General features: G+C 45.4%; 49 protein-coding genes and 1 riboswitch (2 of these 50 cut by a window edge). Of the genes, 24 read left to right on the top strand and 25 right to left on the bottom strand.

What is annotated here, in order from left to right:
• Nucleotides 1-385: the 3' portion of an ABC transporter permease gene (locus VCHENC03_RS06880; RefSeq protein ID WP_009707113.1), read on the top strand. Its footprint begins 293 nt before the window's first position; the window shows 385 of its 678 coding nt (coding positions 294-678); its start codon lies off the left edge, out of view; the stop codon is at nt 383-385.
• Nucleotides 386-455: 70 nt separating this feature from the next.
• Here VCHENC03_RS06880 and xthA read toward each other — a convergent pair whose 3' ends face one another.
• Nucleotides 456-1262 (bottom strand): exodeoxyribonuclease III, encoded by an 807-nt coding sequence (gene xthA, locus VCHENC03_RS06885; RefSeq protein ID WP_009707112.1) that lies wholly within the window; start codon nt 1260-1262, stop codon nt 456-458.
• A 177-nt stretch (nt 1263-1439) separates the two neighbouring features.
• Here xthA and VCHENC03_RS06890 point away from each other — a divergent pair, with 177 nt between their 5' ends.
• The gene (locus VCHENC03_RS06890; RefSeq protein WP_009707111.1) at nt 1440-3557 is read left to right on the top strand and encodes a methyl-accepting chemotaxis protein; all 2118 of its coding nucleotides are present in this window, start codon (nt 1440-1442) and stop codon (nt 3555-3557) included.
• Nucleotides 3558-3648: 91 nt separating this feature from the next.
• Here VCHENC03_RS06890 and rsmS read toward each other — a convergent pair whose 3' ends face one another.
• From rsmS to dinG, 4 genes are read right to left on the bottom strand one after another with little or no spacing between them, the layout of a single operon-like run.
• Nucleotides 3649-3813, bottom strand: a complete 165-nt coding sequence (rsmS, locus tag VCHENC03_RS06895) for a pleiotropic regulatory protein RsmS (RefSeq protein WP_009707110.1) — start codon at nt 3811-3813, stop codon at nt 3649-3651.
• Nucleotides 3813-4358, bottom strand: a complete 546-nt coding sequence (locus VCHENC03_RS06900) for a primosomal replication protein (protein WP_009707109.1) — start codon at nt 4356-4358, stop codon at nt 3813-3815. The genes rsmS and VCHENC03_RS06900 overlap by 1 nt, the downstream gene beginning before the upstream one ends.
• Nucleotides 4355-5140 carry a sulfite exporter TauE/SafE family protein gene (locus VCHENC03_RS06905; protein WP_005437454.1) on the bottom strand — a complete coding sequence of 262 codons (786 nt, stop codon included), beginning with the start codon at nt 5138-5140 and terminating at the stop codon, nt 4355-4357. Before VCHENC03_RS06905 ends, VCHENC03_RS06900 begins: the two co-directional genes overlap by 4 nt.
• Before the next feature lie 14 nt (nt 5141-5154).
• Entirely contained in the window at nt 5155-7230 is a 2076-nt protein-coding gene (dinG, locus tag VCHENC03_RS06910) for an ATP-dependent DNA helicase DinG (RefSeq protein WP_009707108.1), read from the bottom strand.
• A gap of 516 nt (nt 7231-7746) precedes the next feature.
• Between dinG and VCHENC03_RS06915 the strand changes: the two genes are divergently transcribed.
• Nucleotides 7747-8787, top strand: coding sequence for a porin (locus VCHENC03_RS06915; protein WP_009707107.1), 1041 nt, complete (start codon nt 7747-7749; stop codon nt 8785-8787).
• A 76-nt stretch (nt 8788-8863) separates the two neighbouring features.
• A complete protein-coding gene (locus tag VCHENC03_RS06920; protein ID WP_009707106.1) occupies nt 8864-9541 on the top strand; it encodes a DUF2057 family protein in 678 nt (225 codons plus the stop codon).
• Between the two features lie 81 nt (nt 9542-9622).
• On the opposite strand, the gene VCHENC03_RS06925 is transcribed toward VCHENC03_RS06920, so the two are convergent.
• Complete coding sequence (locus VCHENC03_RS06925; RefSeq protein ID WP_009707105.1) at nt 9623-10333, bottom strand: pseudouridine synthase; 711 nt, start codon at nt 10331-10333, stop codon at nt 9623-9625.
• A gap of 371 nt (nt 10334-10704) precedes the next feature.
• On the opposite strand from VCHENC03_RS06925, the gene VCHENC03_RS06930 reads away from it, so the two are divergent.
• Nucleotides 10705-12930 (top strand): NADP-dependent isocitrate dehydrogenase, encoded by a 2226-nt coding sequence (locus VCHENC03_RS06930; RefSeq protein WP_009707104.1) that lies wholly within the window; start codon nt 10705-10707, stop codon nt 12928-12930.
• Nucleotides 12931-13087: 157 nt separating this feature from the next.
• On the opposite strand, the gene cspD is transcribed toward VCHENC03_RS06930, so the two are convergent.
• Nucleotides 13088-13306 carry a cold shock domain-containing protein CspD gene (cspD, locus tag VCHENC03_RS06935; RefSeq protein WP_005437446.1) on the bottom strand — a complete coding sequence of 73 codons (219 nt, stop codon included), beginning with the start codon at nt 13304-13306 and terminating at the stop codon, nt 13088-13090.
• A gap of 713 nt (nt 13307-14019) precedes the next feature.
• Here cspD and clpS point away from each other — a divergent pair.
• Together clpS and clpA are read left to right on the top strand one after the other, a co-directional pair.
• A complete protein-coding gene (gene clpS, locus VCHENC03_RS06940) occupies nt 14020-14340 on the top strand; it encodes an ATP-dependent Clp protease adapter ClpS (RefSeq protein WP_005427554.1) in 321 nt (106 codons plus the stop codon).
• A 48-nt stretch (nt 14341-14388) separates the two neighbouring features.
• The gene (clpA, locus tag VCHENC03_RS06945) at nt 14389-16659 is read left to right on the top strand and encodes an ATP-dependent Clp protease ATP-binding subunit ClpA (RefSeq protein ID WP_005437445.1); all 2271 of its coding nucleotides are present in this window, start codon (nt 14389-14391) and stop codon (nt 16657-16659) included.
• Between the two features lie 185 nt (nt 16660-16844).
• On the opposite strand, the gene infA is transcribed toward clpA, so the two are convergent.
• The 3 genes from infA to aat form a co-directional block, all read right to left on the bottom strand.
• Nucleotides 16845-17063 carry a translation initiation factor IF-1 gene (gene infA / locus VCHENC03_RS06950; protein ID WP_001040192.1) on the bottom strand — a complete coding sequence of 73 codons (219 nt, stop codon included), beginning with the start codon at nt 17061-17063 and terminating at the stop codon, nt 16845-16847.
• Nucleotides 17064-17143: 80 nt separating this feature from the next.
• Nucleotides 17144-17845: an arginyltransferase gene (locus VCHENC03_RS06955; protein WP_009707103.1), complete on the bottom strand. Its 702-nt coding sequence runs from the start codon at nt 17843-17845 to the stop codon at nt 17144-17146.
• Entirely contained in the window at nt 17842-18552 is a 711-nt protein-coding gene (gene aat / locus VCHENC03_RS06960; RefSeq protein WP_009707102.1) for a leucyl/phenylalanyl-tRNA--protein transferase, read from the bottom strand. Before aat ends, VCHENC03_RS06955 begins: the two co-directional genes overlap by 4 nt.
• 41 nt (nt 18553-18593) lie before the next feature.
• On the opposite strand from aat, the gene VCHENC03_RS06965 reads away from it, so the two are divergent.
• Complete coding sequence (locus VCHENC03_RS06965; protein WP_020195009.1) at nt 18594-19070, top strand: glycine zipper 2TM domain-containing protein; 477 nt, start codon at nt 18594-18596, stop codon at nt 19068-19070.
• 160 nt (nt 19071-19230) lie between these two features.
• Nucleotides 19231-20511: a 3-phosphoshikimate 1-carboxyvinyltransferase gene (aroA, locus tag VCHENC03_RS06970; protein WP_009707100.1), complete on the top strand. Its 1281-nt coding sequence runs from the start codon at nt 19231-19233 to the stop codon at nt 20509-20511.
• A 65-nt stretch (nt 20512-20576) separates the two neighbouring features.
• Here aroA and VCHENC03_RS06975 read toward each other — a convergent pair whose 3' ends face one another.
• Nucleotides 20577-20825, bottom strand: coding sequence for a YciN family protein (locus VCHENC03_RS06975; protein ID WP_005441647.1), 249 nt, complete (start codon nt 20823-20825; stop codon nt 20577-20579).
• A gap of 505 nt (nt 20826-21330) precedes the next feature.
• Here VCHENC03_RS06975 and topA point away from each other — a divergent pair.
• The 4 genes from topA to VCHENC03_RS06995 all read left to right on the top strand — a co-directional run bounded on the left by topA (nt 21331) and on the right by VCHENC03_RS06995 (nt 28091).
• The gene (gene topA, locus VCHENC03_RS06980) at nt 21331-23967 is read left to right on the top strand and encodes a type I DNA topoisomerase (protein WP_009707099.1); all 2637 of its coding nucleotides are present in this window, start codon (nt 21331-21333) and stop codon (nt 23965-23967) included.
• 533 nt (nt 23968-24500) lie between these two features.
• Nucleotides 24501-25718 (top strand): glucose-1-phosphate adenylyltransferase, encoded by a 1218-nt coding sequence (gene glgC / locus VCHENC03_RS06985; RefSeq protein ID WP_005441655.1) that lies wholly within the window; start codon nt 24501-24503, stop codon nt 25716-25718.
• Nucleotides 25708-27165: a glycogen synthase GlgA gene (glgA, locus tag VCHENC03_RS06990; RefSeq protein WP_032802939.1), complete on the top strand. Its 1458-nt coding sequence runs from the start codon at nt 25708-25710 to the stop codon at nt 27163-27165. Before glgC ends, glgA begins: the two co-directional genes overlap by 11 nt.
• Nucleotides 27166-27287: 122 nt before the next feature.
• Nucleotides 27288-28091, top strand: coding sequence for an alpha/beta fold hydrolase (locus VCHENC03_RS06995; RefSeq protein ID WP_005441659.1), 804 nt, complete (start codon nt 27288-27290; stop codon nt 28089-28091).
• Between the two features lie 37 nt (nt 28092-28128).
• On the opposite strand, the gene VCHENC03_RS0126130 is transcribed toward VCHENC03_RS06995, so the two are convergent.
• The 5 genes from VCHENC03_RS0126130 to torD all read right to left on the bottom strand — a co-directional run bounded on the left by VCHENC03_RS0126130 (nt 28129) and on the right by torD (nt 32434).
• Complete coding sequence (locus tag VCHENC03_RS0126130) at nt 28129-28446, bottom strand: putative signal transducing protein (RefSeq protein ID WP_020195004.1); 318 nt, start codon at nt 28444-28446, stop codon at nt 28129-28131.
• Nucleotides 28446-29135: a TVP38/TMEM64 family protein gene (locus VCHENC03_RS07000; RefSeq protein ID WP_005441662.1), complete on the bottom strand. Its 690-nt coding sequence runs from the start codon at nt 29133-29135 to the stop codon at nt 28446-28448. The genes VCHENC03_RS0126130 and VCHENC03_RS07000 overlap by 1 nt, the downstream gene beginning before the upstream one ends.
• 120 nt (nt 29136-29255) lie before the next feature.
• Nucleotides 29256-29846, bottom strand: a complete 591-nt coding sequence (locus VCHENC03_RS07005; protein ID WP_005441664.1) for a TfoX/Sxy family DNA transformation protein — start codon at nt 29844-29846, stop codon at nt 29256-29258.
• Nucleotides 29847-29962: 116 nt separating this feature from the next.
• Nucleotides 29963-30052: riboswitch (cyclic di-GMP riboswitch) on the bottom strand.
• 285 nt (nt 30053-30337) lie between these two features.
• A complete protein-coding gene (gene purR / locus VCHENC03_RS07010) occupies nt 30338-31342 on the bottom strand; it encodes an HTH-type transcriptional repressor PurR (RefSeq protein ID WP_005441667.1) in 1005 nt (334 codons plus the stop codon).
• A 444-nt stretch (nt 31343-31786) separates the two neighbouring features.
• Nucleotides 31787-32434, bottom strand: coding sequence for a molecular chaperone TorD (gene torD / locus VCHENC03_RS07015; RefSeq protein ID WP_009707097.1), 648 nt, complete (start codon nt 32432-32434; stop codon nt 31787-31789).
• A 233-nt stretch (nt 32435-32667) separates the two neighbouring features.
• Between torD and torR the strand changes: the two genes are divergently transcribed.
• Nucleotides 32668-33381, top strand: a complete 714-nt coding sequence (torR, locus tag VCHENC03_RS07020) for a two-component system response regulator TorR (protein ID WP_009707096.1) — start codon at nt 32668-32670, stop codon at nt 33379-33381.
• 115 nt (nt 33382-33496) lie between these two features.
• Here the strand turns inward: torR and elyC are convergent, their stop codons facing one another.
• Entirely contained in the window at nt 33497-34303 is an 807-nt protein-coding gene (gene elyC / locus VCHENC03_RS07025) for an envelope biogenesis factor ElyC (RefSeq protein WP_005441670.1), read from the bottom strand.
• A 114-nt stretch (nt 34304-34417) separates the two neighbouring features.
• Here elyC and cmoM point away from each other — a divergent pair, with 114 nt between their 5' ends.
• The 4 genes from cmoM to mukB are packed head-to-tail and all read left to right on the top strand — an operon-like array spanning nt 34418 to nt 41721.
• The gene (cmoM, locus tag VCHENC03_RS07030) at nt 34418-35209 is read left to right on the top strand and encodes a tRNA uridine 5-oxyacetic acid(34) methyltransferase CmoM (RefSeq protein WP_005441671.1); all 792 of its coding nucleotides are present in this window, start codon (nt 34418-34420) and stop codon (nt 35207-35209) included.
• Between the two features lie 2 nt (nt 35210-35211).
• Nucleotides 35212-36549, top strand: a complete 1338-nt coding sequence (mukF, locus tag VCHENC03_RS07035) for a chromosome partition protein MukF (protein WP_009707095.1) — start codon at nt 35212-35214, stop codon at nt 36547-36549.
• Nucleotides 36530-37255 carry a chromosome partition protein MukE gene (mukE, locus tag VCHENC03_RS07040; RefSeq protein ID WP_005378379.1) on the top strand — a complete coding sequence of 242 codons (726 nt, stop codon included), beginning with the start codon at nt 36530-36532 and terminating at the stop codon, nt 37253-37255. The genes mukF and mukE overlap by 20 nt, the downstream gene beginning before the upstream one ends.
• Nucleotides 37256-37257: 2 nt before the next feature.
• The gene (mukB, locus tag VCHENC03_RS07045; protein ID WP_009707094.1) at nt 37258-41721 is read left to right on the top strand and encodes a chromosome partition protein MukB; all 4464 of its coding nucleotides are present in this window, start codon (nt 37258-37260) and stop codon (nt 41719-41721) included.
• 81 nt (nt 41722-41802) lie between these two features.
• Here the strand turns inward: mukB and VCHENC03_RS07050 are convergent, their stop codons facing one another.
• Nucleotides 41803-42837, bottom strand: coding sequence for an AraC family transcriptional regulator (locus VCHENC03_RS07050; RefSeq protein ID WP_009707093.1), 1035 nt, complete (start codon nt 42835-42837; stop codon nt 41803-41805).
• A 165-nt stretch (nt 42838-43002) separates the two neighbouring features.
• Here VCHENC03_RS07050 and VCHENC03_RS07055 point away from each other — a divergent pair, with 165 nt between their 5' ends.
• The 3 genes from VCHENC03_RS07055 to VCHENC03_RS07065 all read left to right on the top strand — a co-directional run bounded on the left by VCHENC03_RS07055 (nt 43003) and on the right by VCHENC03_RS07065 (nt 47768).
• Entirely contained in the window at nt 43003-44493 is a 1491-nt protein-coding gene (locus tag VCHENC03_RS07055) for a coniferyl aldehyde dehydrogenase (RefSeq protein WP_009707092.1), read from the top strand.
• Nucleotides 44494-44575: 82 nt separating this feature from the next.
• Nucleotides 44576-46141: a long-chain-fatty-acid--CoA ligase gene (locus tag VCHENC03_RS07060; RefSeq protein WP_009707091.1), complete on the top strand. Its 1566-nt coding sequence runs from the start codon at nt 44576-44578 to the stop codon at nt 46139-46141.
• Complete coding sequence (locus VCHENC03_RS07065; protein WP_009707090.1) at nt 46128-47768, top strand: GMC family oxidoreductase; 1641 nt, start codon at nt 46128-46130, stop codon at nt 47766-47768. Before VCHENC03_RS07060 ends, VCHENC03_RS07065 begins: the two co-directional genes overlap by 14 nt.
• An 88-nt stretch (nt 47769-47856) precedes the next feature.
• Here the strand turns inward: VCHENC03_RS07065 and VCHENC03_RS27480 are convergent, their stop codons facing one another.
• The 7 genes from VCHENC03_RS27480 to VCHENC03_RS07095 all read right to left on the bottom strand — a co-directional run bounded on the left by VCHENC03_RS27480 (nt 47857) and on the right by VCHENC03_RS07095 (nt 54530).
• Complete coding sequence (locus tag VCHENC03_RS27480) at nt 47857-48009, bottom strand: hypothetical protein (protein ID WP_009707089.1); 153 nt, start codon at nt 48007-48009, stop codon at nt 47857-47859.
• A gap of 199 nt (nt 48010-48208) precedes the next feature.
• Entirely contained in the window at nt 48209-49177 is a 969-nt protein-coding gene (locus tag VCHENC03_RS07070; protein WP_009707087.1) for an alpha-L-glutamate ligase-like protein, read from the bottom strand.
• Between the two features lie 3 nt (nt 49178-49180).
• Nucleotides 49181-50686 carry an inactive transglutaminase family protein gene (locus VCHENC03_RS07075; protein ID WP_005441683.1) on the bottom strand — a complete coding sequence of 502 codons (1506 nt, stop codon included), beginning with the start codon at nt 50684-50686 and terminating at the stop codon, nt 49181-49183.
• A gap of 11 nt (nt 50687-50697) precedes the next feature.
• Entirely contained in the window at nt 50698-51444 is a 747-nt protein-coding gene (locus VCHENC03_RS07080) for an ATP-dependent zinc protease family protein (RefSeq protein ID WP_005441684.1), read from the bottom strand.
• Nucleotides 51445-51665: 221 nt separating this feature from the next.
• Nucleotides 51666-52637: a tRNA 5-methoxyuridine(34)/uridine 5-oxyacetic acid(34) synthase CmoB gene (gene cmoB, locus VCHENC03_RS07085; RefSeq protein WP_009707086.1), complete on the bottom strand. Its 972-nt coding sequence runs from the start codon at nt 52635-52637 to the stop codon at nt 51666-51668.
• 184 nt (nt 52638-52821) lie between these two features.
• Nucleotides 52822-53559, bottom strand: a complete 738-nt coding sequence (gene cmoA, locus VCHENC03_RS07090) for a carboxy-S-adenosyl-L-methionine synthase CmoA (protein WP_009707085.1) — start codon at nt 53557-53559, stop codon at nt 52822-52824.
• Nucleotides 53560-53663: 104 nt separating this feature from the next.
• On the bottom strand, nt 53664-54530 hold the full coding sequence (locus tag VCHENC03_RS07095) for a DUF72 domain-containing protein (protein ID WP_032802937.1): 867 nt from the start codon (nt 54528-54530) through the stop codon (nt 53664-53666).
• A gap of 272 nt (nt 54531-54802) precedes the next feature.
• Between VCHENC03_RS07095 and aspS the strand changes: the two genes are divergently transcribed.
• The 3 genes from aspS to VCHENC03_RS07110 form a co-directional block, all read left to right on the top strand.
• Nucleotides 54803-56581, top strand: a complete 1779-nt coding sequence (gene aspS / locus VCHENC03_RS07100; protein WP_009707083.1) for an aspartate--tRNA ligase — start codon at nt 54803-54805, stop codon at nt 56579-56581.
• Between the two features lie 100 nt (nt 56582-56681).
• Nucleotides 56682-57203: a crossover junction endodeoxyribonuclease RuvC gene (gene ruvC / locus VCHENC03_RS07105; protein WP_005426231.1), complete on the top strand. Its 522-nt coding sequence runs from the start codon at nt 56682-56684 to the stop codon at nt 57201-57203.
• A 122-nt stretch (nt 57204-57325) separates the two neighbouring features.
• A protein-coding gene (locus tag VCHENC03_RS07110; protein WP_009707082.1) for a methyl-accepting chemotaxis protein crosses the window boundary here: on the top strand, nt 57326-57671 show its 5' end (the start). Its footprint extends 1106 nt past the window's final position; 346 of the gene's 1452 nt are visible here — the first part of the coding sequence; its start codon is at nt 57326-57328; the stop codon falls past the right edge of the window.

Below are 57671 nucleotides of genomic sequence, written 5' to 3'. Positions count from 1 at the left end.
CGTTCTTAATACTTCGGCTTACACGGCGGAAATCATTCGTGGTGCGATCAATGGTTTGCCAAAGGGCGAAGTAGAAGCAGCAAAAGCATACGGCATGAGCAAGTTTATGACTTACCGTCGTATCATCTTGCCAAGTGCGCTTCGCAGAGCGTTACCTGCTTATTCGAACGAAGTCATCTTTATGCTTCACGGCAGTGCGGTTGCAGGTATCATCACCATCATGGACCTAACTGGTGCCGCGCGATTGGTGAACTCAAGATACTACGCTCCGTTTGAGTCCTTCTTGACGGCAGGCCTGTTCTATATGGCGTTGACATTTATTATTCTTTGGTGCTTTAAAATTGCCGAGAAACGTTTCTTGGCGTATCTAAGACCATTGAGCTAGTACATGCCTATTGTTCTGATACGTAAAAGAAAGAGCGCCAATTGGCGCTCTTTTTGGGAAAGAGATTCGACTATTTGAAAGTAGACCAAATAGGGGCGTGATCTGACGGTTTTTCGATCCCACGTAGTTCGTAATCAATGTCGGATTCGATACATTTCTTTGCTAACGATGGCGTTGCTAAAATCACATCAATACGAAGGCCACGGTTGTCATCGAAGCCGCGAGAGCGGTAATCAAACCACGAGAAACGATCGTCGACTTCTGGGTGCAAGTTACGGAAAGTATCTTCGAAGCCCCAATCTAGAAGGGTGTGCAACCATTCGCGCTCTTCTGGTTGGAATGAACATTTGCCTGTTTTCAACCAGCGTTTACGGTTTGGTTCGCCAATGCCGATATCTGCGTCAATTGGACTGATGTTAATGTCGCCCATGACAATCAATTGTTCATCGTTAGAGTGGTGATCGTTCAGATAAGTCATCAAATCTTTGTAGAACTGACGTTTGTATGGATACTTGGTTTCGTGAGCAATGTTGTCACCTTGAGGGAAGTAACCATTTAGAACCGTTACCTTCTCTCCGTTCTCATCTTCAAACGTCGCCATAATCATGCGCTTTTGATGTTCTTCATTGTCGGTTGGGAAACCTTTTTGAACGCTGATTGGCTCTTGTTTACATAGCATAGCCACGCCGTAGTGCGCTTTCTGGCCGTGAAAGTAAACTTTGTAACCCATCGCTTCGACATCTTCGATTGGAAAAGCTTCGTCGTGTACTTTGATTTCTTGAAGGCCAATAACGTCTGGCTGGTGCTTGTCGATAAGCGCTTGTAGTTGATGCAGACGCGCACGAAGTCCATTGATGTTAAAGCTAATTACTTTCATTTTTTATCCTTCTGAGAGGGCGTGTTTGAGCATGATGTTACCATCGCAAAGGCGAGCTGAAAACGGTTCTCATGTGATCAAATTAAGTTTAAAGAATTGTTAAATATGTAATTGCTATTGCGCCTGCGTATGGTTTAATGAGTCTCAAAAATGAGTTTGCTTGAATAAGGATGTTGTATGCGAACCCTATCTGTGCAGTGGAAAATCACGTTACTTTCCGGGCTTTGCCTGCTTGTTACTTCTTTATCTTTAATTGGCTTTTCAGTTTACAACGCGCTCAGCAACCAAAAATTGTTGCAACAAGAGAGCAGTGCGTCTGTTGTTGAAAAGTCGGAACAACTTTTACAAACCCGTGCGCTATTAAATGCGACGGAAGTGTCTGAGTACCTCAACGAAGCGACGTATAGAGCCGAAATGTTGGCTGCGAACGCGTTATTCTTCAAATCTAACTCAGAGGAGAATTTTGGTGCGAGTGAAGATCTTCGGTCTGCTTTGAATGAAATGATTCGACAGGCAGTTTTGCGTTTTGATGCGATACAAGCTGCGTACTTGGTGTTTAATCCGGACATGCTAGACAGTGAAGACTCTAACTACAAAAGTGCCGACTATGTGGGTTCTAATGAAGCGGGACGATTTGCAACTTATTGGTCAAAGGCAAACAACGGCGAAAATGTATTCGCCAAGACACTCAGTGAGAAAGCGCTGAATCAGAATGAGAACGCTGAACATTTTTATTGTCCTATTTCTTCTGGCCAAACGTGTATTGCTTCACCTCGATTGAACAGCAATGACACTGGCAATTTCCTCACGACTTCCATTTCTATTCCTTTAATTGTGGAAGGCGTTCCTATCGGCTTCTTAGGGATCGAACTTCGTTTGGATCAGTTGGCGAAGATTGCGACCAATTCTGACCAAAGTTTGTTTGCAGGAGCCGGAAACGTATCAATGATCAGCCTTGATGGCACGTTACTCGCGTCGGATGATTCAGCGAATACCATTGGTCAACCTTTTGTCAGTTCAAACCTGTCCAACGATAAGCTAACCGATTTCTTATTTGGGGGAGAAGCGGCAGTGGAATGGAACGCTTCAGGTGAGTGGATGACGGTTTTCTCTCCTATTCAAGTTGCCAACCAGACTTGGGGGGTGATCTTTGAAATGCCGCGTTCCGCCGTATTGGCTGATGCAGACATGCTAGATACCTTGATCACGACGAACATGGAAGAGGGCATCATCATCGAGGTTAGTGTCGGTGTTGTTCTAGTGCTAATTGGGTTAGCCACGACAGCGTTATTGGCAAAAACCATTGTAAGGCCAATTCGAGAGGTCGTACTTCGCTTGGAAGACATTGCAACGGGAGAAGGGGATCTAACCCAACGTTTGGATGTGAAATCACAGGATGAAATTGGCCAGTTATCAAACGCATTTAACCAATTTTTAGCGCGATTACAGAGCACGATAAAAGAAGTGGTGGACACGTCACGGCAAATGGCGGACAAAACCGAACATGCGAAGCTGGTGGTTGCGGCGACAAGAAGCAGCAGTGATGCACAATTCAAAGAAGTTGATCTCGTTGCCACTGCCGCTGAAGAGATGACGCAAACCGCGGCGCTGGTGGTGCAAAATGCGGAGGTTGCGGTGCATGCAGCTTCAGCAGCGAGCAAGTCAGCCGAGAAAGGGCAGCAAGTGATTCAAGCGTCTGAGCAACAAATGCAAGCGCTTCTTTCTACTATGATGAAAGCCGTTCCTGTGGTTGAAGAGTTGGCAAATAACAATGCAAGCATTACAGAAATTCTGACAGTCATTGAGGGCATCTCTGAGCAAACTAATTTATTAGCGCTTAATGCTGCTATCGAAGCCGCACGAGCAGGTGAACAAGGTCGTGGTTTTGCTGTAGTTGCGGATGAGGTTCGAAATTTAGCAAGTCGTACTCAAAGCTCTGTAGGGGAAATACGGGATGTGATCGCTAGTGTCCAAACGGGCACACAGGCGGTAGTGGGAGCTATTACAGAGGGTAACCAAAAAGCACAATCTTCAGCTGAACAAGTCAATATGGCCGTAGAAGAATTGCAAAGTATTTTTGAGTCTATCGCTGCTATCAATGACATGAACAGTCAGATCGTCAGAGCGGCCGAAGAGCAGCAATCGGTATCAAATGAAGTGAATCAAAGTGTGGCGAATATCCGCGATCTTAGCAGCGAGATCCTCAATCAGGCTCATACATCAGAGAGTGCTGGTTTAGAGATGGAATCGTTATCTGACCAACAACAGGCGTTGATGGCGCAGTTCAAAGTCTAATGGATTTTGAGCCACTCTTGTCCGCGCAATACAAAGGGGAGCATTGATGCTCCCCTTTATTGTGTTTAAGTGTTTGTTTCCCGATAGCGCTTTATTCAGCTTTGAGCTTATTTTCCAGATCGCTTTGCACAATCTTAATCGCTTTCAACGCGGTTTCTGGATCGATCTCATTGGTTTCTAGTAAGTAAATCAAATCCACAGCAAGTTTGATCTCTGCTGGTGCGTCATCTAAAGGAGAGTTTTGCTGTTCTGACATTACTGGTTCTTTTCCCTATGAGTGATTTGGTTTTCTAACTTCAGCAAAGCGGCTTCACAACGTTCTAGTCGTTGTTCTGTTGCCAACAGTACTTTTTGCGCTTCTGCGCGCGCAAAGCTCGGAGCCGTTTCGACCGCTCTTTGCTTCTCTAACACCATTTCTCGTAGGCGGCGCGCCCATTCTTGGTGCTGCGCCAACTCCTGATACATTACGTTGATCGGCTTTCTAAAGTGGCTGCTGTGTTTGATTTCACCCTTGCGGATCTTTGTAGTGGATATCTCACGTTGAATTGCTGTGATTTGTGCCACTAGCCTTTCAGTTAAATACTCTGCACGTAAAGCGGTAAGTTTGCCTTCGTTTTGCTCACGTATGATTGCATCAAGTGTGGCTTTGGCTTCTTTTACACATGGCGTCAGTAAACGTGAGCGACAGTGAAATAAGCGTTCATCAAACAGGTGGACATGGTGTTCACCACGTTGACGATCAAGCATCGCGGCTTGTTTCGACATCTGCTCTAAGTTTTCAGAAAGTTGCTTAATGTTCATGTTAATCCCACAAACCACGCATCATAAGCAAGCTTAATTGCTAGCACGCTCACGACCGTTACAAACACAGGGCGAATAAATTTAGAGCCAAATCGAATCGCAGAATGGGCTCCGACAAAGGCTCCTGCCATTAAACAAACCCCCATGGTTAAGCCTAGCACCCAGTTGATATGACCTAAAACAGCAAAAGTGATAAGAGAAGTGAAGTTGCTGGTGAAGTTCATGGCTTTGGCTAAGCCCGACGCCAATAAGATGTTGAGTCGATACAGAGCCATCGAGCTTACTGTCCAAAACGCCCCTGTCCCGGGGCCTGCCAGTCCATCATAGAAGCCGATGGTAAAACCTTGCATGTATTGCTTTTTGTTTAGCATTGGGCAGGGTTCAGGGGTAGGGCTCTGATGTGTTGACTGAGGCGTTTTGTGGAACACTGTGTACATTGCAGCAGCAAGAATAATCAGAGGTAACACTTTTTCTAACCACTGTGTACTGATGGCATCGACAAACAATGTTCCTAGTGTTGCGCCAATGAGGGTTGCAACAAATGCTCTCCCCCAACATTGAGGTTTAAATAGGCGCTTTTTGTAGTAGGTAAATGCCGCAGTAGAAGACGCAAAAGAGGCGGCAAGTTTGTTTGTGCCCAATGCAATATGAGGTGGAAGCCCTAACGACAACAGTGCAGGCACGGTTAACATACCGCCGCCGCCGGCTACGGCATCAATGAATCCAGCAACAAAAGCGACTAGCGCCAACACCAACAGCATGGTTGGCTCAATCATTTCCATAAATAGTTATTCTTCTAATATTCGATCTTGCGTTTAAACGGAGGAAGCGAATCAATTAATGATTGCCCGTAGCGTTTTGTTACCAAACGTCTATCAAGGATGGTCACTCTACCAGAATCTCGCTCTTTGCGCAGTAAACGACCGACACTTTGGATGAGCTTTTTACTCGCATCTGGCACGGTAATCTGCATAAACGGATTGCCACCTTTTTTCTCAATGTATTCTGAATGCGCTTGCTCTACTGGAGAGGTTGGCACACCAAATGGAATCTTGGTGATGACAAGGTTTTCTAGCAGTTCTCCTGGCAAATCAAGACCTTCAGAGAAACTTCCTGTACCAAAAAGAACGCTGGTTTTTTGTTGATCTACGAGCTTTTTATGTTTTTTTAGAATTTCTGCGCGTGAACTTTCGCCTTGTACCTGCAGTACCCAGCCTCGTTTGATGAAATCTGAGCTTAATGCATCCGCCACTTGGTTCATTTGCCAATAAGAGGAGAATAATACCAAGTTCGCTTTGTTGTCTTCTAAATACTTAGGCAAAATTTCAATAAGATATTCGGTAAACTGCGGCGCTTGGGGTTCGTACTTCATCGCAGGGATTAAAAGCTCTGCTTGATTCTGATAGTCAAATGGAGAAGCCAAAGCCAAAAATTGAGTGCCAGACTCCGGTTTTGCATCGACCCCAACTTGGTGGCAGAAGTAGGTAAACGAGTTTAGCGCGCGCATCGTCGCAGAAACTAACACCGCTCCAATGCATCGGCTCCAGATCTGTTGGTCGAGTTGCCACCCAATTTCTAGCGGTGAAACACTGACAATGTAATCGCCTTCTCGATCTGGGTGTTTCTCTAACCATCGAGCTAAAGGTGCACCTTTGTCACGAGTAGGCTCTGCCATTAGGTTCCATACTTGCGCTAGGTTTTCCAAGCGCTGAATGTAAAAGCCTAATTCAGCTAAAGCAGGCTCCGCTAATCTTGACGATAGTTCACCATCTTTAACGCGTTCAGCAATCAAATCGGCGATCTTAGCCACGCTTTGATTCGCTTTCTTACTCAGTTGTTTTAGATCTTTAGACTGGTTTTCTAACCAAGTTGGTAGCTCGCCATGTTCAAAACGATAAACGTTCTCTTCAAACTGCGCAGGGTCAAACTGCTTGGTTAATTGGTTTAACGCAGGGATCAGTTCCTGTACCGACTCTTGTAGATCATTACGGAATCGGCCAACACGTTTTTCATCAGTTAATGAAGAAAACTTAGTGATGGATTGGTTGAGCTTTTCTAGCCATGCCGCAGCCCCTTTCAAGCTTGCTGAAGCAGAAGCATGGTCTCGCGCAACATGAGGCAGGTGATGAGCTTCATCAAATACGTAAATCGTGTTTTCTGGTTCTGGGAGAATGACTCCGCCACCTAAATCGGCATCTGCCATAACCAATGAGTGATTCGCAATAATGACATCATTTTTATCTAGCTCTGCACGGGCCTTTTGGAAAGGGCAGTTACGGTGTGCAGGTAAGCTATTGTTACAGCTGTGCTTATCGCTGACTATCAATTGCCAAATGTGGTCATCGATCGGTTTTGGCCATGAATCTCTGTCTCCATCCCATTTACCTTGAGCAAGAGAGCGGTACATGGTTTCCAGAAGCTCGATGTCTTTCTTCTTTGGTTTAGTCTCGAACATGGCAAGTTGGCCACCATCAACGCCGCTCGCTGTTGCAAGTTTCTCTGCGCAGCAGTAGCGCTGACGACCTTTCGCCAGAATAAAAGAGAACTCTCGATCCGTAATTCGGCGGAAGAGAGGGAGGTCTTTATTCACTAACTGTTCTTGCAATGCCACGGTGGCTGTTGAAATCACCACTTTGCGATTGTTGTAAACCGCCACAGGAATCGCGGCCATCAGATAAGAAAGTGATTTACCGATGCCAGTACCTGCTTCGGCAACCAGCATACGATTTGATTTGTGGTATTGCCCGCATAGCGTTTTAGCGATCTCGGCGACGAGGTAGTTTTGTGCTCGTCTCGGAACAAAGTTATCCAGTTGAGCTTGCAAGTTTTGATAACTGGTTCGAATCGATTTTTGGATGTTACTGGTTAGCATACGGGCCTCAAATGCGTTGGTGGCGCATAGTAGCACACATCACTGGTTCTACAGTAGTTCACAAAACGGAATGCTTTTGTGCGGAATGTAGATCTTGTTCACAAAAAAATATTGAACCTAAACTAAATGAAAATAATTTCATTAGGTGAAAAATATAAAACTTCAAAAATACCACCTGAGTGGTTTTTTGTTCTAATTAACTTCTATTTTAATTAATTGAATGGTGTTTTCTATTTGTTATTAATGAATCACTAAATTACGAAAAATCAAGTTGCTAGTTTAGAACTTCATCGAATAATTTAAATATAAAATCTCAAGTGTATGTATTTTAAGGTTATTTTTATTTTTTGATGTTGCGGTTTAGAAAATTTGACAGGCAGAATAATCTTTTGCACTCTAGTGCCCAGATTTTGCAGACCAATCATTGTTACGTTTCGATAACAAGCGGTTTCAAAAATATAAAAAAAGGGAATCGGACAAGGATATCCCGAACTAAGAAAAGGCAGTGGATTAATTATGAAAAAGACTCTATTAGCACTAGCAGTTGCTGCAACAGCAACTACTGTGAATGCAGCTGAAGTATTCAAATCTGACGAAGGTTCTGTAGATTTCTACGGTCAGCTACGTCCAACTCTTCTACTTACTGAAGGTAACGACCATGAGCCAGAGCTAAACACTAGCTCTTCTCGTATGGGTGTTAACGGTGTTTACATCGTAAACGACAGCCTAAAAGTTCTAGGTGAAGTTGAAGTTGGTGTTGCTCTAGGTGACAACTACAACGCTGGTAACGACTCAAGCGAGCGTACTGACGATACAGTATTCGTACGTCGTCACATCTTCGGTTTTGACATGGGCGATGCTGGTACTGTACGTATCGGTAAAGAAGGCACATGGGCTGATGACGTTTACTTTGCTGACTACTCATACTTCTTCGGCGGCAACGCTGCAGAAACTGCATACGGCCACGCTTGGAATAACGATTCTCAAATCAAATACGCATTCGAAAACGATGCTTTCTGGCTAAAAGCTGGTTACGCGTTTGGTGAAAACGACACAAACGAAGAGATCGCAGAACTGTTTGTAGGTAAGTCTTTTGGTGATCTTTCAATGCACGCTGGTGTTTCTTCAACAAACCACGTAATCAAGATCGCAGACGTTGACCCAATTAACAGTGACCGTCTGTCTTTCGAAGTAACTGGTGAGTACGCACTAGGCGAGCACACTCTAGGTGCAACTTACTACTACAACGAAGAAGAAAACAGCCTAGGTGCAAAATCTGTAACTGTTGATTCTCACTACATCACTCTTGCAGGTATGTTCTCAGTTGCTCCTAAGACAACTCTTTACACTGGTTACGAATACCTAGGTCAGTCTTCTGATGAAGCTGGTAAAGTAGACGCTGATTCTTCATGGTTCTACGCTGGTGTTGAGTACAAGTTCTCTAAATGGGCACGTGTATTTGCAGAAGCTGGTTACACATTTGAAGGTACTGACTTCGATAACGAGACTACTGAAGATGCTACTAACTTCGGTCTAGGTGCTCGTTTCTACTGGTAATCAAAACCCAGTTTGATATTGTAAGACCCAGCTTTATGCTGGGTCTTTTACTATTGGAGATAAGGATTTAATTTCTATGCAGTTATCATTAAAAGTGGCGATGGCACTTTCTGTTTTTGCCAGTACAAACCTATATGCTGCAACAACCTTGGTTGTTCCTGAAGATGTGAAGTTATTGGCTGTTAATATGGAGAAGCCAAAGTTGGAGGGTGGTCTTTTCTCAGATGAGAAGACGATTGAAATCCCAGATGGAACCAACCAGATTGTCTTCAAATACCAACCAGAGTTTGAGATTAATGATAATATCAAAAATGTCTACGGTGACGTGATTATCGCTAAGTTCGATGTGAAAAATGAAGAACTAAAATTCGAACTACCTGAATTCAAAACTTACCGTCAAGCGGAAACAAACATTTCTCCTCTAGAGTGGCAATTGCTTGATTCTAAAGGTCAGCCTATCGATCTTGTTGAAGACGTTCTTGAATCCGATGGCGTTCAAATTGGTCGTAACTACGCTCAGGAAGCTCGCAACTATAATATTGCTGGTGGGGTAGCTGGAGTTGCTGTGACAGTTGTGACAGTAAACCAACACAGCCAAGCGGTTACTGGCGTCGAGCCTAAAGTAGTTGCTACAACTGACGCACAGCCATCAACAGCACAAGACAGCCAAATGGTTGATCTACTTAAGACGATGTACCAAAAAGCAACACCACAAGAAAAAGAAACCTTTAAGAAGTGGGTTGCTCAACAATAATCGTTATTAGTGACGACAAAAACTAAAAAAGCAGGCATAGACCTGCTTTTTATATTTTTTGAGGTGAGCATCTTTTGATGTTTAAAACGGAAGTTTGATTTCTCGCCACTCTCCCGGCTTTAAATCGTCAAGCACAATACCGCCCATCGAGTAGCGAACCAAACGCAGTGTTGGGAAGCCGATGTGTGCGGTCATGCGTCTTACCTGACGGTTTCTTCCCTCTGTAATAGTGATTGCCAACCAAGTTGTTGGAATGTTAGCTCGAAAGCGAACTGGTGGGGTTCTATCCCAGATCTCTGGCTCTGGCATTACTTCGACTTTTGCAGGTAATGTCATGCCATCTTTCAACTCAACGCCTTTACGTAGCTTCTCTAAGTCTTCTTCAGTCGGAGCTCCGTCAACCTGTACCCAGTAAGTCTTCGGTGACTTTGATTGGGGCTGCGTTAACTTTGCCTGCAAGATGCCATCATTTGTTAGCACCATTAGACCTTCGCTGTCTCTATCTAATCGACCTGCTGCGTATACGTCTTTTACTGGGATGTAGTCAGCAAGTGTTTTACGGCCATCGCCATCGGTAAATTGGCTTAACGTGTCATAAGGCTTATTAAAAATGATCACTTTACGATCTTCTGGTGCAATGCGAGGTTTAGTTGGCTTTGAAGATCGAGTAGGGCGACTAGGTCGATTTTTCGCCTGGCCATTTGAATGGTTTGGCTTACCGGAGTGTTTAAAATGGCTTGGTTTTGATTGGCTACTACGGCGACCTTTTTCATGACCCGTGCGAGATGACATGTTAACTACCTTGCAAAAATGTAAATGAACTGTGTTTGAAAGTTTTATGTTTTCTTCTAATCGGCTATCATTTGCGCGCCTAAGACTAACAAAAGCGCACAGAATAATAGACTATTTCGTGTTATTTGTTTAATGATATAGCCAAGTTGCTTTTAGTGCGGTGTTTTTGCAAAAGAACCACATGAAAGCAAACTTGGCACAAAGTGCACTCATGGATAGAGAGCCTAAGAGCTCCAAACTATAAAAAAGAGTGCAAACCGCATGTCGCGTTGGTGGGGAGGAATGCACTACTAACGTTAAGCAATGCGTAAATTCAACGAACTCAGTTGCTGAGTTGTTCAGCTTAGTTGAGTAAAAAATAGGGAAATTTCATGCCTACAGAAAAACCTACAATTATCTACACCATCACTGATGAAGCCCCGGCGTTAGCAACCTATTCATTACTACCAATCATTCAATCGTTTACTGCATCGTCTGGCATTAATGTAGATACACGTGATATTTCGTTAGCGGGTCGAATCATCGCTAACTTCCCAGAGCATTTAAAAGAAGAGCAGCGTATCGGTGACGCGCTAACAGAGTTAGGTGAATTGGCTAAGACGCCTGAAGCGAACATCATCAAGCTTCCTAATATTTCAGCGTCAATCCCGCAGCTAAAAGCAGCAATCAAAGAGCTTCAAGCAAAAGGTTACGAACTACCAAACTACCCTGAAGAGCCAAGCACTTATGAAGAAGAAGCGATCAAAGCGACTTACGACAAAATCAAAGGTAGTGCGGTTAACCCAGTTCTGCGTGAGGGTAACTCAGACCGTCGTGCACCACTTTCAGTGAAGAACTACGCGAAGAAAAACCCACACTCAATGGGCGCGTGGTCGGCAGATTCTCAATCTCATGTTTCAAGCATGGCCGACAATGATTTCTTCGGTAGTGAAAAATCGACAACCTTATCTGGTGCAACCGACGTTAAAATCGAATTTGCTGCTGCAGATGGTTCAGTGAAAGAGCTTAAAGCGGCATTCCCTCTACAAGACAAAGAAGTGATCGATTGTTCAGTAATGAACAAGAAGGCGCTAGTTGAGTTCTTCGAGCAAGAAATTGCAGAAGCAAAACAACAAGACGTACTGCTTTCTCTACATATGAAAGCGACTATGATGAAGGTATCGGACCCAGTTATCTTCGGTCACGCCGTTAAGGTTTACTACAAAGACGTATTTGCGAAATACGGTAAGCTGTTTGAAGAGCTAGGCGTTGACGTAAACAACGGTATCGGTGATGTATATGCGAAGATCGAAGCGCTACCTGCAGAACAAAAAGCAGAAATCGAAGCAGCTATTCTCGCGGTATACGAAACACAGCCAGCACTAGCGATGGTTGATTCAGATCGCGGTATTACTAACCTACATGTACCAAGTGACATCATCGTTGATGCTTCGATGCCAGCAATGCTACGTGCTTCTGGCCAAATGTGGGGACCTGACGGCAAGCAGAAAGATACTAAAGCAATGATCCCAGATCGCAGCTATGCAGGTATTTACCAAGCGGTTATCGACTTCTGTAAAGAACATGGTGCATTTGATCCAACAACAATGGGTAGTGTGCCGAACGTGGGTTTAATGGCTCAAAAAGCGGAAGAGTATGGTTCACACGACAAGACGTTCATTCTAGATAAAGCTGGTACTGTACGTGTTGTAGATGCTTCTGGTGCGGTGCTTCTAGAGCAAGCAGTAGAAGAAGGCGACATCTTCCGTATGTGTCAGGTGAAAGACGCGCCAATCCAAGATTGGGTGAAACTTGCTGTTACTCGTGCTCGTGCGACAGGCGCTCCGGCGGTATTCTGGCTAGACGAAGCGCGTGCTCATGACGCAGAACTGATCAAGAAAGTTAACGCATACTTACCAGAGCATGATACTTCAGGCTTAGAGATTAAGATTCTTGCACCAATCGATGCATGTAAGTTCTCTCTAGAGCGTATTAAAGAAGGTCTAGATACCATTTCAGTAACTGGTAACGTACTTCGTGACTACCTAACTGACCTGTTCCCAATCCTAGAACTTGGTACTTCTGCGAAGATGCTATCTATTGTTCCACTAATGAACGGTGGTGGTCTATTTGAGACAGGTGCAGGTGGTTCAGCACCTAAACACGTTCAACAGGTAGAAAAAGAAAACCACCTGCGTTGGGATTCTTTGGGTGAGTTCCTTGCACTAGCGGCATCGCTTGAGCACCTAAGCACCGTTGCTGGCAATGCAAAAGCACAGGTGCTTGCTGATGCACTTGATAAAGCAACGGGTGAGTTCTTAGACAACAACAAGTCGCCATCACGTAAAGTTGGTGAATTGGATAACCGCGGCAGTCACTACTACCTCGCATCTTACTGGGCAAAAGCGCTAGCAGAGCAAACGGTAGATGCTGACCTAGCGGCTGAGTTTGCACCAGTGGCAAAAGCATTGGCAGAGCAAGAAGAGGCGATCGTTTCTGAACTGAACGCTGCGCAAGGTGTGAAAGGCGAGCTAGGTGGTTACTACTCACTGGATGATGCGCTCGCGTCTACATTGATGCGCCCAAGTGCGACGTTGAACACCATTATTAACAAGTAATATATAGATGGTTCTCGCGCTACTTCAGTGGCGCGAATCTAAAACTGATAAAAACAATAAACCCGCTCTTTGGCGGGTTTATTTTTCTCTTTATAAAAGCAGAACTGTGTAGTGCTTCTACAAGAGCAAATGTTTTATCTTTTCGACAGCGCTCTAGTTATTTGGCTTGGCCTTCTACTGGCACGACGCTACTTGCGTGTGAACCTTTTGGACCTTTTTCAACCTCGTATGAGACTTGTTGGCCTGCTTTCAGTGTACGATAACCGTCCATTTGGATAGTTGAGTAGTGGGCGAAAATATCTCCTTCTTCTTCATCTGAACAGATAAACCCAAATCCTTTGGCATTGTTAAACCACTTTACTGTACCTGTAGCCATGCTTTTACATCCCTCATGCATTTTTTACTGATGTTGTTACTTCACCCAAGCTATACCTTTAACTTGGTCTCATTGTTAGCCGTTACTATTTTCGCGATTGCTAACACACGTCGAGTGAGCATATCCATATTCACCAGAATGTTAGAAAACCAACAAACCCAGAATGAGGATTTATGCATCAACACTTTCCACTGTAGTCAATGAATCTCGACAGTCAATAGTGAAAGTCAACAATCAGAAACATATTTGAAAACAAATCACTTTTGAGATTAACATTTTTGCAAACTGTTTCTGGCACATGCGATGGCTTTTAGTCAAAAGGACTGCAAGGGTTTGATATCAAGGGAAGGGATACTAACCAAATTGCCTACATTAGAAGATTCTACTAAATGAATAAAAAGTGATGTTTTCGTGATATTTAGCTCTTTTTCCTCTGTAAGTGTGATCTTGGTGGGTTCGATGATTGTAATAACAAGGGGGAAACAGAGCGCATTTAAATTGATAGTTCTAACAGCAAAAATCGGTTCTAAGTGATAAAAATCTTTTATTTGCGCGCCTGACAGAGGTGCATTAGTCTCTATGTAAGGAAGCAAAATTTATCTATCAAATTCGAATTAGGTGCCACATCTCACTACACCGCATGGCATGCTTATGGTAGATTGTTTTTATAGGTCGAAAACATCAACCCTTTGATACGATATCTTTGAATTGCCATGAGTAAAAATTTTGAATGGGTGACTCCAGACTCTGATCTTCTGGAGCGCGAAAGTACAAAAGTTCAGCCACCAAAGCTATACAACGTTGTACTCAATAATGATGACTATACACCTATGGATTTCGTCATAGAGGTGCTTGAGCGATTTTTTTCACATGATATTGATAAAGCAACGCAAATCATGCTCAAGATCCACTATGAAGGAAAGGCAATTTGTGGCACTTACAGTGCAGAAATTGCTGAAACAAAAGTAGCGCAAGTGACGATGTACTCAAGGGAAAATGAGCATCCGCTACTATGTACTATGGAGCAAGCGTAATAAGAAGACTTGCTCGAGCAACCAAAGTTGTTCTTTCGGGAGGTACTTATGCTAAATAAAGAACTAGAGTCAAGCCTTAACGGTGCATTCGCTCGTGCACGTGACAAACGCCACGAGTTCATGACTGTCGAACACCTCCTACTTGCATTGTTGGAAAATGATGCAGCTAAGGAAGCCCTTCTAGCCTGCAAAGCGGACCTTGATGCTTTGCGTAACGAGCTCGATATTTTTATCGACCAAACAACGCCGCTCATTCCTGAAAGCGATGAGACGCGCGAAACCCAGCCGACATTGAGTTTCCAGCGTGTATTACAACGCGCCGTCTTCCATGTTCAGTCGTCTGGTCGCAGTGAAGTGACTGGGGCAAATGTCCTTGTTGCGATTTTCAGCGAACAAGAATCTCACGCTGCTTACCTACTCAAAAAGAACGATATCTCTCGTTTGGACATCGTTAACTTTATCTCTCACGGCATTACTAAAGCCTCTGGCTCAAATGAAGACTCTTCTTCATCAGACTCTTTCGGCTCAGAAGCGCCAGAAGAAACCAATCCAGAAGAACGTTTGGAAAGCTTTGCAACCAATCTAAACCAAGTGGCGAAAGCAGGTAACATCGACCCACTTATTGGCCGAGACAAAGAACTAGAGCGTACAATCCAAGTACTTTGCCGTCGCCGTAAAAACAACCCATTGCTTGTGGGTGAAGCGGGCGTTGGTAAAACCGCAATCGCAGAGGGTCTAGCGTGGAGAATCGTTGAAGGTCAAGTACCAGAAGTGATTCAAAACAGTGTGATTTACTCACTGGATATTGGCTCTCTACTCGCAGGTACTAAATACCGTGGTGATTTCGAGAAGCGTTTCAAATCGGTTCTGAAGCAGCTTGAGAAAGAAGAAGACGCAATCCTATTTATCGATGAGATTCACACCATCATCGGTGCGGGTGCGGCTTCTGGTGGTCAAGTCGATGCGGCAAACCTGATCAAGCCTCTACTGAGCAGCGGTAAGTTACGCTGTATTGGTTCGACAACGTACCAAGAGTACAGCAACATCTTTGAGAAAGAGCGTGCACTATCTCGCCGTTTCCAAAAGATCGATGTAGTAGAGCCGTCTCTCGACGATACGACTAAGATTTTGATTGGTCTGAAACCTAAGTACGAAGCTCATCACGAAGTGCGTTACACCAATAAAGCGTTGCGTGCGGCAGTAGAGCTATCGGCGAAATACATCAATGAGCGTCACTTGCCAGATAAAGCAATCGACGTTATTGATGAAGCGGGTGCGCGTAGCCGCTTAGCACCAGCAAGTCGCCGTAAGAAAACCGTCGGTGTTGCAGACATCGAAGCGATGGTCGCTAAGATGGCACGTATTCCAGAGAAATCAGTGTCGTCTTCAGACAAAGACATTCTGAAGAACCTTGATGACAAGATGAAGATGCTGGTCTTCGGTCAAGACAATGCGATTGACGCGCTGTCAGAGGCAATCAAACTGTCTCGTGCTGGTCTAGGTGTAGATAACAAGCCTGTTGGTTCATTCTTGTTTGCTGGCCCTACAGGGGTAGGTAAAACAGAGGTGACTGTTCAGCTTTCGAAGCTACTTGGCATTGAGCTTCTTCGTTTCGATATGTCTGAGTACGGTGAGCGTCATTCGGTAAGCCGTTTGATTGGTGCGCCTCCAGGTTATGTTGGTTACGATCAAGGTGGCTTACTAACCGATGCCGTGCTGAAACACCCGCACTCAGTGGTTCTGCTTGATGAAATCGAGAAAGCACACCCAGATATCTTTAACTTGCTACTACAGGTAATGGATAACGGTACGCTGACGGACAACAATGGACGCAAAGCCGATTTCCGTAACGTGATCCTTGTGATGACAACCAACGCAGGTGTTGCTGAGACTGAGAAGAAATCGATCGGTCTTATCCAACAAGATAATAGTCATGATGCGATGGCGGAAATCAAGAAAGTGTTTACACCAGAGTTCCGTAACCGTCTAGACAATATCATTTGGTTCAACAGCCTAGATGAAGCGGTGATCCACCAAGTGGTTGATAAGTTCATCGTGGAACTACAAGTTCAACTGGACGCTCGTGGCGTATCAATGGAAGTATCACAAGATGCGCGTCATTGGTTAGCTCACAAAGGCTACGACAAAGCGATGGGTGCACGTCCTATGGGACGAGTGATTCAAGAGCAGCTTAAGAAACCTTTGGCGAATGAACTTCTATTCGGCTCTTTGGTAGATGGTGGTACTGTGAAAGTGACGCTAGTGAAAGACGAACTTAAGTTCGAATACCTAAGCGAGAAAGAAGCAGCACTTCACTAATTCTTTGTTGAAATCTACTTTAAAAGCGTGCGCCTAGGCGTGCGCTTTTTTGTGTCTGCAAGAATGGGACAAGTCTGTTGATTGTATTGAAACGCCCAAAAGCAAGCTTGGCATTGAGAGCAAAAGACAGGCAATAAAAAACGAAGCCATAAGCTTCGTTTTTTATTGTATTCGAAAATCAGAGATTAACGAGCACGGAAGACGATGCGGCCTTTAGATAGGTCGTATGGAGTCATCTCTACAGTTACTTTATCACCAGTAAGAATACGGATGTAGTTCTTACGCATCTTGCCAGAGATGTGTGCAGTCACAACGTGACCGTTTTCAAGTTCAACGCGGAACATAGTGTTTGGTAGAGTGTCAAGCACAGTGCCTTGCATCTCAATTACGTCTTCTTTAGCCATTTAATCCTCTTTAGAAATTAGGCGGTATTAGCGCGCTTATTTTGCCGCTAAACAGTAATTATGTAAAGTTGGGGCGTATTCTACCCTTGCCAACGCTGATTTACTAGCCTTTGGTGTCGTTGAAAGCGAGTTTTGTAGTTCATCGCTGGACATTCATCGATCTGATAGCCCAAATATAGCCAATGTTTGCTGTTCTGTTGACAATATTCAAGTTGGAAAAGAACCCCTAAGGTCCCAAGAGATAAAGGGTAATCGGGATCAAAGAAGGTATAAAAAGCACTCGCGCTGTTATCCATGATATCCGTAACCGCAACTGCGAGAAGTCGATCATTTTCATCATAGACATGCAGAAATCCGGTTGTTAACCATGTTGTTTGAGCAAATCGAGCGAACTCATCTTCACGAGGAGGATACATGGTGCCATTTTTGTGCCGCTCAGTTATGTATCTGCTGTAAAGCTGGAACCAATCTTGGTCTAGCTCAGGTTTGAGCGTCCAACGTAGGGAACTGGCTTTATTCAACAGGCGCTTTTGGCTCTTAGAAGGACGAAAGTCTGGCACCGCAATGCGGATTGGCTGACAAGCATTGCACTGTTCACAGTGGGGTTTATAGATGGTGTCGCCACTGCGACGGAAACCATTCGCCATCAATACTTGATAGTTTTGTTCTGTGTGCAAGTTGGCATCGAGTGCCACAGCCACGCGTTCTTCGCGCTCCGGCAAGTAACTGCATGGATGGTTATTGGTCAAGCCGATACGGATGTGTTGGAGATCTGTGCTCATGATACCGCGTCCTGCAAAATCTGTGGTTCAAACGTGCCCAAATCGGTGTTCTTACCTCTTAAAGATAGTAGTTTTTGTACGAAGTCGTCACGTTCAAGTTCAAATGCACCAAGTGAAGCTAAGTGTGGGTTCATTACCTGACAATCGATTAATTGACCGTGGTTTGACGCCAAATGGTCGCAGAGATACCACAATGCAATCTTAGATGCGTTGTCTTTAAGGCTAAACATCGACTCACCACAAAAAAGTTGGCCAACACTGATTCCGTATAAACCGCCAACGAGTTGATCCTCGTGCCATACTTCTACTGAGTGGCAATGACCGTGTTTGGCGAGTTCAATATAGGATGTTTGCATATCCTCATTGAGCCAAGTTTCTTCTGCAGGACGAGTCGAAGAACATAATTGAATTACGCGTTCGGTTGCATTGTTTAGCGTTACTTTATACTGTTGTTTACGCTGAAACTTTTTTAGGCTTTTTGAAGGCTTAAATGATAAAGGATCAAAAACGGCTCTTGGAGAAGGACTCCACCAAAGAATGGGCTCACCAGGGCCATACCATGGAAAAATACCTTGGTGATAGCCGTTAAGAATGCGTTCAGGGTTGAGATCCCCGCCAAAGGCTAGCAAACCGTTTGGGTCGCTCAGTGCTTCGTACGGCGATGGAAACGAATGCGAGTCATCAAGTTCAGTTAAATAGATTGTCATAAAGAAAACTTTACCAACATCAGAGCCTATAGGAGCTTATTATGAGCGGAGTAAGACTTAATATAAAACGATGGGCATGGATCATACTGTTTTTGCCATTTTTCGCCAATGCAGCCTATGAAAGAAATGTAGCAAAACCTGTAAATCAAGTGGTGTATGGCAAAGTCGATTCTGTGCGATACATTACGCAACAAGAGGTGAAACAGTCACAAAGTAATGGCTGGGAAACGCTCCTAGGGGCGACCATCGGAGGTTTAGTGGGTAACCAATTTGGTGGTGGTACAGGTAAAGAAGTTGCGACCGCAGTTGGGGCGCTAGCTGGTGCAGCAGTTGTGAGAAACCGTAGCAACTACGAATACACGGTGGAATACAAGCTTGTCGAACTCTTGGTCAAAGTCGATGGCAACAAACTTATTAACGTAATTCAAGACGTTGACAATAGCATGCTGTTTAAGCGTGGAGACGATGTTCGCATTCTCTATTTTGATGACGGCGTTCGAGTGGATATCGCTTACTAAGCCAACGTTTGCACAGTAAAATCCAAGCTGACTAATTATTCAAAAATTAGCATGGATTTACTCTGGTTTTGTGATGGTTTTTTCGTTAGTCTGAATCCACGAAGAATTGTTTAGCTCTCAAAAAACGTGAAGTGAGAGCACAAAGGATTATCAACTTTTAATGGAAAGCCTAACGTTACAACCCATCAATAAAATTCACGGGGAAGTGAACCTTCCTGGATCAAAAAGCGTTTCCAACCGAGCTCTATTGCTTGCTGCTTTAGCAAAAGGCACTACTCGTTTGACAAACCTTCTCGACAGCGATGACATTCGTCATATGTTGAATGCACTGACAACGCTTGGCGTTCAATATCAATTGTCGGAAGATAAAACCGAGTGTGTCGTTGAAGGTCTCGGTCGTCCATTTTCTGTCTCTGAGCCTGTAGAACTATTTTTAGGTAATGCCGGCACCGCAATGCGTCCACTCGCAGCTGCACTTTGCTTAGGTGAAGGTGAATACGTGTTGACTGGCGAACCTCGTATGAAAGAGCGTCCGATCGGTCACCTAGTGACAGCCCTTCAAGCGGCTGGTGCAGACGTTACTTACCTAGAAAACGAAAACTACCCACCACTGAAAATCGTCGGTACTGGTCTTAAATCTGGTTCTGTATCGATTGATGGCTCGATTTCTAGCCAATTCTTAACGGCATTTTTAATGTCAGCGCCTTTGGCTGAGGGCGAAATTCGCATCAATATTGAAGGCGAGCTGGTTTCAAAGCCTTACATCGATATCACTTTGCATATCATGAAGCAGTTTGGTGTAGAAGTGGTCAATAACGACTACCAAGAGTTTGTTATCCCTGCAGGCCAGCATTACATCGCTCCGGGTGATTTTTTGGTCGAAGGTGATGCGTCTTCAGCTTCTTACTTCTTGGCGGCGGCGGCCATCAAAGGTGGTGAAGTGAAAGTCACAGGCATTGGTAAAAATAGTATTCAGGGTGATATCCAATTCGCTGATGCACTTGAGAAAATGGGTGCAGAAATCGAATGGGGCGACGATTACGTGATTTCACGTGTTGGTCAGCTGAAAGGTATCGACATGGATTACAACCATATTCCAGATGCGGCAATGACCATCGCAACGACAGCCCTATTTGCAGAAGGCACAACAGCGATTCGTAATGTGTACAACTGGCGCGTAAAAGAAACTGACCGTCTGTCTGCAATGGCAACTGAGCTTCGTAAAGTCGGCGCAGAAGTGGAAGAGGGTGAGGATTACATCATCGTTAAGCCTGTACCACAGCTTACACACGCTGCGATTGATACTTATGATGATCACCGTATGGCGATGTGTTTCTCTCTGGTGGCGCTAAGCGATACACCTGTGACGATTAACGATCCTAAGTGTACATCAAAGACATTCCCAGACTACTTCGATAAACTGAAAGCATTGAGCTGCTAATTCAGTTTATTGAAGCGAAAAAGCCAGAGTTGAGACTCTGGCTTTTTTATTGAATTTTGAAGCGCTTATTTGTTCAGCGTGAACTCTTTTGACAGGTGATGCGCAAGGTACTTAAACATATTGAATACGGCTGTAGTATTGGTGGTCGGCAGACCTTTTTCATCTAAGAAGTACTCGCCTTTAAATACCAATACATCGTCTTTTTCTACTACGCTCGTTGCACGCATACCTTCAATGTAGTCATCGTGTTCTTGGATGATTTGGTTAGCGATCAAAAGAAGGTCGAACTCTTCAATGTGTTTTCTATCAGACATAACGTTCTCGTCATTCAATAAATCTTAAGTGGCAGCAGTATACCCACAAACATCATGGGTTTGCATACCTAAATCTCTGATTACGTGTTTTACCAGCATTGTTCCAAGAGGTTTTACTTCTTTATATAGATTTATATAGAAGCAACAAGGTAAGTGATTCTTATATGCAAATCGTCGCTATTTCAGCGTCGTAATCTAAGGTTAGGCTCTGATCGTGAAAGAAAAAATATTTTGTGATGAGAGACAAAATTTATTGAATTCGACTAGCGGGAGGAATCTTTGCCTGCTTAGTATATGCCGCTCAAGACCTTTTGCAGAACCCTGCCTCGTCAAATTAGAAAGGCGATGAATTGTCAACCAATCGGATCTGAATTTCAAAAAAGCAGTTGATCTTCTTTTCATCTCGCACAATAGTAAAAAAAGAAGCAATGAAATAGAACATTATGCGGGTAGCTTCCTTAGGGGGCAGTTACCCGCATTATTATGAAGGACGTTAGAGTCAGTTATGGGTAAATCGCTCGTTATAGTGGAGTCACCAGCCAAGGCTAAGACGATAAATAAATACCTTGGTAAAGACTTTATTGTTAAGTCTAGTGTTGGTCACGTGCGTGATCTGCCTACGGCCGGTCAAAGCACTGGTGAGAAAAAAGCCGCTGCCATTTCTACTAAAGGAATGAGCCCGGAAGAGAAAGCGCGTGTCAAAAAAGAAAAAGACCGTAAAGCTCTAATCAAAAAAATGGGGATTAACCCATATCATGACTGGGATGCGAATTACCAAATCCTTCCAGGCAAAGAAAAAGTTGTTAGTGAACTGCAAAAATTAGCCAAAGACGCTGATTTCGTTTATCTCGCAACCGATTTGGACCGCGAGGGAGAAGCTATCGCATGGCACCTTCGTGAGATCATCGGTGGCGATGAAGAGCGATACAAACGTGTAGTTTTTAACGAGATTACTAAGAATGCAATCCAACAAGCTTTCCAGACGCCTGGTGAGCTGAATATGGATGGTGTTAACGCACAGCAAGCACGTCGATTCATGGACCGCGTCGTAGGTTTCATGGTTTCTCCATTGCTATGGAAGAAAGTTGCACGTGGCTTGTCTGCGGGTCGTGTACAGTCAGTAGCGGTAAAACTATTGGTTGAGCGTGAGCGTGAAATCAACGCTTTCATTCCAGAAGAATTCTGGGACATCAACGCAAATACACATACCAAAGATAAGACAGCATTCAAACTGCTTGTTGCGCAAAAAGATGGCGTTGCGTTTAAGCCTGTCAACGAGACAGAGACCAAAGCAGCGCTTTCGGTACTGGAAAAAGCAAGCTACGAAGTTTGTAAGCGCGAAGACCGCCCAACGAAGAGTAAGCCGTCTGCTCCATACATTACCTCAACACTTCAGCAAGCGGCGAGTACTCGTCTAGGCTACGGTGTTAAGAAGACCATGATGCTGGCTCAGCGTCTGTATGAAGCGGGTTACATCACGTATATGCGTACTGACTCAACCAATTTGAGTGCAGAAGCGGTAGATGCAGTTCGTGGCTTCATCGGTTCAGAGTATGGCGATAAATACCTTCCTGCTAACCCGTTGAGATACGGTAGCAAAGAAGGTGCACAAGAAGCGCACGAAGCGATTCGTCCTTCCGATGTAGCAGTGAAAGCAGAAGACCTACAAGGTGTTGATGCTGACGCTCACAAGCTCTACTCATTGATTTGGAATCAATTCGTTGCGTGTCAAATGACACCAGCAGAATACGATTCAACCACTATCAGCGTTAAAGCTGCGGAATACACGCTGAAAGCGAAAGGCCGTATCCTTAAGTTTGATGGTTGGACTCGCGTGCAACGCCCAATGGGTAAAAACGAAGACACGATTCTTCCAGCAGTTCAGTTGGGCGATAAGCTAGACCTAGAATCGCTTGAGCCTAAGCAGCACTTTACTAAGCCACCTGCGCGCTTTACAGAGGCAGCATTGGTTAAAGAACTTGAGAAGCGTGGCATTGGTCGTCCTTCTACATACGCATCGATCATCTCTACGATCCAAGATCGTGGCTACGTGAAAGTAGACCAGCGTCGTTTCTACGCAGAGAAGATGGGTGAGATTGTTACTGACCGTCTAGATGACAGCTTTAACGATCTGATGAACTACGACTTCACGGCTCGTATGGAGCAGAAGCTTGACCAAATCGCCGAAGGTGACGTGATGTGGAAAGATGTCCTAGACAACTTCTTCACAGACTTTACGGGTGATCTTGAGAAAGCGGAACAAGACGAAAACGAAGGCGGCATGAAACTGAATCACATTGTGATGACAGATATCGAGTGTCCAACTTGTGGTCGCCCAATGGGTATTCGTACCGCGTCTACCGGTGTGTTCCTTGGCTGTTCTGGTTACGCATTGCCACCTAAAGAGCGTTGTAAGACGACCATCAACCTAGGTGACGAAGAAGGCATCATCAACGTTCTAGAAGAAGACGTGGAAACCGCGGCACTGCGTGCTAAGAAGCGTTGTCCTATCTGTGAAACAGCGATGGATGCGTACCTGATTGACGATAAACGCAAGATGCACGTTTGTGGTAACAACCCGAACTGTGAAGGCTACATCGTTGAGTATGGCGAGTTCAAAGTGAAAGGCTACGATGGCCCAGTTGTTGAGTGTGACAAGTGTGGCTCTGACATGGTTCTTAAGAACGGTCGCTTCGGTAAATACATGGATTGTACGAGTGAAACGTGTAAGAACACTCGTAAGATTCTGAAGAATGGCGAAGTTGCGCCACCGAAGGAAGACCCAGTTCACTTCCCTGAACTACCATGCGAAAACTCAGACGCTTACTTTGTTCTTCGTGATGGTGCTTCTGGCCTATTCATGGCGGCAAGCAACTTCCCTAAATCACGTGAGACGCGTGCGCCGTTGGTTTCTGAACTGGCTCGATTTGAAGAGCGTCTTCCAGAGAAGTTCAAATACCTAACGACAGCACCAGCGGCGGATCCAGATGGTCGCCCAGCAGTGGTTCGTTTTAGCCGTAAGAGCAAAGAGAACTACGTGCGTACTGAAGATGATGGTAAACCAAGTGGTTGGACTGCGCTATTCATTGACGGTAAGTGGGAAATCACAGACAAGCGCAAGAAACCGAAAGCGAAAGCTTAAGTGATAAATTAGAACGAATAAGGCAGCGAATACGCTGCCTTGTTTTTTGCTTGTTATTCTATAAAACATTCACATCGCCAATTGTTTCCATTCAAATTTTCTCCTTTCTGTTTTCATAGAACGGTCATAGTTTCATCGTATCCTGTCGCAAAACTGCGCTTGTGTAGTTAATCGGTTTGTAAATTGTTTTCACAATGTAATCGTTTGCGTCTCATAGTGTGACCAAGATACCGTATTGAGTAAGCAACATCTGTATACAACACGGAATGGCATATTTTAAATTGTAATTTAGTTCCAGTTCGATAACTTATTACACAAATAATGCAACTGTATGCGGTTATTTAGCACCAAAAATAAAAAACAACGAAGGTGCGTGCGTACGAGGATGTGCAATAGCTTTTTTAGTTCGCGCTGTGAGGGTTCAAAGAAACTTATCAGTGCGGATGCAATAATGTATTCGCTTGACTCCCCGAGTTCTGCTCATTTCAAGTGAATACCAGTTCCAAGCTATAACTATATATGGAGAACAACGAATGGCTGGTGTTTTGGGAATGATTCTTGCTGGCGGTGAAGGCTCTCGCTTGAGACCTTTAACGGAATCCCGCAGTAAACCTTCGGTCCCTTTCGGCGGAAGTTACCGACTTATTGATTTCGCTCTGAATAACTTTGTAAATGCGGATTTAATGCGTATTTACGTCCTTACTCAATTCAAATCTCAATCTCTATTCCATCACTTGAAAAAGGGTTGGAACATCAATGGCATTACAGACCGTTTTATCGACCCAATTCCTGCGCAAATGCGTACGGGTAAGCGTTGGTATGAAGGTACAGCCGATGCTATCTACCAAAATTTACGTTTTATGGAATTGGCGGAGCCGGATCAAGTATGTATCTTTGGTTCAGACCATATCTACAAAATGGACATTAAACAGATGCTTGCTTTCCACCAAGAAAAAGAAGCATCTTTGACTGTTTCGGCACTGCGCATGCCGCTATCGGAAGCCTCTCAATTTGGTGTTATCGAAGTAGACAGTGAAGGTCGAATGATTGGCTTTGAAGAAAAGCCTGCAAACCCAAAATCAATTCCTGGTGACCCAGAGCATGCGCTTGTCTCTATGGGCAACTACATCTTTGAAGCTCAAACGCTATTTTCAGAATTGATTGAAGACGCTGACAATGAAGCCTCTACTCACGACTTTGGTAAAGACATCATTCCTAAGATGTTCCCTCGTGGTGATGTGTTTGTCTATGACTTCAGCATGAACCGCATTACAGGTGAGAAAGAAGAAGTTTACTGGCGCGATGTAGGTACAATCGATGCGTACTGGCAAGCACATATGGATCTGCTTGAGAAAGATGCACCATTCTCTCTCTACAACCGCAAATGGCCACTGCATACTTACTACCCACCATTGCCACCTGCAACTTTCACTGACTCTGTAAATGGTCGAGTTCAGATCATCGACAGTCTAGTATGTAACGGCAGCTACGTGCGCGGTTCTCGCATTGAAAAATCAGTACTTGGTTTCCGCAGTAATATTGCTTCAGCGTGTGACATCAGCCAGTGTATTTTGCTCGGTGATGTGAAGGTTGGGGAAGGTTGTGTGCTTCGTCGCGTGATTGTAGATAAAGACGCAGATATTGCGCCGGGTACGCAAATTGGTGTAAATCTACAAGAAGATAAAAAACACTATCATGTGTCAGATGATGGCATTGTCGTAATTCCAAAAGGAGCACGTGTTGGCTACTAACAATTTGTCTGTTCTGTTTGTAGCGTCTGAAGTCGAAGGACTGATTAAAAGTGGTGGCTTGGCTGATGTAGCCAAGGCACTGCCGGAGGCCCTTCAAAATCTTCAGCAAGATGTACGAATTTCTATACCTGCCTACACCGCTATTGAACAGTTGTCAGAAGCGGAAACGGTTCTGGAAACAGAGCTAACAAGTTGGCCTCATACTGCTTACCGTGTCCTTAAGTTAACGCTTGGGGATAATCCGGTTTATTTGATTGATTGTCCTCCTTATTTCAATCGTCCGTCTATGTACGCGGAAAACAACCAAGCCTACACGGATAACGGCGAGCGTTTCGCGTTTTTCAGTGCGGCTTGCTTAGACATGCTGCCAAAGCTTGGCTTCCAGCCCGATATTGTTCATGCCAATGACTGGCACACAGGCTTAGTTCCCTTCCTGCTAAAACATCGTTACGGCCACGACGCTTTCTTTGCTAATACTCGCAGTGTTATTTCAATTCATAATGCGGTGTTCAAAGGCGTGTTTAGCTATTCCGATGTTCAATGTCTGCCAGAATTCCATAGCCGAAATGTGCCAGATGCTGCAGTAAGTGCAACGCACATTATTATGCTGAAAGCAGGGGTAATGAACGCAGATAAAATCAATGCTGTTAGCCCGACTTATGCCGAAGAGCTGAAAACTGAGCTTGGAAGCCACGGTATGGCGTGGGAGTTTCAGCAACGTGCTAATGATTTGGTAGGCATCCTTAATGGATGTGATTACAGTGCGTGGAATCCAGAAACCGATTCAAACTTGCCGCTTAACTATAAAGCCAATCGTCAAAGTATGGTTCGTGGTAAGAACGCATGTAAAAAAGCAATGCAAGAAAAGCTGGGACTTGAAGCATCAGATTGCGCCATGTTTGGTATGGTGTGCCGCCTAACACAGCAAAAAGGTGTGCACTATCTATTGCCTGCGTTGGCAGACTTTCTAAAACACGATGTTCAGCTAGTTGTGGTTGGCACGGGCGATCCTATTCTCGCGGCGCAGTTACGAGATGTAGCGGCGCAATTTGCGGATAAGTTTGTCTTCGTTGAAGCGTACGATAACGAATTAGCACACTTGGTTGAGGCAGGATCGGATTTCTTCCTAATGCCTTCTGAATTCGAACCTTGTGGTTTGAACCAAATCTACAGCATGGCTTATGGTACTTTGCCAATCGTTCGTGGAGTAGGTGGCTTGAAAGACAGCGTGAATGACTACGATGTGGATCCAGCCGATGCAACGGGGTTCGTTTTCTATGAACCAACGCCGCAAGGTCTATTACTGACAATGTTGAGAGCGCTTCTGCTTTACGCACAAAATGTGACAGAAGTGAGACGTGTACAACTTCATGCTATGCAAAAAGACTTTTGTTGGCGAAAAGCGGCAGAAGAGTATTTGCAACTGTATAGAGCTGCGTTAAATTGACGCAAAATCTTTAAAAAGTGTAACGAAAGGCACCGAATGAGGTGCCTTTATTATCTTACCCTTATGGAGTGTGGTAGCATTTATCCATTCCCTTTCACAAAAAGTGTTTTTCGTACTGATACATGACTCAGCCACTTCTTTTCCACAAAACCTATTTGCACCCTACCAGTAATGAGTGGGTTGTTTTCGTACATGGTGCTGGTGGCAGTTCTTCGATCTGGTTTAAGCAAATCAAGGCGTATAAGCAGCATTTCAATTTGTTGCTCATCGATCTTCGAGGTCACGGAAAGTCCAATCAACTGTTGAAAGAACTGATTACTAGTCGCTATACCTTTACCGCTGTTACTCAGGATATTTTAAAAGTGTTGGATCACCTTAAGATCCAATCAGCACACTTTGTCGGTATGTCCTTGGGTACTATTATTGTGCGTAACTTGGCTGAACTGGCTTCAGACCGTGTTCGCTCAATGGTGCTGGGTGGCGCAGTTACTCGTTTAAATACTCGCTCACAGATACTCGTGAAATTGGGGAACCTTGGTAAACACATCCTTCCTTACATGTGGCTGTACAAGTTGTTTGCTTATATCGTTATGCCGCAGAAGAACCAGCGTGAATCAAGACACTTGTTTATTCGCGAAGCCAAGAAGCTATGCCAGAAAGAATTTAAGCGTTGGTTTACTTTGGCGGCAGATGTGAACCCATTGATGAGATATTTCAAAGATCGTGAATTACCTATTCCGACGCTGTATTTGATGGGGGACCGAGACTACATGTTCATCAAGCCAGTGAAAGAAATGGTCGCGGTGCATAAGTTGAGCGTTCTGAGAGAAATACCAGATTGTGGACATGTGTGTAATGTAGAAAGACCCGATGACTTTAACCAACATTCCATCGAGTTCATTAAACAGCAGAGTCTAGCGGCTTAACGCATTTATCGAAGATATAAAAAGAGTAGGGGAGCCGTTATGGCTCCCCTATTTGATATCCACATTGCCAACACGCACCAAACTGACCTTCGTTTTGTTCTGAACACTGCGGGCACTGCCAGTCTTGATAAGTCAATTCCGCTTGTTGACGATAATCTTCAACAATGGCAGATGCTTTTAGTTTCTGTTCCGGATGTAAAAGCCAAACATACGGGTCTGTATCATCGCTAAACGGCAACTCACCCTTTAAGCCGAACATTCCCTCACCTCTTACTTCACAAGCTATCTGTTCGGTTTTGAGAAGCTCACAGACGATATGAGCTTCTGCAGGATTTTTAGCGATGTATATCTTCATTAAGCATTTCCGTTTTGAACTTGGGCTGGGCGAACTTTATTCATAACCCATTTTGCGATGATTGGGAACAAACCGAGCAAAGCAAACGACGCTAATACGGTTGGCGACACAATTCCCGAAAGACTGTCGATAGTGGCGAGCTGTGTACCTGCATTTAGGTAGACGGCAGTGCCTGGCAACATACCGATTTGGCTAGTTAGGTAGAATCGTGCGACTGACATTGGTGTCAGACCCATCAACAAGTTGATCAAGAAAAACGGAAATACCGGAATTAAACGTAGAGAGAAGAGGTAAAAAGCACCGTCTTTTTCTACACCTTGGTTAATGGCATTTAACTTATTACCAAACTTGCTTTGCACCCATTCACGTAATAGGTAACGGCTGCTTAAAAACGCAATGGTTGCACCGATTGTGCTGGCAAAAGACACCAACAATAAACTCGTCCAAAAACCAAACAAGGCTGCACCTAAAAGCGTTACAACCGCAGCACCAGGAATAGAAAAAGCGGTGATAGCAATGTAAGCGAAGAAATAGGTTGCGGCGGCAAACACGAAGTTTTGGTCAATGAAACTGTTTAACGCTTGTTGCTGTGCTTTTGCGTTTTCTAGCGTTAAATATTGACCGAAGTTGACACCTAAAAAGATGATGGTCGCGAGTAGGATCAGTCCTAAAATCAGTTTCTTATTCATATCAATGGCTCCGTTTGGCTTCTTAAATAATAAGACAGAATGGAGTAAGAAAAAATTTCAAAAAAAAACCGCAGTGTGAAAACTGCGGTTTTTACTCAATGTCATGCTGAAATGATTGCTCTACGAGAGAGCACTCATCAACTCTTCCCGGCGAGACTGAGGTACGACGCTCCAATGTGTACCGTTGATAGCGCCTTCAAGCGCCCACAACAATTCAAGGCTTACCGTAGAGGCATGCGTATCTTGGATTGCTTTATAAGCGTTTAGGGCACCTTCTTCTTCTAGTTGCTCGACAGAGTCAATGCCTGCTTTCTTCAACATACGTTCAGTTGCAAGGCGTAGATTAGGAAGGTCTTTCAATCGGTTAGGTTTGGTGCTCGCTTGTTGTTTTTTCTCTTGCTTAGCTGTCTCTAGAGATTGCTTTGCAACTTCAATCAAGCGATCGGTCGAATCCCATAGATCATCAGAAATAGCATAGTATTTCGTAACAACTGGGAAACCACGTTTCTTGTAGACGTACGGTTTTAGTCCTTGAGTCTCGAAGTCAGATGAAGTTTGTTGGTCAGCTCGTATATGAAGTTGATTGTTCACAACTAGTGCAAACATCGTTTCATCGGCGAAGAGCCCAAAGCCGCCAAACATTGAGCGCGACTTGATATTACCAAGTGCCTCAAACAGCTTCATTGAGTCTTTGAGTATCGGTTTATCCATGATGTGTTATCTCGGTGTAATTAATATTACGCCACCAAAAATCAGGTCCGAGAGATTAGCAAATGCATGAAGACACAATGTCATTAAAGGGTAAACTCACTTAATGCATATTTGCCATCGGTAACCCCGCTACCTTCCATCTAATAAGATGGTTCAGGCCGGAGGCTTTGCGTCCCACCCTTTCGAATGGTTTGCCCTGTGCGTGACTCTTTGAGAATACTTCGTATATTGAATTAACATCACGTTTCAAATATAAAAGTGTGATCTTGGTTCAGTTAATAGCGTTAATTTGATGTGTTTTGTTTCATATTGCTGAGCATCTACTTGTCATACAAAAGCTTGATGTAGGAAATGGACTACACCTTAATTAAAACAGCAACTTATCGAAGTTTAAGGTTGTATTCTTGAGGTGAAACATTAGGGGAAAGTTATTTTTAGATATTAAAAAAGCGCCCATAAGAGCGCTTTATAAAATGAGTTCGCAGATGAGGTTAGTTTAGTTTCTTAACCGTGTTGCGAACAACGATCTCTGGTTGCATCTCGAACACTCGTTTCTCGTGTTCTTTGTCTTTGATGCGCTCCAAAAGGATCTCAAATGCGTTTTTACCCACACGACGTTTTGGTTGGTGGATAGTCGTTAGCGGTGGAGAAAAGTATTCTGCAAGCTCAATGTTGTCGTAACCGATCACGGATACATCATCCGGTACTTTGATACCGTTTTGCTGCAAGCGACTCATTAAGCCTAGCGCCATTGTGTCGTTAAAACAGAAGACAGCCGTTGGGCGCTTTTCCATTGCAGTGATGTTATCTGCCGCCAGTACAGCAGTATCACATTCGAAGTTGCCTTCAAGAACCCAATCTTCATTAACCGTTAGGTTTGCTTCCGCCATTGCTCGGCGGTAACCAGCGATACGCTCTTGGCACGCTGCTTTTTCAAAATGACCGCTCAAACACGCGATGTCAGTGTGACCGTTATCGATCAGGTATTTCGTCGCGATGTAGCCGCCTTCTTCCGAGTTATCGATGATCTTATCTGCCTGTGAGCTCTCAGGACCCCAGTCCATGACTACTTTTGGAATGTCAGAATGGCGGTCCAGCATCTCTTTTAGCTCTTCCGTCAAGTCAGAACACATTACTAGGATGCCATCTACGCGTTTCTCAGCTAGCATGCGGATGTAGTCACGTTGCTTCTCGTAGATACCGCCCGTGTTACAAAGAATTAGAGTGTAACCTTGACGGTAACAGTAACTCTCAACACCATCGATGACTTCAGAGAAGAATAGGTTGGTTGATTGAGTAACTAACATACCGATAGTACGAGTAGAGTTGCACTTCAAGCTACGAGCAACGGCGCTTGGCGCGTAATTTAGTTCATCAACCGCTTTCATTACTTTTTCTTGGGTTGCTTCTGCAACAAAGCGAGTTTTGTTAATTACGTGCGAAACCGTTGTGGTAGAAACGCCGGCTAAGCGAGCAACGTCTTTAATAGTGGCCATAAATGATGTCCTGTATCGAGCTACTGAATACCGTGAGTGAAGACAACCATACGCTTAGGGTCTTGCACAAACCGAGCAACTGCAAGAAAGGGCATTGCTGAGATATTTGGCAGTGGTTGTTCCGAATCGGTATAAAAAGATTTGTAGCAACATTTGTTGCTGAGACTCATATTCCCTTCTTTTATAAGTGAGGAATTAGTCAGCAATCATGTTAAGAAAACACAAAAACCGCTATATTTCAGCGGTTTACATATAAATCATATTTAATCGTTTGCGCTCACATTTTAGACTGATGTGGGCAGGCTGGCAATATTTTCAGCGGTTGTTTTGTGCCCTTGAGGTCACATTTTCACGGCTAAATTGGTTGGGTTTCTTTAAGCCAGATTAAAACTAAACGAATAAAATAGGGAGCCTAAATAGCAGGCTCCCTAAAATAGGCGGCAATTATTCACCAAGAAGGTAGGTGCTGTCCAGTTTACAAAATGCAATTAATAGTTGCGCAACGCTAACATAGAAGCCAAATTCGTCGAACTGCTTACATTTAGCGGCAAACTGAGGTAGCCAAGTCAAAAGATGCTGTTGGATGAAATCGTTCTGCTTTTCGAACGCTTCTTCCATATGCTTTTCTTGCTCTAGTTCGTTAGAGCGAATAATCATATTACCCAAGAAATCCAACTCTACCGCTAGGTGGTCAGCTGGCTCTTTCAGGTTTTCATCAACTTGCACGCCAAACTCTGCCATCAGTTTTTCCATCTCTTCTGCTGGCTTGTCGTTTAGCAGACCAGATTGACCAATGTACATAGAGGCATAAGGCAGCGCACCGTGCTTTTCTGTCTTAAGGAAAAGCTCACAAAAGTCTGCAGCCAACTCAAGTTGCGCGTCTTCACGATCTTGTAGGCGGTTAAGTGCATCAACAAGGGTATCCACAGCTGGTTTTAATGACTCATTTTCACCAAGGCCAGCCAAAAAGCTTCGAATTTCAACACTGTGGTAGCTTTCTAGTTCTTTCTCTGTCAGTTCTTTTGCGAACAGGCTAGAAAACCACCAATAGATTTCTGCGCGTTTCTCGTTAAAAGCTTTCACTTCTTGCATTTTTTTGCTCCTAAATGGTTATCCCCTAAGTGTAAACAATTAAGATGAATAGCAGTAACTATAATTGTTATCCATTATGGGAAAATATGCGCGTTTATGAATGGCTGTAAATAAGCTTGCTTTGAATCAATAAAAACGCAAAATCTTGCTTTTTAATGTATCTATGACTAGAAATGTTACTAGTTATGAATAGAATACGTCTTGGAAAATAAAAAAGACAGAAAGTGGTGTAAATGAGCTATCACGTATTAGTCGTAGAAGATGATGTAGTAACTCGTAGTAAGCTTGCGGGCTATTTCCAAAATGAAGGCTACAAAGTTAGTGAAGCAGAGAGCGGGGCAGAAATGCGCGAAGTGCTTCAAAGTGGCGATGTAGACCTGATCATGTTGGATATTAATTTGCCTGGCGAAGATGGCCTTATGCTTACGCGTGAATTACGCAGCCAATCAGATATCGGCATCATATTAGTGACAGGACGCACGGATAGCATTGACAAAATCGTTGGCCTAGAAATGGGCGCAGACGATTATGTGACAAAGCCTTTTGAACTAAGGGAATTATTGGTTCGCGTTAAGAACTTGCTGTGGCGCATTTCGGCGGCACGTAGCGGTTCGCAAAAGACAGCGAACGACACTAATGAAGAACACATTGTGCGCTTCGGTGAGTGGACGTTTGACATTCAACGTCGTGCTCTGAGCCGTAACGGTGAGCCAGTGAAACTAACCAAAGCGGAATATGAGCTATTGGTGGCACTGTCTTCGTACCCGAATCAGGTACTAAGCCGCGAGCGTATTTTGAATATGATCAGCCACCGAGTGGATGCGCCAAACGATCGTACTATCGACGTACTGATTCGACGCATGCGCGCTAAGATGGAGTTTGATCCAAAGAACCCACAAATCTTTGTGACCGTTCACGGTGAAGGCTACATGTTTGCAGGCGACTAAATCATCGCAATAAAGAAAAAGGAGAGCATCGGCTCTCCTTTTTTGTGTCTGTGATTTCAGTTACTGCAATCTAACGATAAGCTTTATCAGCGACAACATTCTTGCTAGGCAGCAATTAAGGTTGTGCGACTTCAGGCTCTTCTATTTCAACCATTGGCGTTTGTCCTACGTTGTCACGCAGTTTCTGCCATAACCCACCAAGATACTCATGCCAGTACAGTTCGGTTTGCTCTAAGTAACGAGCTTTCGGAGCGTACTTTTGCCATGGCTGCTCGATGTCATCAATCGCCATAAAGTTCGTTGGTGCAGGGATAGGTTTAATACCCGCTGCGTTGAACTCATACAAAGCACGTTTCATGTGGCTTGCCGAAGTCACGAGCACGATGTCTTTTTGCTTAACAAACGCCGCTGCTTGGCGAGCTTCTTCCCATGTATCTTTAGCGTCTTCCAATAAAATAATATCGGATTTAGCAACGCCAAGAGAAAGCGCGACGTTTGCCATCATACGAGCATGGCTAATTTCAGAACCACCTGCATAACCAGACAGGATTAACTTCGCACCTGGGTACATGCGCAGAATACGAATGCCTTCGGTGAGTCGCATCAATGCTGTGCGACTTAATTGAGAGGTCGGCGGGATCTCATCGTCCACCACGTGACCAGCACCAAGAACCATGACATAGTCAACGGTACCAGAAACGGGTAAAAACGCTTTGTACTCGCGCTCTAGCGGCATCAGTAGCTTAGTTGAAACAGGTTGGAAGGCAACGAGAAAAATGCCGACAAAAGAGAATAGAACAACAAAGCAGCCAGTTTTACGTTTGGTGGTAAAACTAATGAGAGCAAGACCTAACAAGCCTATGATTAGCAATGCCGGAAGAGGCATCAACAAGGCTGACATAACTTTTTTCAGCTCAAACATACATAAATAGTCCGAAAAAACATCAATTGATAATAAAAATGAGGATAACCCTCTTTATTCCTGCTTTCCTTGTGACAGAATAGCGGCACAATCCGTTATGATAACTCAGCAGAAGTGACAGAAGACCGCAATTTCGACGATATCGCCCACAAATTTGCAAAAAATATTTACGGCTCCGATAAAGGGGAGATCCGCCAAATCATTGTGTGGGAAGATTTTCTACAGATTCTAAGTGAATTAGACGCCGACCATCAAGCCCTGCAAGTCCTTGATGCGGGTGGTGGGTTAGCACAATTGTCGCAAAAGCTTGCTAAGCTCGGACATCATGTCGCTTTATGTGATCTATCTTCGGAAATGCTGCAACTAGCAAAGCAGGATATTGAAAAAAACGGTTTGCTTGAGCAGTATCGCCTGATTCATTCACCTGTCCAATCCATTGGTGACCATATGGAAACGCAGGTGGACCTTGTCATGTTTCATGCCGTCATGGAGTGGTTGGTAGACCCGAAAACCGCACTCGAGACCGTTTTGGAACAGGTCAAGCCGGGGGGCATTGCTTCGGTTATGTTCTATAACCACCACGGCTTAGTCTATAAAAATGTGGTTTGTGGCAACATTCCTCATATTTTAGACGGCATGCCTCACCGGAAAAGATTTAAACTACAGCCACAGAAAGGCCTAAAACCCGAAGAGGTCTATCAATGGATAGAAGATTCTGGTTTTAGTATTTGTGGCAAATCTGGTATTCGTTCCTTCAGTGATTACATAGGCAATATGCAATACATGGGCGATTACGAGTTTGAAGATGTGTTGGCGCTAGAAAAACAACTTTGTCGACAAGAGCCATACCTCTCATTAGGCCGCTACATACACGTGTGGGCTAAGAAGAACGATAAACAGGAATAACGATGAGTGAGATGACTCTCAATGCTGCAGAGCAACCAATCGATGAGTTGGTTGGCTGGGTTAAGCAGCACGATTTCTCGTTGAACCTGACCACTGAGCGATTGGCATTTTTGATTGCCATCGCTGTACTAAGTAATGAAAGGTTCGATGAAGAATTGGGTGAAGGTGAATTGCACGACGCATTTGCCATCGTCACTCGACTTTTTGATGAGACCGGCGAAGCTTCGGCTTTCCGTGCGAACAATGCCATCAACGAGATGGTTAAGCAGCGTCTTATGAGCCGTTTTGTCAGTGAGATTACTGACGGAGCGAGCATTTACCGCTTGTCGCCATTAGCGATAGGAATTACCGACTACTACGTGCGTCATCGCGAGTTCTCAAAACTGCGTCTTTCTATCCAGCTATCGATGGTAGCGGATGAAATGGCAAAAGCGATTGAAGCGGCACAAAAGGGTGGCACTCCGGGTCACTGGAAGAAAAACGTTTACGGGATTTTGAAATATTCTGTAGGCGAGATCTTCGATCAAATCGACCTTAACCAACGTGTGATGGATGAGCAGCAACAGTCTGTAAAACAACAGATTGCTGATCTGCTTAACAAAGACTGGCGTGAAGCGATCAACAACTGTGAAGCGCTACTGTCAGAAACATCAAGCACGTTGCGTGAACTTCAAGATACGCTGCAAGCTGCCAGTGATGAACTGCAAACTCAGATCCTAGATATTCAAGAAATTGTTTACGGTGATCCTGAGCTTGAGTTCATCGAAGAAGCCTTATTTGGTCTGCAAATGAAGCTGGACCGAATCACAAGCTGGGGCCAGCAAGCGATCGACCTTTGGATTGGTTACGACCGACACGTACACAAGTTTATCCGTACTGCCATTGATATGGATAAGAACCGTGCGTTTAGCTCGCGTCTGCGTCAATCCGTCAAAGATTACTTCGATGCGCCTTGGTATCTGACTTATGCAGATGCGGAAAGGCTTTCTGACCTTCGTGATGAAGCCCTAGTACTGCGTGATGACGAGGTAACGGGTCAAGTTCCGATGGAAGTAGAATACGAAGAGTTTCAACAAGTCAATGATGAGTTGGCAGAGCGAATTGGTGACATGCTGAAAGCGCATAAAGATCAAGGCACACCAATCGACTTGAGCGTGGTTCTGCGAGATTACCTTGCACAACACCCATACACCCATCACTTTGATTTAGCTCGCATTGTCGTTGATCAGGCGGTACGTCTGGGTTACTCAGAATCCGACTACCAAGCTGTTCAGCCAGACTGGAAAGCAATCAACGAATTTGGGGCAAAGGTACAAGCGAATGTCATCGACCGATACTAATGAATACATGTCAGAGAATCTGGCAAAAGCAATTTCTAACCCTCTGTTCCCAGCGCTAGACAGCATGCTTCGAGCAGGGCGTCATATCTCAAGTGAAGATCTAGACAACCACGCGTTGTTGTCGGATTTCGAACTTGAGCTTTCTTCTTTCTACCAACGCTACAACACCGAATTGGTGAAAGCGCCAGAAGGTTTCTTCTACCTTCGTCCACGTTCAACATCTCTGATTGGTCGTAGTGTCCTATCTGAACTGGACATGCTGGTGGGTAAGGTACTGTGTTTCCTTTACCTAAGCCCAGAGCGTCTTGCGCACGAAGGCATCTTCACTAACCAAGAGCTGTACGACGAACTGCTTGCTCTAGCAGATGAAAACAAGCTGATGAAGCTAGTGACGAACCGTGCTACCGGTTCTGACCTTGATAAAGAGAAGCTGTTTGAAAAAGTACGTACGTCACTTCGTCGTCTGCGTCGCCTAGGCATGATCATCAACATCGGTGAAACCGGTAAATTCAGCATCAGTGAAGCAGTATTCCGCTTTGGTGCCGATGTACGTATTGGCGATGACATGCGTGAAGCGCAGCTGCGTCTGATCCGTGATGGTGAAGCAGTAGTGCACACCAAAGAGCCTAGCCAAGGCAGCCTATTGTCTGAAGAAGATCAAGACGACCAAGCCCAAGAAGAAACAACAGAAGAGGGTGAAGCATGAGCATGATTGAACGCGGTAAATACCAATCGCTGACCATGGTCAACTGGAACGGCTTCTTTGCCCGTACATTTGACATCGATGGTCTGGTCACCACGCTATCAGGTGGTAACGGTGCAGGTAAATCAACCACAATGGCGGCGTTCATCACCGCATTGATTCCTGACCAAACGCTACTGCACTTCCGTAACACCACAGAAGCAGGCAGCAGCCAATCGTCTCGCGACAAAGGTTTGTACGGTAAGCTACAGCCGGGCGCATGTTATGCGGCGCTAGACGTGGTGAACTCACGTAACCAACGCCTATTGTTCGCAGTAAAACTGCAGCAAGTTGCTGGTCGTGATAAGAAAGTAGACATCAAACCGTTTGTTATCCAAGGTCTTCCAAGCCATGTGAAACCGACGGATATCTTGATTGAAAGCGTATCAGCGACTCAAGCTCGTGTACGTCAAATCAACGAAGTAAAAGAATCGATCGCAGAATTTGAAGGCGTTCAATTTAAAGCCTTCTCTTCTATCGTGGATTACCACGCGCAAATGTTTGAATTCGGTGTGATTCCGAAGAAACTGCGTAACTCTGGTGACCGCTCTAAATTCTACCGCCTGATCGAAGCATCGCTTTACGGTGGTATCTCAAGTGCAATTACACGCTCGCTACGTGATTACCTTCTGCCACAAAATGGCGGCGTGAAGAAAGCGTTCCAAGATATGGAATCGGCGCTGCGTGAAAACCGCATGACGCTAGAAGCGATCAAAACCACGCAGGCAGACCGTGACTTGTTCAAACACTTGATCACAGAGTCGACTAACTACGTGGCCGCGGACTACATGCGTCACGCGAACGATCGTCGTAACAAGCTGGATAAAACGCTGTCATTACGTTCAGAGTTGTTCGGTTCTCGTGAAACTCTTGTCGAGCAAAACAACCTGCTTAACCGTGTTCAAGAAGAGCTGGAACTGCTGATCGAGTCGGAATCTGCGCTAGAGCAAGATTACCAAGCGGCTTCTGACCACTTGCAACTGGTGCAAAACGCATTACGCCAGCAAGAGAAGATCGAACGCTACCAAGAAGATCTTGAAGAGCTGAGTGAGCGTCTTGAAGAACAGATGATGGTAGTGGAAGAAGCGCAAGAACGCGTGATGATGGTAGAGGAGCAAGCGACCGTTGCGGAAGAAGAGGTGGATAGCCTTAAGACGCAGCTGGCGGACTACCAACAAGCACTCGACGTTCAACAAACTCGTGCCCTTCAATACCAACAAGCGGTTCAAGCGCTGGAAAAAGCGAAGCAACTACTTGGCGATGACAGCCTAACGGCAGAATCGGCTCAAGCGCTTGTCTCTGAGCTTAAGAGCAAAGAATCAGAAAGCACCAACGCGTTGCTATCGGTTAAGCACAAACTGGACATGTCTTCTGCAGCAGCAGAGCAGTTCGAAACGGCGCTTAAACTGGTACAAAGTATCGTTGGTCAAGTTGAGCGTAAAGACGCGTCTGAACATGCGAAAACCGCAATTTCGAAAGCGCGTGAATCTCAGCAAGTTGCGCAAAACGAACAGCAATGGCGTGCACAGTACCGTGACCTTGAGCGTAGCCTTAACCAGCAACGTCAAGCGCGCGAGCTAGTCAACGAATACCAAAAGCAGTTCCATGTTGAACTGACTGACGAAATCACGTTTGAACAAGAGCGTGAACGTCATGCGATGCAAATCGACTCACTTGAAATGACGCAGGAAGACGTGCGCGAACAACGCAGCGAACAGCGTCGTCTAGAGCAAGATGCAGCAGCGGAAATCAACAAGCTAGAAGCCATTGCTCCAACGTGGATTGCAGCGAACGATGCGCTAGAAAAACTGCGTGAACAAAGTGGCGTTGAGCTAGAAGATAGCCAGTCAGTCATGAGCCAAATGCAAGTGGTGCTTGAGCAAGAGAAGACTCTTTCTCTGGCGAAAGACAAACTAGCAGAGCGTCGCAGCCAACTTGACTCTGAAATTGAGCGTCTTGCTTCACCTGGTGGTTCAAACGACCCTCGCCTGAAAGGTTTGGCAGATACACTAGGCGGCGTATTGCTGTCTGAGATCTACGATGACATCACAATTGATGACGCCCCTTACTTCAGTGCGATGTACGGCCCGGCTCGTCACGCTATCGTTGTTTCTGACCTGTCTGGTATCGAAGAGAAACTGGTAGAGCTAGACGACTGTCCAGAAGACTTGTACATCATTGAAGGTGACATTGATGCCTTTGATGACAGCTCATTCGACGCGGAAGAGCTAGAAGGCGCGGTTTGCGTTCGTATGAACGATCGCCAAATGCGATACTCTCGCTTGCCTGAAATCCCATTGTTTGGTCGTGCAGCGCGTGAGCAACGTTTAGAGCTATTGCGTAACGAACGTGAGGAAGTGGTTGAGAAGCATGCGAAAGCAGCATTCGATTCGCAAAAAATGCAGCGTCTGTACCAAGCGTTCAACCAGTTTGTGGCAAGCCACATTCAAGTAGCATTCGAAGCTGACCCAGAGCAAGCGCTGGCAACCATTCGCGACAAGCGTAACCAAATCGCTCGCGTACTGGCTGATCTGGATGCGAAAGAGCAACAACAACGTTCTCAACTTCAAACCAGCAAGCAAGCGTTGTCTTCTCTAGACAAGCTAGCACCAAACATGGCGCTGATTGAAGATGAGTCGCTGCAAGCACGCTTTGATGAGTTGGAAGAGAAAATCGCCCAGCTTTCAGAAGCAAAAGCTTTCCTAAATAACCACGCGAAAGCGGCGGCGGAACTGGAAAAAGTCGCAGTTGCCCTAGATGCCGATCCAGAGCAATTTGATGCGCTAGAAGCAGAATACAAAGCGGCAGACGAACAGCTACAAGAGCTTAAGAAGCAAATCTTTGCACTTTCAGATCTCGTTGAACGTCGCCACTACTTCGCTTACTCAGATTCAGTAGACCTACTGAACAAGAGCAGTGAACTGAGCGAGCAGCTAAAAGCGAAATTGGTTCAAGCTGAACAAATGCGTACACGCTCTCGTGAAGAGCTAAAGCAATCACAAGGTCAAATGAACCAATACAACCAAGTATTGGCTTCTCTGAAGAGTTCACACCAAGCGAAAATGGAAACGGTTCAAGAGTTCAAACAAGAACTTCAAGAGTTTGGCGTGAACGCGGACGAAGGTGCAGAAGAACGTGCAATGCGTCGTCGTGATGAGTTGCATGAGCGTCTACACACGTCTCGTAGCCGTAAGAGCGAATACGAGCGCACGATCACCTCTACCGAACTAGAGATGAAAGGCTTGGCGAAACGTCTGAAGAAAGTTCAGAAAGAATACGTTGAGCTACGTACGTTCGTGGTTGCAGCGAAAGCTGGCTGGTGTTCAGTACTTCGTCTGGCGCGCGAGAACGATGTTGAGCGTCGTCTACACAAGCGTGAACTGGCTTACATGTCAGCGGATGAGCTGCGTTCAATGTCGGATAAATCATTGGGTGCGCTGCGTCTAGCGGTTGCGAACAATGACGACCTACGTGATGCGCTGCGTCTGTCAGAAGACAATGCACGTCCAGAGCGTAAAGTTCTGTTCTACATCGCGGTTTACCAACATCTTCGTGAACGTATTCGTCAGGATATCATCCGTACTGATGATCCAGTTGAAGCGATCGAAGAGATGGAAGTGGAGCTAGCGCGTCTAACGGAAGAGCTAACGCAACGTGAAAACCGCCTAGCGATCAGCTCTGAGTCGGTAGCGAGCATTATCAAGAAGACGATTCAGCGTGAGCAAAACCGTATTCGTATGCTGAACCAAGGTTTGTCGAACATTTCGTTTGGTCAGGTGAAGGGCGTACGTCTAAACGTGAAGATCCGCGAAAGTCACGAAGTGCTACTGAACGGTCTAGCGACACAACAAGAGCAGCATAAAGATCTGTTTGAATCGACTCGCTTTACCTTCTCTGAAGCAATGGCTAAGCTGTTCCAACGTGTGAACCCGCATATCGATATGGGTCAACGTTCTCCTCAAGTTCTGGGTGAAGAGCTACTGGATTACCGTAACTACCTAGAGCTAAGTGTAGAAGTGAACCGTGGTACAGATGGTTGGCTACAGGCTGAGTCTGGCGCGCTATCAACAGGTGAAGCGATCGGTACCGGTCAGTCAATCCTTCTGATGGTTGTTCAAAGCTGGGAAGAAGAGTCTCGTCGTCTACGCAGCAAAGACATTGTACCTTGTCGTCTGCTCTTCTTGGATGAAGCCGCGCGTCTGGATGCTAAGTCTATCGCGACGTTGTTCGAATTGTGTGACCGTCTGGATATGCAGCTTCTTATCGCGGCACCAGAAAACATCAGCCCAGAGAAAGGTACTACCTACAAACTGGTGCGTAAGGTGTTTAAAGACCACGAGCATGTACACGTAGTTGGTCTGCGTGGTTTTGGTCAAACGGATAAGCCTAAGACTGAAGCACAAGAGATGATTGAAGAGTTTGAGTCGTAAACTCCGAAGCTAATAAAACGCCCGCAATGAAAGCGGGCGTTTTTGTATCTGTTGCATCAAAGCTTAAGTCGCAAGCAAAGCTCAAGTCGTAAGATTGGCCTCTTGACGATATTGTTTTGGTGAGTTGCCGCTCCATTTACGGAAAGCATGGCGAAAGTTCGCACTGTCTGAGAAACCAATGCGCTCCGAAATCTCTTCGACGCTCATTTGTGTTGATGCAAGGTAATGACGAGCCAAGTGGAAGCGAACATGATCAAGGATTTGTTGATAGCTGGTTTCTTCCGATTTGAGATGGCGTCGCAATGTTCTTGAAGACATACCTAGCTCAGCAGATAGGGCTTCTATCGAAGGGTAGCTGCCTAGTCTTTCGACGAACATCTGGGTGATCTTTTCTTTCAAACTGGCATTGCCACTCACTTTTGCCAGCATTTCATCGCATGACTTTAAGCACATCTGCAATGTCATGGTATTAGCTGCGGGCAACGGCTCAAACAAGCTGGTGGCATCGAACTGCCATTCTAATTGATTACTGTTGAACTCAATTTTGCAGTGGAATACTTGCTCATACAGCTCGCTATATTCAGGTTCTGGATAAGGGAAACGGATAACGGTTGAAGGGAAGGGTTTCTGCATGACTTCTTCACAAAGATTCTGAATGGCCGCAAACCAGTATTCACAACAAAACGGTAAGAGCGATTGTAGGTCTATCAGTTGTTCTGCGCGAAAGTAACCAGAATTATCTTCCACCCACATCTTCTTCTTTAGTACAGGGCCTGCAAGTCTTAGGTACTTAAAACCCATCATGAGGGCATCGAGTAGGGTATTGCTACTGAACACCGCATAACCTAGCACTCCAAAGTCACTGAACCTTGCTTGCTGTCCCACTTTTAGCCCAAGTCCGGGCTCGTCTGATTGAGCCAAAGCATTGCTAAATACTGCAAGTTTTTGCGCGAGGGTAATGTGGGTGTCGGGTGCATAAAGCTGAGGCGCATTGATGCCACTGCCCGAGAGTAGAGCCTCAATACTCACACTAGGCTCTAGATAGCGATTGAGTAACTGCAAATCCAAAACACCACAAGCTTGGGTATCTGGCTCATAAACAGCGGTGTATTCCATGCGTTTCCCCTCTACATTCGGATCAATCCTAGCGGGTATTGGGATGTTATTCCGTCATGCTTGTCGCAAAGCTGTCCGAATATCACCGTTTATTGTCTTTTTGTAACCTGTGCGACATGTTATCAAAATGTTGTAATTGAATAAATTGCACAGTTGGAGAGAAACATGAATGTACTGGCAAAGCAAGATAAGGAAGTGCTACGCGATCAAGGAATGATAGCGACGAATGACCCAACAGTAAGTGAACTCGAAAAGTGGTTTGATGAATTGAAATCGGCATATCAAGCTGAGCCTTTATCAAGTTACGCGGTGAGAAAGCATCGTTTATTAGCCTTAAAAAAGCAGCTTTCCCGATATCAATATGTACTAGCAGAGGCCATGAGCCAAGACTTTGGTGGTCGAAGCCATACCGAATCTATCATGGCAGATGTGTTGGCACCGATTCTCGATATCAACCACGTAGTCAAACATCTAAAAGGTTGGATGAAACCAAGCCGCCGACCTACCGAATGGTTGTTCAAAGGCAATAAGCTAGAAGTACGTTATCAACCTAAAGGGGTGGTAGGCATCATTTGTCCTTGGAACTTCCCGTTGTATCTTTCTATTGGTCCTATGATCACCGCGCTAGCTGCGGGCAACCGTTGCATGATCAAGATGCCCCCAAATTGCCCAGAAACCACCCGTCAACTGCGTCGCATGCTCGGAGAAATTTACCCAGAGAATTTAGTGCGTATTGTCGAAGGTAATCATCCAGAGGCGATGGAAATCTCTCATCTACCTTTTGATCATTTGGTGTTCACCGGATCGCCAGCAAGTGGAAAGATCATCATGGCAAATGCGGCAGCGAACCTTACGCCTGTGACCCTCGAATTAGGGGGAAAATCCCCTGTGGTGGTGTTTGATGATTATGACGTTACGAAAGCAGCAGAACGCATTGCTCATGGTAAGGGCTTTAACTCTGGTCAAATATGTATCGCGCCAGATTACGCCTTTGTACCAGAAGGTAAGCAAGGGGCTTTTGTCGAGGCGTTAAAGCTTGCTCATCAAACTATGTATGGCGAAATCAAAGCCAATCAGGATTACACCGCACTGGTGGATGAGGCACAGCACAAACGCTTCCATGACTTACTCAATGATGCACGCGAGAAAGGGGCGAACATTACCCAATGTCTTGATTATGGCGAAGGGCGAAAAACACCGTTGTACATCGCTACCAACCTGACACCCGAAATGCGTATCTGCCAAGAAGAGATCTTTGGGCCTCTTTTGCCAGTGCATACCTATCGTTCAATCGACGAAGTGATTCAGTACATCGTCCAAAGACCTCGACCACTGGCTTGCTATCTGTTTAGCAACAACTCAGAACAACGTGAGACCTTGCTTACTCAAACCCACAGCGGTGGGGTCACCATTAACGACTGGGGATGGCATGCGCTCAATCATTCGGTGCCTTTTGGAGGTGTAGGTAACTCCGGTATTGGTAATTACCACGGCGAAGAAGGTTTCCGTGAACTCAGCCACGCACGCACGGTACTGAAGATGCGCGATTGGTTCCCAATTCAGTTGTTTGCACCGCCATACGGAAACGTAGTGCAAAAACTGGTGCTACGTGTGTTTGCGGGCAAACCCGACCCAGATTTAAACAAGCACTCGTAACTCTCAATTCTTACCTCTCTACAGAAAGAATCTTCGGTAGTCGATATTCGCTGACTGCCTTCCGAAACAAAGGAGATCATGGATGCACAACCTTGCTGTCAATCTGGAGCGCAGTGCTGCGCTCTTTCCTTCTAAAGCGGCGCTCAGGATGGGCGATGATGAAATCAGTTACGCACTACTCGACAAATTCGCAGGTAACATCGCAGCCAACTTGAAGCGACTGGGACTTGAAGCCGGAGATAAAGTCGCGCTGTCTTGTCCAAACATCACTTATTTCCCCATGGTGTATTACGGCATTTTAAAAGCAGGTTGCGTGGTTGTGCCTTTGAATGTGTTGTTTAAAGGGCGAGAGATCGCTTATCACCTCAATGATTCTGATGCTAAAGCGTATTTCTGTTTTGAAGGAAGCGAAGAACTGCCAATGGGAAGCTATGGCAGACAAGGTTTTTCTCAGGCCGAGCAGTGCGAATATTTTATCTCGCTCTCTGCTCAATCTGAGGAAGGGGAGCATGCCATAGACGCTTGGCTTGCCGAAGAACTCGAGTCTTTTGAATCGGTGACAAGACACGGCGACGACACCGCGGTGATTCTTTATACCTCAGGTACGACAGGGCAGCCGAAAGGCGCTGAACTATCTCACACGAATATGCTGACCAATGCCATGTCCTCTCAATATCTGATGCGCTTGGAATACAGTGACACGACCATGGCAACTTTGCCGCTGTTCCACAGTTTCGGTCAAACCGTCATGATGAATGCCAGCGTGCTGACAGGCTCTACCATGGTGTTGATCCCACGCTTTGAACCGAAGTTCGTCATTGAGCAAATTATCCAACATAAAGTCAGTGTGTTTGCTGGTGTGCCAACCATGTATATCGCACTACTCAGAGCGGGCGAACAATCTCCGGAACATTCTGAATTGGTGAAACATAGCCTTCGGTTAGGTGTGTCTGGTGGTGCCTCTTTGCCGGTAGAAGTGATTCGCCAGTTTGAGCACCGCTTTGAGCTGCCAGTACTGGAAGGTTATGGATTGTCAGAAACTGCACCAGTGGCCACGTTTAATCATATTGATGGCGACCGACTGCCCGGCAGTGTCGGGCAACCATTGTGTGGCTACGTGATTAAGATTGCCGATGTAAAAGGTCACGCCCGACCAATCGGGGAGTTAGGTGAAGTCTGTATAAAAAGCCCAAGTGTAATGAAAGGCTATCACGGACGACCAGAGGCAACCCGCGATGCGTTACGTGATGGTTGGTTTTTAACTGGTGATATTGGACGTGTGGATGAGCACGGTAATTTGTTTATCGTCGATCGTGTCAAAGACATGATTATCCGCGGTGGCTACAACGTGTATCCGCGTGAGATTGAAGAAGTATTGATGTGCCAACCCGATGTAGAGATGGTTGCTGTCGTTGGTGAGCATGATGACCGCCTAGGTGAAGAAGTACATGCCCATGTCGTGCTTCACCAAGATGCGCATTGTAGCCCCGACACTTTAATCGCTTGGTGCCGTGAACAACTTGCTGACTACAAATACCCACGCCGTGTTTTCATTCGTAAAGCACTGCCTATGACCGCCACAGGCAAGATTTTAAAGCGAGAGCTTCACCCTTTAGATGTCGCGGAGGTAGATGATGGACCGTTATGATTTTATTGTTGTGGGCGGTGGTTCAGCCGGATGTGTTTTAGCGTCTCGACTCACTGAGGATCCCAATGTCACCGTATGCTTGTTGGAAGCGGGCGGGCCGGATTCAAGTCCCTTTATTCATACGCCGGTTGGTGTGGTAGCGATGATGCCGACCAAGATAAACAACTGGGGTTTTGAAACGGTTCCTCAAGCGGGCTTAAATGGTCGTAAGGGTTACCAACCAAGGGGCAAGACGTTAGGTGGCTCGAGTTCAATCAATGCGATGATGTATGCCAGAGGACACCGATACGACTACGATCTTTGGGCAAGCCTTGGCAATGAAGGGTGGGGCTATCAAGATTGCCTGCCTTACTTCAAGAAAGCCGAAAATAACGAAGTCCATCATGATGAATTTCATGGGCAAGGTGGGCCACTTAATGTCGCTAACCTACGTTCACCGAGTGGCGTTGTAAAGCGCTTCTTAGATGCATGTGAATCGATCGGCGTACCTCGTAATCCAGATATAAATGGCGCAGATCAGCTGGGCGCCATGCAAACGCAAGTCACGCAAATCAATGGCGAGCGATGCAGTGCCGCCAAAGCTTATCTGACTCCTAATTTACACCGGCCGAATCTGACCGTTATTACCAAGGCAACTACGCACAAAGTGTTGTTTGAAGACAAACGAGCGGTTGGCGTGGAATATGGCTTGAAAGGGCATAGCTTTCAGATCAAGTGCAATAAAGAGGTGATTCTCTCTGCAGGAGCATTCGGCTCGCCACAAATCCTGATGCTATCTGGTGTTGGGGCCAAACAAGATTTACAAGCGCACGGGATAGAGCAAGTTCATGAACTGCCGGGCGTTGGCGAAAACTTACAAGACCACATTGACCTAGTGCACACCTATCGATGTACAGCGAAGCGCGATACTTTCGGTGTTTCGTTGCAAATGGCAACAGAGATGACCAAAGCTTTGCCACAGTGGGTGAAAGCACGCACTGGAAAAATGAGCAGTAACTTTGCCGAGGGCATTGGGTTTCTTTGCTCCGATGACGGGGTTAAAGTGCCGGATTTGGAATTCGTATTCGTTGTTGCGGTTGTCGATGACCATGCGCGCAAAATGCACATGAGCCATGGTTTTAGCTCTCACGTCACTTTATTAAGACCAAAGAGCATTGGCACCGTTAAACTCAATAGCACCAACCCTTACGATGAACCGCGTATCGACCCTGCATTTTTTAGTCACCCAGAAGACATGGAAATCATGATCAAAGGCTGGAAGAAGCAGCACCAGATGCTAGAGAGTGAGGCGTTCGCGGATATTCGCGGCGAGAATTTCTATCCGGTCGATGCTTCCGATGATAAAGCGATAGAACAGGACATTCGTAATCGCGCTGACACGCAATATCATCCAATCGGCACTTGTAAAATGGGGACTAAGAGCGACCCTCTGGCGGTGGTTGATAACGAGCTTAAGGTGTATGGTTTGGAGGCTCTGAGAGTTGTCGATGCCTCTATCATGCCGACGCTGGTGGGCGGGAATACCAATGCGCCAACCATCATGATTGCAGAGAAAGTGGCGGATACCATCAAAGCAAATTATCGTCTAGATGAGAGCATTGAAGAGCCAGCTACCGCTTTGATATAAACAACCCCCTTCAAAAATGAAATAAGCCGAGCTGTAGGGCAACAGTCTCGGCTTTTTTAGCAGGCGCTTAAATGTGAAAAGGTAAGTCCTATTCTTCTGAAAGGTCGTTTCCTTTTTCGATCATTTCAGCAAGCTCATCAAGTGCTTGGACAGAGATTTCCGACAAACGTTGTAAGTGCTGGTCAAAGTTCTCTTGTTCAACAAGCGGAGTATCATTGTTATTAGTTTCTTTTGTTAGCATCGCCCAACCTCTTGAGTTGAGTAAGGGGGAGAAAATATAAAATCAAAAATCAGCAGAAAAAAGAAACGATCGATGTGTATTTTGTTAGCTGGATCATCGATTGCAGTGATAAAAACGATGAATTACTTAAGAAGAGAGCGATAGCGCTCAAATATGAAAAGAAAGCTAGCAACCACGAGAATGGCTGCTAGCTAGGAGATTAGAACTGAGATTTAGAACCAAACTGTTCAGCGGCGTAGGCTACGCGCTCTTTCGGTTTTGGATATTCAGCAGGAGTGCCAAGGTTCTCAATGTGTTTCAAGCGAGGTAGGAGACCTGCGCCGTTTGCAATTTGGATTGCTAGACCAGGGCGAGCGTTTAGCTCCAGAACCATTGGACCTTCTTCTTTGTCCAATACCATATCAGTACCCATGTAGCCCAAGCCTGTCATTTCCCAAGCACTAGAAGCTAGCTCTAACAAACGCTCCCAATGAGGCACTTGCAGCGTAGACAAGTCTTTGCCTGTATCTGGGTGATGAGTGACGGGTTGGTCGAATTGCACCGCACGAATCGCTTTACCGGTAGCAATGTCGATGCCAACGCCAACCGCACCTTGGTGAAGGTTAGCTTTGCCGTCGGATGCCGCAGTAGAACAACGCATCATCGCCATCACTGGGTAGCCCTTGAATACAATGATACGTACGTCTGGCACACCTTCGTAACTGAAGCCGTCGAAACAGTCATCAAACTTAATCAAGTTTTCAACCACGGCCACATCGTTCTTACCACCAAGAGAGAAGAGACCCGCTAAGGCGTTACTGATGTGACGCTCAACTTCTTCTTTATTACAAGTTGCACCAGATGGCTTAGTGTAGACACCATCTTTGTGCGAAGTGATAACCAAGATACCTTTACCGCCACTTCCTTGCGCAGGCTTAATCACAAAGCCTGGCCACTTTTCGACCATTTTGTGAATCTTTTTAACTTCAGCTTGGCTAGCAATCACGCCGATAAGAGCAGGCACAGTTGCGCCTGCTGCTTCAGCAATGATTTTGGTTTTTAGCTTGTCATCCACTAAAGGGTATTTAGAGCGATCATTGTAGCGACCAATGTAGCTATGGTTACGCTTGTTCATGCCCATAATGCCTTTATGGCGAAGTTTTGCTGGCGAAGTAAAACGTTCAAACATCGTTTAGTCCTCCGCTAGTGGTTTAAAGCGACGTAGCTCAGTTAGACGGTAACCCGTGTATGTACCTAGTAGTAGAATACCTGCCAGTACAATGAGCTGTAGGCCGATAAAGTTAAACGTTAGGTGCTGGATGTAGGTGTTAGTCATTGCTAAGTAAACCAGTACCGCTGTCAGTAGTGAACCACCACCTTGAAGCGCAACTTCTTTCGCGCCTTCTTCTTCCCATAGAATCGACATACGTTCGATAGTCCATGACAAGATGATCATTGGGAAGAAGGTAATCGTTAGACCTTCAGTCAGACCAATCTTGAATGCCACAACGGTGAACACAGAGATGATCATGATTACGGTGATGATAACCGCGGATATCCTCGCGACCAGAAGTAAGTTAAGCCTCGAGAGGTAACTTCGAATTATCAGACCTGTACCGACAATCAATAGGAAGCCCACAATACCCGTAACAAGCTGGGTTTGAACAAAGGCAACCGCAATCAGAACTGGCATGAAGGTACCAGACGTTTTAAGACCGATAATCACGCGCAAGAACACCACAATTAGAGCACCAATAGGGATCAGCATGATGGTCTTGAACATGGCTTGCTCTTCAAGAGGCAGGCTATGAATCGAAAGGTTTAATAGACCGTCTGCTTCAACCTTATTGTCCGTTGCTTCTTGTGGTGTCAGCTCTTGCTTAATCATCGAGAAGTGGACTTGGCTGTTCTTACCGCCCACTAGGTCAAGTAGAGAGACGTTGGATTCATCCCAAACCAGAAGGTTAGGCTGTGCAGCTGCTTGCTCTGAATTAGGAGAGAAGAGAACCCATTTATCACCAGACCAAACTTGAACCATTGGTTGAATCGTTTGACGACGGCGGCCATCTTCTAATTCGATAACCCCAACTGTTTTGCTTTGCACACCTGCAGTAAGCAGGATCTTTTGCAATGCATCAGTACGGTCAAAGTCGTTCAAGATAAGCGCTGCGTTTTGGCTATCTGGATCGTTAAGCGTTTTGATCAGCTCACGGGCAAACGTCTCGTTGTCTGCCGAACGGCTCATTGCGCGTTCAATCAGTGCATTTGCTGCCGCTTGTTGTGGTGCTGATAGGGTAGGCTTGGTTATTTCGCCTGTTGGTGGTTGTTCATCCACTTTTGCTTGTGGATCAACCAAGAATTGGGCTTTGTAGTAAATGGTTTGTGCGCCAGTTGCTTGGCGGATAGACCATTCAGCACGACGACCTGAATCAGAGTTTACGTAAGAAACACCGTAACCTGGAGAGGACGCAGACTCACCGATCAAGGTGTAGCCTTTTTGCGTGTGAGGAGCGGCTAAAGAAGCTTTTACTTCACCGCCATTCGCATTGAATTCAATACGGGCTTCAACATCCCAAACCTGACGCGTTTCACCTGGAGTCCATGGAACGCCGTAATTCTGATGTCTGAAAACACTCAAAGCGATGCCTGCAACCACCAAAAGGATGATTGACAGGTAAAACGGTATTCTTGACGTCATAATCTACCTTATTATTTTTTCTCTTCTTCCGTTTGAATATATTTACGGCTCACATCGACGAGTGCGATGTCGCGCATAAATTCTCTTCCTAGTAAAACAGGATGGTTCATTTGAGAGCGATCTGCCAACGTAAATTGCGCTTTTTCATGAATTTTTCCAACGCGCACCCAAAGTTCGACTACAGCGCGACGCTCTAATTCTTCATTGGTTGCTTGGCGGATTTTCACATAGCGAATGATTGGCGCTTCAATCCAAATGTCTTTCTCTTCATCTGACTTGGTATTGTCAGCAAGGTGGAAACGCACCCAGTTTTTGCCATTTCTTTCGAATTCTTCAATATCGACGGCGTTCAGTGAAGAAGTTGCAGCGCCGGTATCTACGCGAGCGTCGAAAGTTTGCTTAATGGAATCGATCGTCACACGCTCAATTGAGCCAAGGACAATGTCATGAGTAGGAGTTGCTTGAACGGGAGCAGGAGCTTGAACGATGATAGGTTCTTTTGGCTTTCTCACTTCATCCATTGCTTCTTTGCGGAAAGTATTGAGTTCGCCGTTTAACTTATCCACTTGGCCTTCCAGACTCTCGATGTAATCCGACTGGTTACTAAGTTGAAGCTCTAAGTTGGTAACGCGAGTATTGAAATTCGTTTCTGAAGCCTGAATAGCAGCTAACGTTTCTTGGTGGTACTGTTCGCCTTTGGTTAAAGTACAACCAGATAGTAAGGCGATGGCAACAACCGGAGTCAATCGTATAAACATTGAAAACCTTGGGATTGGATTAAGTTGTTTGTTTTTTAGGAGTTTAGCGTTATCGACAAGCCCTCACAAGCAAGAATCTGCGACAGTCTCTTACAGAATGAGGAATAGTGACGAAACGCCAAAAAATTAAGGACGCAAAATGCATCCTTAATTAGATTCGAAGAGAGGTTAATGTCTTAAAGGCGGGAGTGAGTTAAGACAATGTCAGAAATCTCAGTTAATTATGGCTTAGTCGCCACAAGTATCGCACGACGTGGCGCAGGATAGCCTTCAACCGTTTTGCTTGGGTCGTTTGGATCGAGGTAATCTGGTAGAGAGTTATGTGTCATCCAGTCTGTGGTGCGTTGCTCTCCAACAGAAGTCACGTTTTCATCTACGATACGAACATCTTTAAAGCCAACCAACTCTAACCACACTTTCAGTGCTTTCGCTGACGGGAAGAAGTACACGTTACGCATTTGCGCGTAGCGAGACGTCGGAACCAATACCGCGTTCTCATCGCCTTCGATGACGAGTGTTTCCAGAACAAGCTCACCGCCTGATACCAATTGGTCTTTTAGCTGCACCAAGTGATCCAGTGGAGAACGACGATGGTAAAGGACGCCCATACTAAATACAGTGTCGAACGCTTCTAACTTTGGTAGTTGTTCAATGCCCAATGGAAGAAGGTGAGCACGTTGGTCATCGCCCATTAACTTACGAATCGCTTCGAACTGAATTAGGAACAGGTGAGAAGGGTCGATACCAACCGTTAGGCGTGCACCTTCACCCAGCATGCGCCACATGTGGTAGCCGTTGCCACAACCAACATCGAGCACGCTGCGGTTTTTTAGTGGCGAGATGTGCGGAAGAACGCGATCCCATTTCCAGTCACTGCGCCATTCAGTATCGATATGAATACCGTGCACTGTGTATGGACCTTTGCGCCATGGGTGGAATGTACGCAGTAGGCTTTCTAGCTTTTTCAGTTCACCTTCATGGAAAGGCGTATCGTTGCTGATGGTTACTGAGTTTTTGATGTCCACTTGGTTTGGTGCGCCTTGTGGGATCTTGTTCAGTGCTTTCAGCCAGCGACCAAAGTCACCGTGCTCAGCGTTTTGCCAATCTGTTAACTGTTGAGGTAATACATTTAGCCACGGCTGAAGACGAGTGTCTTGAGCGATTAACTGATAAAAATTAGCAAAATTAAACATAGTTTTTCACTGAGTTTATGGAGTCAGCAGACCCGGGTAAAAGTTAAATGTGTCATTCCCTACAGTGAGGGGCGAACGTAATAGGGAATCTCGGTTTTTATCGTTTTTGATAAGAGATCCCCAACTCGCTCGTTCCTCGCTCTTGAGGATGACGTCCTAATGAGAGCGAACTGTGTCGCGAAGCTTATTTAATCGCAAACATCGAACCGAAGTTAAAGCACTGGAACCAAACGTCGTAGCTTGAGAATCCAATTTCTGCGAAACGCTCTTTATGATCTTTCTTAGAATCAGGGCGCATCACGTTTTCAATCGCGCTGCGTTTTTGGCTGATCTCAAGTTCGCTGTAGCCATTTGCACGTTTAAAGTCGTGGTGAAGGTCAATCAACAACTCGTTAGACACTTCATCTTCAAACACGAACTTTTCAGACAGAATCAAAATGCCGCCTGGGCGCAGACCTGTATAGATTTTCTCTAGTAGAGCATAGCGGTCTTCTGGAGAAAGGAACTGCAGAGTGAAGTTCAATACCACCACAGATGCGTTTTCGATTTCGATATTACGAATGTCCGCTTCGACTACATCAACTGGTGTATCACTGCGGTACGCGTTGACGTGAAGCTTACAGCGTTCAACCATCGCAGGAGAGTTGTCCACTGCAATGATTTGGCAACCTTCTTGTTTGATATGACGACGCATAGACAGCGTAGCAGCACCCAAAGAACAACCCAGGTCGTAGATGTTTGAGTGAGGCTTAACAAAGCGCTCTGCCAACATACCAATTGCAGAAATGATGTTGCTGTAACCCGGAACCGATCGTTGAATCATGTCAGGGAAAACTTCCGCTACGCGTTCATCGAACGTGAAATCCCCAATTTTATCGATTGGAGCCGAAAAAATAGTATCTGGATTGCTCTTAGGGTTCATAACCAAATCTCTGCATACAAGCCGCCTGAAATGTCAGGCATCAAAAAAGGCGCGTATTTTATGGGAAATTCGCGCCTCTGTCATTTGCTTAATTATAAGCTTGTCTAAAACATTTGTATTTGCGAGTTGCCATCGTTGGCAGGAAATACAGACAAGTTCGGCAGTGAGAGCCTAAGTTGTAGCTGCTTATACAGCTTTTCAGCCAGTTCTGGTGCTAAGACGTTATCTGGTGTGTGAATCATCAAGTACGGTTGAATGCCTTGTTCAATCCACATCGGCAGTTTCTTCAACCAAGGTTCGAAAAAGCGCAGGTTATCGTCCATATCTGGATGGCCAATAAAACGAATCATTGGATGCTTGGCGGTTGCAATTGCATGCACCGGAACACGAGGCTTTTTCTGGTGGGCATCGATCACTGCTTCTGTTATCGGCTGCGCGGCGAATACAGGGCGGCTGTCCATAATAATGCGGTCGATGCCGCTCTCTAACAGCCACTGATTCAACGCACGTTCTTCTTCACCTTTGGAGAAAAACGCCATGTGACGAACTTCCACCCCAAGCGGGAAATTCGGCGGAAAGCTGGCACAGAACTTCTTTAATCTATCGAGGTGTTCTGGACCAAATGCCGCAGGGAGCTGAATCGTCCATTGTCCAACACGTTCATGAAGCGGTTCCATGATGGTCATAAAGTCACGTAACTGCTCGTCGCAACCTCTGAGCATCTGCTCGTGAGTAATGGCTTTTGGCAACTTAAAGGTGAATTTGAAATCGTCGTGAGTCGCGGCTTTCCAGTTTTGCACCGTGTTGAGCGTCGGTGTGGCATAAAAGGTGGTGTTGCCTTCTACGGTATGGAACACCTGCGCGTACTTTTCGAGTCGCTCTGCGGGTTTGGTGCCACTGCCATAAAAGCTTTGCTGCCACTGGTTGTGCGACCACATGGTCAATCCAAGTCGAAGGGGTAAATTATCCATATCTCTGCTTTACGTTTTTTCCTGAGTCCACTTTACGAGAGTTTTGCTGAAATGGGTAATTTCACGCTATAATCCCCACCAATTTTTTCGCTTTGGTGCACTTTTGAACATTTGTTGTACTAAAAACCACCAATGAATGATAAAACACACTTAATTGTATGTTGAGTAGTCGATTTTCATAGGCTTTCAGCGTATAAATGGATCTTTACTCTGCTCGGCAATGAGGCTGACAGAGCGTAGTTAACAATATTTGAGAGATTGGGAATTTCATTATGCGTACCCATTACTGTGGTCACCTGAACAAGTCCCTTGCAGGACAAACTGTAGAACTTTGCGGCTGGGTTAACCGTCGTCGTGATTTAGGCGGTCTTATTTTTATCGATATGCGAGATCGCGAAGGTATCGTTCAGGTAGTTGTTGATCCAGATATGGCAGATGCGTATGAAGTGGCTAACACACTTCGTAATGAATTCTGTATCAAGCTAACTGGTGAAGTTCGTGTTCGTCCAGAAAGCCAAGTAAACAAAGACATGGCAACAGGTGAAGTTGAGATCCTTGCAACAGGTCTTGAAATCATCAACCGCAGCGACGTTCTGCCTCTAGACTTCAACCAAAAGAACTCTGAAGAGCAACGTCTGAAGTACCGTTACCTAGACCTACGTCGTCCAGAAATGAGCGACCGCATCAAGCTACGTGCTAAAGCGTCTAGCTTTGTTCGTCGTTTCCTAGATGACAACGGCTTCCTAGACATCGAAACACCAGTACTAACAAAAGCGACACCAGAAGGCGCTCGTGACTACCTAGTACCTAGCCGTGTTCACAAAGGCAGCTTCTACGCGCTTCCTCAGTCTCCACAGCTATTCAAACAGCTTCTAATGATGTCTGGTTTTGATCGTTACTACCAAATCGTTAAGTGTTTCCGTGATGAAGACTTGCGTGCTGACCGTCAACCAGAATTCACTCAGATCGATATCGAAACGTCATTCATGACGGCTGACCAAGTTCGTGCAACGACTGAGAAAATGGTTCGTGAAATGTGGCAAGAGCTACTGAACGTTGACCTAGGTGAATTCCCAGTAATGCCGTTCAGCGAAGCGATTCGTCGTTTCGGTTCTGATAAGCCAGACCTACGTAACCCACTAGAACTAGTAGACGTTGCTGACCTAGTAAAAGACGTTGAGTTCAAAGTATTCTCTGGTCCAGCAAACGACGAGAAAGGTCGCGTTGCAGTTATCCGTGTTCCAGGTGGTGCTGAGCTTACTCGTAAGCAAATCGACGGCTACGCAGAATTCGTAGGTATCTACGGTGCGAAAGGTCTAGCATGGATGAAGGTTAACGACCGTGCAGCAGGCATGGAAGGTATCCAGTCTCCTGTAGCTAAATTCCTAAGCGAAGACGTGATCAACGGTATCCTAGATCGCACTCAAGCGGAATCTGGCGACATCATCCTATTTGGCGCAGACAAAGCAAGCATCGTTGCTGAAGCACTAGGTGCACTTCGTCTTAAACTTGGTAAAGACCTAGAGCTAACGAAAGAAGGCACTTGGGCTCCACTATGGGTTGTTGACTTCCCAATGTTCGAAGAAGACGACGAAGGCAACCTACACGCAATGCACCACCCATTCACATCACCTCTAGGTGTGACTGCGGAAGAGCTAAAAGCGAACCCAGCAGTAGCGAACTCAAACGCATACGATATGGTTCTAAACGGCTACGAAGTTGGCGGTGGTTCTGTACGTATCCATAACGCAGAAATGCAAGCAGCGGTATTCGATATCCTAGGTATCAATGCAGAAGAGCAACAACTGAAATTCGGCTTCCTACTGGACGCTCTAAAATTCGGTACGCCTCCACACGCTGGCCTTGCATTCGGTCTAGACCGTCTAGTGATGCTGCTATGTGGTACAGAGAACATCCGTGACGTTATCGCGTTCCCTAAAACAACTGCGGCGGCGTGTCTACTAACAGACGCTCCAAGCCTTGCAAACCCAGCGGCTCTAGAAGAGCTAGCGATTGCAGTGACAGTTGCGAAAGAAAAAGACGCAGAATAAGCGCACAACAATTAAAGAAAAAACTCCCGCAACTGCGGGAGTTTTTGTTTTAATGACATATATTCTAATAAATTTAGTGAGTTATTGATTAGGACTCTTCATGTCAATTATTTTGGGCATTGACCCAGGCTCTCGTATTACCGGTTATGGCGTGATTCGCCAGCAAGGTCGTCATTTGCAATATCTAGGCAGCGGATGTATTCGCACTTCAGAAAAAGAGCTGCCAGGTCGTCTCAAGCAAATCTACGCAGGCGTGACGGAAATCATCACCCAGTTTCAACCGGATGTATTTGCCATCGAACAAGTGTTTATGGCGAAGAATGCCGATTCTGCACTAAAGCTAGGGCAGGCGCGTGGTAGCGCAATTGTGGCGGCTGTGAATGCGGATCTTCCGGTGCATGAGTACGCGGCTCGTCTTATTAAACAAGCGGTAACGGGCACAGGTGGTGCAGACAAAGTTCAGGTTCAACATATGGTTCAACACATGCTTAAATTGCCAGCTAAGCCTCAAGCCGATGCTGCCGATGCGTTGGGTGTTGCTATTTGTCACGCTAACACCAATAAGACGCTGGTGGCGCTCGCAGGCAAAGCAACCAGTGCAAGAAAAGGTCGTTACCGTTAGGCGTGTTCTCGTATTAAAAATGAGACATCTCAGACAGATTTAAGGATTAGATTTGTTGATAAAATGTTACAAAACTATAGTGGTCAGAGGTCTTATAAGAAATCAATCAAGGAAGATTGAACATGAATCCAGCCACACTGTGGCGCAGTGCATTTATGCCGCGCCAAACTCAATGGACAAGAACACAACAACGTCAAGCAGACATCCTCTCTCTATTTACCTTCATCGCTTTTCTTGTCGGGATCTACAGCCTGATAAAATGGTTCAAACATGGGCATGAAAGCTTAATTTTCACCTCAGTACTCTTAATCGCACTCGAACTGATATCCGCCTTCAGCCTGAGGTGGTTCAAGCAACCAGCATTGTCGCTCAATCTTGGTTTTGTTGGCATGTCAGTGCATGCGCTCAACATCATCTATCAAAGTGGTGGCGTGGTCGATTCTACCCAAACTTACTGGGTGCCTTTGT

Source organism: Vibrio sp. HENC-03, from assembly GCF_000305755.2.
GTDB classification, from domain to species: domain Bacteria; phylum Pseudomonadota; class Gammaproteobacteria; order Enterobacterales; family Vibrionaceae; genus Vibrio; species Vibrio owensii.
The sequence above is the reverse complement of the archived record's forward strand: the minus strand, read 5'-3'. Positions and strand labels throughout refer to the sequence as shown.

Excerpts from the sequence above, each read along its gene's own strand:
- xthA (WP_009707112.1), bottom strand. The coding sequence starts at position 1,262 with ATGAAAGTAATTAGCTTTAACATCAATGGACTTCGTGCGCGTCTGCAT.
- VCHENC03_RS06890 (WP_009707111.1), top strand. The coding sequence starts at position 1,440 with ATGCGAACCCTATCTGTGCAGTGGAAAATCACGTTACTTTCCGGGCTT.
- rsmS (WP_009707110.1), bottom strand. The coding sequence starts at position 3,813 with ATGTCAGAACAGCAAAACTCTCCTTTAGATGACGCACCAGCAGAGATC.
- VCHENC03_RS06900 (WP_009707109.1), bottom strand. The coding sequence starts at position 4,358 with ATGAACATTAAGCAACTTTCTGAAAACTTAGAGCAGATGTCGAAACAA.
- VCHENC03_RS06905 (WP_005437454.1), bottom strand. The coding sequence starts at position 5,140 with ATGGAAATGATTGAGCCAACCATGCTGTTGGTGTTGGCGCTAGTCGCT.
- dinG (WP_009707108.1), bottom strand. The coding sequence starts at position 7,230 with ATGCTAACCAGTAACATCCAAAAATCGATTCGAACCAGTTATCAAAAC.
- VCHENC03_RS06915 (WP_009707107.1), top strand. The coding sequence starts at position 7,747 with ATGAAAAAGACTCTATTAGCACTAGCAGTTGCTGCAACAGCAACTACT.
- VCHENC03_RS06920 (WP_009707106.1), top strand. The coding sequence starts at position 8,864 with ATGCAGTTATCATTAAAAGTGGCGATGGCACTTTCTGTTTTTGCCAGT.
- VCHENC03_RS06925 (WP_009707105.1), bottom strand. The coding sequence starts at position 10,333 with ATGTCATCTCGCACGGGTCATGAAAAAGGTCGCCGTAGTAGCCAATCA.
- VCHENC03_RS06930 (WP_009707104.1), top strand. The coding sequence starts at position 10,705 with ATGCCTACAGAAAAACCTACAATTATCTACACCATCACTGATGAAGCC.
- cspD (WP_005437446.1), bottom strand. The coding sequence starts at position 13,306 with ATGGCTACAGGTACAGTAAAGTGGTTTAACAATGCCAAAGGATTTGGG.
- clpS (WP_005427554.1), top strand. The coding sequence starts at position 14,020 with ATGAGTAAAAATTTTGAATGGGTGACTCCAGACTCTGATCTTCTGGAG.
- clpA (WP_005437445.1), top strand. The coding sequence starts at position 14,389 with ATGCTAAATAAAGAACTAGAGTCAAGCCTTAACGGTGCATTCGCTCGT.
- infA (WP_001040192.1), bottom strand. The coding sequence starts at position 17,063 with ATGGCTAAAGAAGACGTAATTGAGATGCAAGGCACTGTGCTTGACACT.
- VCHENC03_RS06955 (WP_009707103.1), bottom strand. The coding sequence starts at position 17,845 with ATGAGCACAGATCTCCAACACATCCGTATCGGCTTGACCAATAACCAT.
- aat (WP_009707102.1), bottom strand. The coding sequence starts at position 18,552 with ATGACAATCTATTTAACTGAACTTGATGACTCGCATTCGTTTCCATCG.
- VCHENC03_RS06965 (WP_020195009.1), top strand. The coding sequence starts at position 18,594 with ATGAGCGGAGTAAGACTTAATATAAAACGATGGGCATGGATCATACTG.
- aroA (WP_009707100.1), top strand. The coding sequence starts at position 19,231 with ATGGAAAGCCTAACGTTACAACCCATCAATAAAATTCACGGGGAAGTG.
- VCHENC03_RS06975 (WP_005441647.1), bottom strand. The coding sequence starts at position 20,825 with ATGTCTGATAGAAAACACATTGAAGAGTTCGACCTTCTTTTGATCGCT.
- topA (WP_009707099.1), top strand. The coding sequence starts at position 21,331 with ATGGGTAAATCGCTCGTTATAGTGGAGTCACCAGCCAAGGCTAAGACG.
- glgC (WP_005441655.1), top strand. The coding sequence starts at position 24,501 with ATGGCTGGTGTTTTGGGAATGATTCTTGCTGGCGGTGAAGGCTCTCGC.
- VCHENC03_RS06995 (WP_005441659.1), top strand. The coding sequence starts at position 27,288 with ATGACTCAGCCACTTCTTTTCCACAAAACCTATTTGCACCCTACCAGT.
- VCHENC03_RS0126130 (WP_020195004.1), bottom strand. The coding sequence starts at position 28,446 with ATGAAGATATACATCGCTAAAAATCCTGCAGAAGCTCATATCGTCTGT.
- VCHENC03_RS07000 (WP_005441662.1), bottom strand. The coding sequence starts at position 29,135 with ATGAATAAGAAACTGATTTTAGGACTGATCCTACTCGCGACCATCATC.
- VCHENC03_RS07005 (WP_005441664.1), bottom strand. The coding sequence starts at position 29,846 with ATGGATAAACCGATACTCAAAGACTCAATGAAGCTGTTTGAGGCACTT.
- purR (WP_005441667.1), bottom strand. The coding sequence starts at position 31,342 with ATGGCCACTATTAAAGACGTTGCTCGCTTAGCCGGCGTTTCTACCACA.
- torD (WP_009707097.1), bottom strand. The coding sequence starts at position 32,434 with ATGCAAGAAGTGAAAGCTTTTAACGAGAAACGCGCAGAAATCTATTGG.
- torR (WP_009707096.1), top strand. The coding sequence starts at position 32,668 with ATGAGCTATCACGTATTAGTCGTAGAAGATGATGTAGTAACTCGTAGT.
- elyC (WP_005441670.1), bottom strand. The coding sequence starts at position 34,303 with ATGTTTGAGCTGAAAAAAGTTATGTCAGCCTTGTTGATGCCTCTTCCG.
- mukF (WP_009707095.1), top strand. The coding sequence starts at position 35,212 with ATGAGTGAGATGACTCTCAATGCTGCAGAGCAACCAATCGATGAGTTG.
- mukE (WP_005378379.1), top strand. The coding sequence starts at position 36,530 with ATGTCATCGACCGATACTAATGAATACATGTCAGAGAATCTGGCAAAA.
- mukB (WP_009707094.1), top strand. The coding sequence starts at position 37,258 with ATGATTGAACGCGGTAAATACCAATCGCTGACCATGGTCAACTGGAAC.
- VCHENC03_RS07050 (WP_009707093.1), bottom strand. The coding sequence starts at position 42,837 with ATGGAATACACCGCTGTTTATGAGCCAGATACCCAAGCTTGTGGTGTT.
- VCHENC03_RS07055 (WP_009707092.1), top strand. The coding sequence starts at position 43,003 with ATGAATGTACTGGCAAAGCAAGATAAGGAAGTGCTACGCGATCAAGGA.
- VCHENC03_RS07060 (WP_009707091.1), top strand. The coding sequence starts at position 44,576 with ATGCACAACCTTGCTGTCAATCTGGAGCGCAGTGCTGCGCTCTTTCCT.
- VCHENC03_RS07065 (WP_009707090.1), top strand. The coding sequence starts at position 46,128 with ATGGACCGTTATGATTTTATTGTTGTGGGCGGTGGTTCAGCCGGATGT.
- VCHENC03_RS27480 (WP_009707089.1), bottom strand. The coding sequence starts at position 48,009 with ATGCTAACAAAAGAAACTAATAACAATGATACTCCGCTTGTTGAACAA.
- VCHENC03_RS07070 (WP_009707087.1), bottom strand. The coding sequence starts at position 49,177 with ATGTTTGAACGTTTTACTTCGCCAGCAAAACTTCGCCATAAAGGCATT.
- VCHENC03_RS07075 (WP_005441683.1), bottom strand. The coding sequence starts at position 50,686 with ATGACGTCAAGAATACCGTTTTACCTGTCAATCATCCTTTTGGTGGTT.
- VCHENC03_RS07080 (WP_005441684.1), bottom strand. The coding sequence starts at position 51,444 with ATGTTTATACGATTGACTCCGGTTGTTGCCATCGCCTTACTATCTGGT.
- cmoB (WP_009707086.1), bottom strand. The coding sequence starts at position 52,637 with ATGTTTAATTTTGCTAATTTTTATCAGTTAATCGCTCAAGACACTCGT.
- cmoA (WP_009707085.1), bottom strand. The coding sequence starts at position 53,559 with ATGAACCCTAAGAGCAATCCAGATACTATTTTTTCGGCTCCAATCGAT.
- VCHENC03_RS07095 (WP_032802937.1), bottom strand. The coding sequence starts at position 54,530 with ATGGATAATTTACCCCTTCGACTTGGATTGACCATGTGGTCGCACAAC.
- aspS (WP_009707083.1), top strand. The coding sequence starts at position 54,803 with ATGCGTACCCATTACTGTGGTCACCTGAACAAGTCCCTTGCAGGACAA.
- ruvC (WP_005426231.1), top strand. The coding sequence starts at position 56,682 with ATGTCAATTATTTTGGGCATTGACCCAGGCTCTCGTATTACCGGTTAT.